This window comes from Sphingobium sp. DC-2 (assembly GCF_000722555.1).
GTDB lineage: Bacteria > Pseudomonadota > Alphaproteobacteria > Sphingomonadales > Sphingomonadaceae > Sphingobium > Sphingobium quisquiliarum.
This window is the reverse complement of record NZ_JNAC01000100.1, coordinates 54,190-108,546: the sequence shown is the minus strand read 5'-3', so window position 1 is coordinate 108,546 and position 54,357 is coordinate 54,190. Positions and strand designations below refer to the sequence as shown.

Here is a 54,357-nt window from a genome sequence, read left to right as displayed (position 1 = left end):
CGCTGCCCGCTTCAAGGCACAACCATCGCGGTAACAATCGGGCGGTTACGCTATATCAACACTGCTTGCCGAATGTCGATCGTCTTAGAGACGCTCTTCTTTCTTATGCGAACGTCTTTTCCATTTAGCTGTGCGACGATGTCCTGCGGCAGCTGTCGCATTGTCATCCAAATGACAGAATCAAGTATGGACGCTCGCGCACCAACAGCCTTGGCAAATGCAAGATAGGCGGCCTCCATCTGCGCATAGTGGCGCTCCACTCGCCAGGCAGCGTCGAACAGCCCAAGCGAATGACAAGCGCGGATGATGTGCACGTCAAGGATCGACACCTCATCGCTATCGCGCCAGTTACGTACGATCCAGGATGCGGTTTTAAGGCCGATGCCCGATAACCCAACGAGCGCGTCACGCAGATCGCGGTCACCCGCGTCCACATCTATGTCTGTTAAGCCCCGCACACATAGCGCCACGTGGCGGGCTTTCTGCCGGGCGAACCGATAGCGGACAGAACGGCCCTTCACCTCCAACGGCACGGTCAAAAGCTCCAACACAGCCTGTTCTTCCTCCAACATCTCGGGCGGAGCGGTTCGTAATCGCTCATAGGCAGCCAAGCCGACTTCGGCCGGAATTCCATAGCCCCCGAGCAGACAGGCAAGCATTTCCTCACGCAGCGTGCGGCCCAATCGATAGTGTTCCGGGTCTTCTGTTTCCCACATCCAAGCCTGAGCCGTCCAGTAAGCTGGGGTGCCGATCTCCTCCGCGCGCCCCCATCGCAGCTGATGCCCGAAGACCCGGGTCGTCTCGGCAGGGAGCGTCAACTCGACCAGTTCGCCATCGCGATAGGAAAGCACTTGCTGCATTGACGAGCTCTTTAATGAATGCATATATGCATAATATGATGCATCTTGGTTTTATGCAATGACTGTAGTGATTCATGAGATCGAGCGAGTGCGGCTTGCAGCTCGGATTTCGCAAACTGAGATTAGCCAAATTCTTGGCGTCACGCAGGGGCACTACAGCAAGGTAATCAACGGAAAAGCCGATCTTTCGCGTAAGCTGGAAGAGCGCATGCGGTCATGGATCGGCGCGCAAGACGCAGGGGCTGAGACCTCGACCAGTCGGCGCATCAAGCAGCTTGCAGTGTCAATTCGTCAGCAATGCATGGAACTTATGCATTTGGCCGGACTCTGAGGCGAGATCGTCGATCGAGCGCCCAGTTAATAGCATGTAGAGTAGCGCCTTGCATGGGTCGCGTTGCGCCTCGACCATTTCGTGCGCAGTATGCCAAGTGCAGAAAAATCCAGCCACCGGCTCAAAACGGTAGGCTTAAGAGCATAGTGTCGGCGGCGCCTGTAGTTCACTCCTGACCGCCGGATAATCTTCCTCAGGCACGGCATGCTCGATGATCTACACGGGAACGTCAGGCACCGGTCTTGCGGCGAAAGCCCGACGCTCTTTTCGCTACTGCGACAGCAGGCAGCCTAACTGGCTGTAACCCTCAAACAATTTCTTCAGGTAACAGCAAAAGGGGCGGGAGATCGCTCTCCCGCCCCCGTGAGGTGTCCGGCGGACTGTGATCGCCGGACTTCGAAATCAGAAGCGGAAGCCGCCTACGACAGCAACCTGATGGCGCGACGGTTCGATAGCCACCCCGAAGTCATTGTTGGCGTCATATTCGCTGTAGCGATATTCGATGCGGGCGAAGGTCGAAGCCATGACATATTCGGCGCCAGCGCCGATGCGCCAGCCGTCCAGTTCGTCGCTTCCGGTGAAGCGGTCAACGCCGTCGTCATAGACAGCCTTCACCTTGGCGTTGGTGTAGCCACCTTTTGCGTACAGCAGAACGTTCTGGCTGACAGGGAAGCCGACGCGAGCGCCGATGTAAAGGTCGCGCGAAGCGCTGATCGAAGCTTCGTCACCCAGCACGAGCAGGTCGGACTGACGCTCCTTGGTAGTGCTGTCGGCGATTTCAGCTTCAACGCCGATAACGGCCGTTCCCAGATCGAAATCGTAACCGGCAGTCAGGCCATAGAGGAAGCCGTCCTTGGAGCCGCCTTCGTCTTCGACTTCCAGGCGAACCTTGTCGTAGCCGACGACTGCGCCGATCTTGGCTCCACCGAAATTCGATGCTTCCTGCGCGAAAGCAGGAGCCGAGATGGCCGACAGAGCAGCGGCAGCGATCACAAACTTCTTCACGGTATAATCCCCCTGATGTTTCTATGCCGATAAGGCACGGGGGCATTTAATCTGTGCATCCCAGCAGCATAGTATGGATCGGACAACCGCGTCATTTCAGATGAATCTTGTTGCACAATCGCTACATCAGACTCATTGATTGAATGATCCAGTTTCTTCTTCTGGCTGGCGCTGTCACCGTCGTGGATGGCGACACCATCCGGTTTGGCTCGGAACGCATCCGCTTGCTCGGCGTCGAGGCGCCGGAAATCCATGGCTGCCGACAAGGACGCGTTTGCGTGCCCCGCGATGGTCAGGCCAGCAAGCGCAGCTCGTGCAGATAATAGGCAGCGACGTTCGCCTGCAACGTATCGGGCAAGACTGTTACGGCCGAACGCTAGCGCAGGTATACGCCGGCGGACGCAATGTTGCTTGCGAGCAGCTTCGCCGGGGGCAGGCGCAATATGTCGCCAAGTGGGACCGAGACCAGCGACAATCATTATGATCGGCGGGGCGGGTGAGAGTGAAAAAACCGGTTTGGGGCTTGAAGACGACTTAGCCGGATAAGCTGCTTATCGCTGAAGAACTCTTGGTCGGAGTCGAGCGCCTCCATTTAAGGACCTGATTGTAGCCCCGACCAGTATGCAGCGGCCTCGATGAAGAAGAGGTTCACTTTCAAGGGCAGGGCATGAAGTTTGACATCAAGCTGCGATATGAAGGTAGTCGGGGGAAAAATCAGCAGTCTGCTTTAGCTGCTCCCAACCTGTAATGGTGATTTTGCCACCGTCTCTAGTGATCGCACCCTCTTCGCTTAACGACCTCAGCATCCGGTTGACGTGAACAGACGTAAGCCCTGTCGCGTCTGCAATCTCCACCTGCGTCATCGGCAGCGTGAATGCCGTCGGCGAGGCAATGCCCGCGGATTCAACACGCGCGACAAACTCACAAAGCATATGCGCAATGCGCTCCTTGGCTCCCCGTCGGCCGACGTTGAGGACCCATTCTCGAAATATCGATGCATCGACGAGACTGTCTCGCCAAAGCGCTCTGCCAATCGCAGGGTTCGCATCGATAAGGCTGCGCAAGGCTGTTAAGGGAAGAAATGCTAATTTCGCCGGCGAAATCGTCTGCACATTGTGATCAGCACGATCGAAGAGCAGATGCTGCAGATCCAAAATATCACCGGGTATATGGAAGGAAACTATCTGCCGTCCTCCATTCGATGCGATTTTGTTCCTACAGGCGTATCCTTCAAGCAAGAGGCAGCATTCTTCAATCCGCTGACCTTCGTATATTAGAGTGCTACCCGATGTCTTTTCCGACATTCTAAAAGGCAGTTTTTTGAATCGCTTGCACCTCTTCATCTTGAAGGGGGTGCAATCAGGCAACCTTCGCAATTAGACGGTCAAGGTCGGGCATGTAGCATTACCTTCCCCGGTTATGTTTCGACAACATAACAATGAGAGCATTTTCAGGTTTCTCAACATGCCCACGGAAAAGTGGCGTCCTGTAGTAATGGGGCAACCGGCACGGCGGCGGCGTTGCGGTAGGGTTGGGGAACCTTGCTCTAGTTTAATGCTGCCGCCACCAGTTACGATATGGAAACGAGCATGAGCTTAGCGACATGGGATGGCGGATCGATAACGCGCGTCATGTTGGTCCCGAGGCAATCACAGGCTTGCTGACAACAGGTGTTGTCCCCTTTTGATAGAGAGAAGTTGATTTCGCCTTTTCCGCCATGAGCGACGCCTAAGTGGGGATCAACTCTGACTTCCTTTTCAGGGCTTCGAAAACCGTCAGTGAATACGGGCAGTGAAATGACCGATGGACTGGCAAGTTGATAGCTTCAAAGAAAGGAAAAGAAATGAGAAGGTCTAAGCGCAATCGCTTTTCTCGCCTCCTGAATAATGCAAAGGAAGTGGCATCCCAAGTGACAAACAACCCAAATCTAGCTGAGGTAGCAGGGTTAATTATTCTCCTTAATGAATATGCCTCATCCAAGTCAGATGCTTCTTGGCAAAAGCTAAAGGCAGCTCCAATGCCAACTGGCTTTCTCCATTCCAAACTGATCGGACCGTCAAAGTTTCACCTGAATGGACAAGTGTTCCGCACCGATGGAAGTCCGATCGAGCCTTGGATGATCGCCCAGCAAGCTGAAGCAATGTGTACCTGCAACCCGCAAAAGATGGATTGGCTGGGGGTCGATTTTCTACCGACGGCTGACAAGGGTATTCTTCAGCTTTCAATGAGATGTTCTCCGGCCGTGGAGGAAGGCTAATCCGGCACTCCATTCTAGACATGGGCCAGATGCTTTCTCTGTCTTTGTATTTTAGCAAGCTCCCTGCCAGCTAAATTTTTTTGCCTAGGCACGTGAGCCCAGGTGAGAGAGCACACTATACCCGCGCAGTCGAAAACACTCCTTAGTTCTTCGATTGCCCGCCTGAACAGGGGTGCGGAAGGCAACCTATCTCGATAGTTCATGTAGTTGATGACATTCTGATTATCGCCGATCAACGCGACCTTGGTGTCGCGAGTCAAGTTGAGACTCTTGATCTGCAATACGGCCCGGATCGCGGCATGCGCTTCTGATACATTGTTGCAGCCTTCTATCCTCATGTTGTAATGGCGCACCGCTCCAGCAGGATCAATGACAACGGCATCCTTCACCAGGTCGCCTACACTCCCTCCTCCGTCGAAGTAGAAGGTGAGGGAGCGCTGGGCAGAAAGTTCACCTTGCATCAGCAGGCAGTAGCGAGCGACGTGTTATGAACCGGTAAAATTCGAACCGTCGATCAGCCACCAATTTGATCTGGTAGCATTGCAGTTCTCCGGGATCTGACGACGGTCGAATCGCCCCTCGCGGCTAATGAGCGCTGCCTGATCGAGTTGATACACATCGCTTAATCGGGTCGTAAAGTCAGGGGAACCGCTGTCGTTCAGTGCGGAGCTCAGCTGAACCCCCGCTTTTTGTGGCAATGAAGAGCGAAGCAATCGATGATGTTCGGGCTAGTGCAATAGCCAACGATTTCACCCTCCCGCCGATCCAAACGAATCGCAGGACGATCTCATCGCAGACACCTCCCGCGGATAACGGCCTTCGCTTATGGCGTTCATCCGCTGCTCTCGGGCTGAAGCGCACGGGTGAGCCGATCATTCGAGACAAAACGAAACGAATATCGAGCACTGCACGGGCAGCTTGTGGCGGCAGATTTCATGTCAAAGCGGCGCAAAGCCGAAGTGGGACGATAAAGCCAGCTAACCTTTAAGCCGCGGGACTGGCCAAGCCAGACCTCGTTTCAGAGGTAAAAGCGTTTATCTGGGTCGGAGGAAGCCACTTAGCGTGTCAACGGCGCGACTTAGTGGGTCTGGTCAGGAAAAAAGAACAAATGGTGCCCGGGGACGGAGTCGAACCGCCGACACTGCGATTTTCAGTCGCATGCTCTACCAACTGAGCTACCCGGGCACGGGCGCCGGTGAGAATGACCGGCGGCGTTGAGAGGCGTGCCTATAGGCATCAATCCGGGGGGCTGTCCACCCCATAATCATCGCTTTTTTTCATCTCGTCAGCGGTGGGGGTGCCGGGGACGCGATAGCCTTCGCCCAGCCATTGCAGCAGGTCGCGATCGCGGCAGGCCTTGCCGCAGAAAGGGCGCGTGTCAGGATGCGCTGGCTGGCCGCAAATCGGGCAGGAGGAGGCTTTAGGCGACATGGCCCGCCGATATGGCAAGGCCGGGGTCCGCCTTCAAGGCGGCCGCTCCGCCGCGGCGGCGGGCGAGCTGTTCGGTCCAGGCCGCCGCCTTGTGCAGGCGGCCGATGATGGCGGGAGCGGCGGTGATCGTCACCGGGCCGCCATTACCGTGGCGTTCGGCGCGGCGGAGCAGCGCCAGCGCGGCCGTTTCGACCGGATCGGCCCGCAGCAGTTCCATGAGGTTCATGCGTTCGCGGCGGCGGATGATCTGGATGAAGCCGAAGCCGTTGACGGCCGTGCGTTCGAAGGGAAGCGGCAGATATTTGTCGATCTGGGCAGAGGCTGTGGCGCGCTCGTCCTTATTGTTCATGGTCGGCAGGTCGATGCCGATCGAGCCGGTGAGCCCAAGGCGGCGGATGGCCTGCGCCGCCAGTTTCGCGCCCTTTGGGCCGAGCTTTGCAGGCGGGAGCGACCCATCGACGTCGATCAGGATCATCGCAGGCGTCGGAAAGATGCGCAGCGCCGCTTCTTCCGTGCCAATCTCGCCGGAGATCGCTTCTTCCATCAGTTCGCTCCAGCCATGGGCTTCGAAGCGGTCCTCTTCATGCGCGGGGCATGGGATGATGGGCAGGCCGGTCGCGCGCAGACGCTGGAGCAGGCTGGGCGCGGGATGCGCTTTGGAGCCGGGCTGGGCGATACGGGCCTTGGCGAGCTTGGCGCGGCCTTCCTCCGGGATGGCTTCGCGCAGGATGTCTAGCAGGACGGTCGCCCCCTCCGCGATCTTCGGCGGGATAGGCTCGACCAGCACTTCCTCGCCGGAGATCAGGCGGGCGATGCCGCGCTTCTTCGGGATCACGGTGCGGACGAGTTTGCCTTGCATCACCGATCCGGCGCGGGCGGCGTCGCTGTCGCGTTCGATCTGCGCTTCGACCAGTTGGCCCTTTTCGATCAGCGCGGCGCGAGCCTCGCCAATGCCTTCTTCATAAAGCCATTCGGCCATGTAGGTCAGTCCTGTTCGGTCGTGATTCCAAGCGGGGAAATGTGTGCCATTTCCCTCGAAGCCGCTCTAGTCCAGTGGATAGCCCGCTGCCTTGAGCAGCGCGCGGGTTTCGTAAAGGGGCAGGCCCATGATCGCGCTGTGGCTGCCCTGAATGGCGCGGATGAGCCCGGCGGCGCGCCCCTGTATCGCATAGCCGCCCGCCTTGCCCTGCCATTCCCCCGACGCGACATAGGCGTCGATCTCAACGCGATCGAGGCGCTTGAAGGTGACGATGTTGCTGGACAGGCGGTGGCGCGCCCTGCCCTCGGCATCGATCAGGGTGATAGCGCTCAGCACGCGATGACGGCGGCCAGAGAGGAGTTCGAGGCACTTGCGCGCTTCTGCTTCGCTCTCCGCCTTGGGCAGGATGCGGCGGCCTGCCGCCACCACGGTATCGCCCGACAGGATGAGCGCGCCGGGATGGCGGGCGGCAACCAGCGCGCCCTTGTCAGCAGCCACCCGCGCGGCATAGACTGCGGGCAGTTCGCCCTTCAAGGGCGTTTCGTCGACATCGGCCGGGTCCACCGCATCGGGAGACACGCCGATCTGGCCCAGAAGGTCGCGCCGTCTGGGAGAAGCCGAAGCGAGGATGAGCCGCATGCGAAAGGCGGCTTATTTGAAGCGGTACGTGATCCGACCCTTGGTCAGGTCGTAGGGGGTGAGTTCCACCAGCACTTCGTCGCCCACCAGCACGCGGATGCGGTTCTTGCGCATCTTGCCAGCGGTGTGGCCGAGGATCTCGTGATCATTTTCAAGCCGCACGCGGAACATGGCGTTGGGGAGAAGCTCCACAACCTGTCCGCGCATTTCAAGCAGTTCTTCTTTTGCCATAATATCCTGGAAAGCCGAAAAATCGCGCCGCCATAGCGCCAAAAAGCACAAATTGAAAGTCAGGCCGGTATTGCAAAGGCATCGCCCGCTTGCGCGAGGGCTGCGAAGATCAGATCGAGCTGATCTGAATCAAGGCAATAAGGCGGCATCAGATAGATGGTGTTGCCAAGCGGCCGCAGCAAGATGCCCCGGTCCAGGAAAAATGCGCGCAGCCGTGGCGCCAGATCGGACAGATAGCCGGCATCGGCGGTGACGAGATCGATCGCAGCGATCGCGCCGAGCTGGCGCGGGTTTTCGAAGGCGGGGCGACCCGCAAGCGCGGAGAGCCGCTGCGCCATTCCTTGCGACAGGGCAGCAATGCGCCCCAGAACATCTTCTTCGCGCCAGATGGCGAGGTTGGCGGCGGCCGCCGCGCAGGCGATGGCGTTCGCGGTGTAGCTGGATGAGTGATAGAAAAGCCGCGCCCGGTCCGTGGAATAATGAGCGTCGAAGATGCGGGACGTGGCCAGCGTCGCGGCGAGCGGAAGCGCGCCGCCGGTGATCCCCTTCGCCACCGCCATGATGTCGGGCACGACCCCGGCCTGTTCGCAGGCGAAAAGCGTGCCGGTGCGGCCCCAGCCGGTCATCACCTCGTCAGCGATGAAAAGGACATCGTGCCGCGCGCAGATCGCCGCCATGTCGCGCAGCACGGCGGGGGCGTAGATGAGCATGCCGCCCGCGCCCAGCACGAGAGGCTCGACGATCAGGGCAGCGGGCTTTTCCGGCGCGGTGCAAGCAGCCTCCAGCGCGGCGAGCGTCTCCCCTTCCCTGCCCGGATGCGGGAAGGGGATGGTGCCGACGTCAAAGAGCAGCGGCGCCCAGGCGGCGTTGTAGACTCCCCGCTCGCCGATAGACATCGCGCCGATCGTGTCGCCATGATAGCCATGTTCGAGGACGAGGATGCGGTGGCGCGGGGCGGACAGGCCGTCCAGCGCGCGATTGTGCCAGTAGCCGAGCGCCATCTTGAGCGCCACTTCCACGGCGGTGGAACCGCTGTCGGAAAAGAAGACGCGCGACAGGGCGTCCCGGCCTTCCGCGCGGGGGGCAAGCTCGACGAGACTGCGCGCCACCTCTTCGGCAGGATCGTGGGTGTAGCCAGCGAAGATGAGCTGATCGAGCGCCTGCGCCTGGGCGGCGATGGCTGCGGCGATGCGGGGGTGGCAATGGCCGTGAGTCGTCACCCACCAGCTGGATATGCCGTCGATCAGGGTGCGGCCATCTTCCAGATGCAGGACAGCGCCTTGCGCGCGGACGACTTTGGGGATGGGTTCGCCCAGGCCATGCTGGGTGAAGGGGTGCCAGATGGGGGAGGTCATGGCCGGACGCTTAAGGTAGCAAGCGCGCCGGGCCAAGCACCTCCCTCAATGGAGCCGCGATATTATTGCGGCTGGGCAGGGCTCGCCGGGGTGGCTTGCGTTGCCGGAGCCGCAGGCTGGGCCGGAGCAGCGGGGGCTGCTGCCTGGATGCGCTGCTGAAGCGCCGGGTCGGTGGCGGCTGCCTGGCCAATGGCGTTGAACTTTTCAGGCGCGATGCCCGAAGCCTGCAATGCGGCCAGCATCTTGGGCTGCTTGTCGGCTTCCGAGATCGTCGTGTCCGACTGGATCTTGGTGACCGCCACTGCGGCGGCAGCGAATTGCTTGATGTCGGCATCGCTGTAGGTGGACGCGCCAGCCGATGGAGCCGCTGGCGTCGCCGGGGTCGCGGGCGTGGCGGCCTGCTGGGCGAGCAGCGGAGCCGAGGCGAAAAGGGCGGCCGACGCGAGGCCAGCCTTCAGGAACATAGAGGAATGGAAACCCGTCAACATGCTTCTCCTTAGCTTTACTGCCCCCCAAGCTGGGAAAGAGAGAAGCCGGGATAAAGGCCGTTCCGGCGAGTCGTGGCATATGGAAGATGGCAGGCGGGCGGCCATTCGGCTGATCCGCCGAGGCCAACGCCCTGCCGCAACGGCGAATCGTTGCGGCAGGGAAATGGGATCGGGCGGCTAGATCACCAGATTTTCACCCGGTCCTGCGGCGCAAGAAAGATCTTCCCGCTGGGATGGGGTTTGAACGCCGCATACCATTCATCGAAATTGCGGACGGTGTTGGCCCGGAATTGCGACGGCGAATGCGGGTCCGTGACCAGCCGCTGGCGCAGATTCGGCTCGCGATAATTGCGCCGCCACACCTGCGCCCAGCCCAGGAAGAAGCGCTGATCGCCGGTGGTGCCGTCGATCACCGGCGCGGGCTTGCCGCCCAGCGAGGCGTGATAGGCGTCCAGCGCGACGGCAACGCCCGCCAGATCGCCGATATTTTCGCCCAGGGTGAAGGCGCCCTTCACATGCGCGCCGGGCAGCGGCTCATAGGCGTCATACTGCTTCACCAGCTTGTCCGTCAGCGCCTTGAATGCGGCGACATCGGCATCGCTCCACCACTGGTTGAGCTTGCCGGTTTCGTCATATTTCGCGCCCTGATCGTCGAAATGGTGGCTCAGTTCATGCCCGATCACCGCGCCGATACCGCCATAGTTGACGGCGGGATCGGCATGAGGGTCGAAAAAGGGCGGCTGCAATATGGCGGCTGGAAAGACGATCTCCACCATGCCGAAATCGGCATAGGCGTTGATCTCCATGGGCGTCATCTGCCATTCCCAGCGGTAGATCGGCTTGCCGAGCTTGCCCATTTGATAGTCGAACTCATGGGCATTGGCGCGCTGCGCATTGCCGTAGAGATCGTCCGCCTTGACGGTGAGTCCGCTATAGTCGCGCCACTTGTCCGGGTAGCCGATCTTGGGCGTGAAGGCGGCCAGCTTCTTATGGGCGCGCGCCTTTGCGGCATCGCTCATCCAGCTGAGGCCGTCGATGCGGCGGCCCATGGCGGCGATGACATTCTTCACCAGCTGGTCCATCGCCGCCTTGGTTTCGGGCGGGAAGTAGCGGGCGACATAGAGCTTCCCCACTTCATCGCCCATCGCTTCCTTGACGAAGCCGACGGCGCGCTTCCACCGTTCCTCGCGCTGGGGCGTGCCGGACAGGATCGTGCCGTAAAAGGCGAAGTCGGCATCGGCGATCCGGTCGGGCAGATAGGTCGCATAGGCATGGAGGGCGCGGAGCAGCAGCGCATCCTTGAGCACGCCGAGCGGGGCGTTGGCGATGAGCGCCGCTTCGCCCGTCACCGCGCTGGGCTGGGACACGAGCAGGGTGGCGGGGTTCAGCCGGTTAGCGGCGAAATAGCGGGTGAAGTCGAAGCCTGGCGCGCTTTTCTGCAAATCGGCGAGGGTCATCTTGTTATAGGTCTTGTCGGCGTCGCGGCTGTCGACCTGGGTCCAGTGGACCTTGGCGATGTCGGTTTCGAACGCCATCAGGGCGGCGGCGCGCGCCTTCGCATCGCTTTCGCCCGCCAGGGTCAGCATCTGTTCCAGATGCGCGAGATAGGCGGTGCGGATGGCCGCCATCTTCTCATCCTGCTGGAGGTAGAAGTCGCGGTCGGGAAGGCCGAGGCCGCCCTGACGCAGGATCAAGGTGTAGGTTTCGGGGTCCTTGTCATCCTGCCCGACATAGAAGGCGAAGGGTCCCGATATGCCCGCGCGGGCAGCTTCCGCTGCGGCGCGCGCATAATCGGCCTTGTCCCGGATCGCCTTCACCCGCGCCATCCAGGGCTGCACGGGGGCAAGGCCCCTGGCTTCCACCGTGGCGGCATCGAGATAGCTGGCATAGGCAAGGCCGATGCGGCTGGAGCGATCCGCCTTCGCACCTTCCAATATGCCGCGCGTCCGTTCGCGCGACAGATCGTCCAGCACGTTGAACGCGCCATAGTTGGACTTGTCCGGCGGGATCGGCGTCGCCTTGGCCCAGCCGCCATTGGCGTGGAGGTAGAAGTCGTCGCCCGGCTTGACCGAAGGGTCCATGCCCTTCGTGTCGAACCCGTAGCTGCCATAAGCGGGCCTGGGCGGATCGGCCTGCGCGATGGCGGCGCCCAGCGTCAGCGCGCACGCCGCCGCACCGAGGAGGATAGTTTTCATGAAAGCGTCCCTTGCTTTGTCCGAGCCTGTGAATTGGCCCAGCAGCAGGGGCGAAGTCCATGTTGTTTGTCGAAAAGCCGGGAGTTTTTGAGGATGCCGCGGACCGCCGCGCCGGTCAGAGCAGCGTGTCCACAGTGTGTATCGCAAGCCCGACAAGCCCGCCGACCAGCGTGCCGTTGATGCGGATATATTGAAGATCGCGGCCCACGGCATTTTCCAGGCGGCTGGTGACGGTTCCCGCGTCCCAGCCGCGCACCGTTTCGCTGACCAGCGTCACGATCGAATCTCCATAGGCCGCGGTCGCGCCCACCGCCGCCCGCCGCACGAAGCGGTTGACCAGCAGCCGCAGCCGGGCATCTTCCTGCAAGGTGCCGCCAAGCTGCCTGAGCGCCTCGCCCAGGCGTCCGGCCATCGCTTTGCCGGGGTCGCGCACGGCGCGCAGCAGGCCCGACCGCGCCTGTTCCCACAGGCCGTCGATCCAGCGCTGCATCGCCGGATTGTCCACGATCTCGTCACGGATGCGCGCCACCCGCGCCTGCATGGCGGGATCATGCTGAAGGTCGTCCGCCAGCCTGGCCATCCCCTCCTCCGCCTTCTGCCGCAGGCTGTGACCGGGGTCGGCCGCCATGTCCGCCAGCAAGCGCCGCAGCCCGTCGATGATGGCGTTGGCGACATTTTCATCAAGGCCGGTCCAGCGCAGGATCTTCCCCGATCGTTCGTGCACCATCTGCCGCACCAGATGGTCGTTCGCCTCCAGCGTGCGGTCGGCCCAATGGATGATGCCGTCCATGACCGGCGCATGGCGGCCGTCGCGCATCGCCGCCTCCAGCGCCTGACCGATAAGGGGCGCGAGGTTCATCGCCCGCAGCCGCTGGGCGATCGCGCCCTTCACCATGCCGCCCAGCCGTTCCTGGTCCAGCGCCTCCAGCATGTCGGCGGCGAGCCGGGTCGCGCCTTCGCGGAGCCGCCCGTCGCCGCCGGAGGGGCTGGCGAGGAAGCGCCCAGCCGCGCCCGCGACGTCCAGCCGCTGCATCCGCCGCGCGACCACGGCGGGGGTGAGGAAATTGTCGCGCAGGAACAGCGCCAGCGTATCGCCGATCCGGTCCTTGTTGCGCGGGATGATCGCCGTGTGCGGGATGGGCAGGCCCAGCGGGTGGCGGAACAGGGCGGTCACGGCGAACCAGTCGGCAAGGCCGCCGACCATCGCGGCTTCGGCAAAGGCCTGCACGAAGGCGATGGCGGGGTGAAGGTGGACGGTTGCACGGGCGGCGATGAACAGCAGCGCCATGGCGAGCAGCATGCCCGTCGCCACCATCCGCATCCGCCGCGCCGGATGAACAGGGCCGCCGGCGGAGGGCAGGGATGCGGAAAGCAGCTTCATGGCCGACCAACGGTTACGCCGCCGTTTCGTTCAGGCAAGCACTTCTTTTCGCATGAAGGCATTCTTTCCCGCGGCGGCGCGCCGATTCATTCCGCCGGATGAGTGACGCCCGCATGGGCGCTGTCGTCCCCCGGCTTGTAGGTCAGGAAACGGCGGCCGAGGCGCGGGCCGATCCATTCCTCTATCCCCAAGGCGAGGCTGAACGTCGCAGGGACGATCACCAGCGTCAGCACGGTGGAGAGCAGCAGGCCGCCGATCACCGTGATGCCCATGGGCGATCGCCACGCGCTGTCGCCGCCCAGCGACAGGGCCGTGGGCACCATGCCCGCCACCATGGCGACGGTGGTCATGACGATCGGCTGCGCGCGCTTGTGGCCCGCATCGACGATCGCTTCGAAACGGGGCACGCCCTTCTGTATCTCCTCCAGCGCGAAATCGATGACCAGGATCGAGTTCTTGGCGACGATGCCCAGCAGCATCAGCAGCCCGATCAGCACCGGCATGGAAATGGGATGGCCGGTCAGGTGAAGGGCGATGGCGCCGCCCAGCGGAGCGAGCAGCAGCGACCCCAGATTGACGAAGGGCGGCATCAGCCGCTTGTAGAGCAGGGTCAGCACCGCCAGCACCAGCAGGATGCCGGAGACGACCGCGACGACGAAATTCTTGACCAGTTCCACCTGCCATTTGGCTTCGCCGGTGGTGATCTTCTGAATGCCGGGGATCGCGCCGTCATTCACCGCCTTCATGGTGGGCAGGGCGTTGATCTTGCCCATGGCCTGGCTGCTGACGATGCCGGGCGCGAAGTCCGCGCCCACGACGATGCGGCGGGCCTGGTTGTAGCGGCGGATTTGCGTCGGCCCAGCGCCGAATTCGATGTCGGCGACGACCTTGAGCGGGACCGATCCGCCATTGACGGTCGGCACGGGCATGTTTTCGATGGTGGCGATGTCGCGGCGGCTATCCTCCGCGACCGAGACGCGGATCGGGATCTGGCGGTCGGACAGCGAGAATTTGGCGCTGTTCTGGTCGATGTCGCCGATCGTCGCGACGCGGATCGTCTGGCTGAGCGCGGCCGTGGTGACGCCCAGGCTGGCGGCGAGGTCGAAACGCGGCTTGATGATGATTTCCGGGCGGCTCATGTCGCCCTGAACGCGGGGCGCGCGGATTTCCTTGACCCCCGCCATCTCCGCCACCAGCTTGTTCGCGGTCCGCTCCAGCAGGTCCGGGTCCTCCCCGCCCAGCATGATGGTCACGTCACGGCCAAAGCCGCCGCCCGCCTGCGACTGGAAATTCACCCGCGCGTCGGCGACCTGCTGGAATCTGGGCGCGACCTTGCGTTCCCATTCGACCGAGGTCATCGGCCGGTCCTTCTTCAAGGTCAGGTAGATGTCGGCGCCGGTCGTTTCGATATCGGAGAATGCGGCATCGACCACCTGCCGTTCGGCCACCAGCATGTCGGCGATCCGCCGGGTGACGGCCGTGGTCTGCTCCAGCGTGCTGCCGGGCACCATTTCGATCTTCACCTGGCTGAAATCGGTGTCGATCGACGGCTGGAACGCCATGGGAAGCGTGCCGAAGGCCAGCAGGGTGGACAGGAAGGCGAGGACGCCGATCCCCACCGTCCAGATGCGATGGTCGCGCAGCCATGCGCTGAACCGCGCCCGGCCGCCGCGCGCCCGGTGCGCGATCGCGCGGCGTTCGTCCAGCGACCAGCGCAGGACGGACATATAGACGTCCATCAGCCAGCCTTCGCCATGGCTTTCCTGGCCATGCGCTTTCAGGAAATAGGCCGCGACCATGGGAGTGATGAGGCGCGCGACCGCGAGGCTGAGCAGCACGGCGACGACCACGGTCATGCCGAACTGGATGAAGAACTGGCCCGATACGCCGGGCATCAGGCCGACCGGCAGGAACACGGCGACGATCGCCATGGTCGTCGCCAGCACCGCAAGCCCGATTTCGTCAGCGGCGTCGATCGCGGCCTGATAGGCGCTTTTGCCCATGCGCATGTGGCGGACGATATTCTCGATCTCCACGATCGCGTCGTCCACCAGCACGCCCGCCACCAGACTGAGCGCCAGCAGGGACGTCATGTTGAGCGTGAAGCCCATCATCTCCATGAACCAGAAGGCGGGGATGGCGGACAGGGGAATGGCGAGCGCGGCGATGATCGTCGCGCGCCAGTCGCGCAGGAACAGGAACACGATGACGACGGCCAGCACCGCGCCTTCGATCATCGCCTGCATGGCCGAATGATATTGGCTCTTGGTGTAATCGACGGTGCTGAAAAGCTGCTTGTAGCGGACCTTGGGATTTTCCTTGCGCAGCTTGTCCAGGACCTTCTGGGCTTCCTCGTACACGGTCACGTCAGACGAACCCTTCGCCTTTTCCAGGCTGAAGCTGGTGACCTGCCGCCCGTTCATCAGCGACAGGGACCGCTGTTCGGCGTACATATCGCGCACATTGGCGAGATCGGCGAGCTTGACGGTGCGGCCGCCCGGAATGGCGATCTGCGTCTGGCCCAGCGCATAGGCGTTGCGGGCGTTGCCGAGCACGCGGATGGCCTGTTCCGCGCCCGCAATCTCCGTCCGGCCGCCCGCGCTGTTGATGTTCACCTGCTGCAATTGCTGGTTGACCTGGGCAGCGGTGACGCCGTGCGATTGCAGCTTGGCCGGGTCGAGGATGACGCGGATTTCCCGGCTGACGCCGCCGCCGCGCTTGACCGCCGCCATGCCGGGCACCGCCAGCAGCCGCTTGGCGATGGTGTTGTCGACATACCAGGAAAGCTCCTCCAGCGTCATGTCGGTGGCTTCGGCGCTGAAATAGGCGATCGGCCCGCCTTCGATGTCGAGCCGGGTGACCTGCGGTTCCAATATGCCTTCGGGAAGGTCGCTGCGGATCTGGTCGACGGCGTTCTTGACGTCATTGACGGCGCGGTCGACGGGCGTGCCGATCTGGAATTGGACAACCGTCATCGATTGCCCTTCCGACACGACCGAGGTGATTTCATCGACCCCGCTGATGCCGCGCACGGCCGCTTCCACCCTCTGGGTGACCTGGGTTTCCAGTTCCGGCGGCGCGGCGCCGGGTTGCAGCACGATCACCTGCGCGACCGGAAAGCTGATGTCCGGCTGCTGGTTCACGTCCATGCGCATGAAGCTGACCAGCCCGGCGAGCAGCAGCGCGGCGAACAGCACGAGCGGCGACACGGGGTTGCGGATGGCCCAGGCGGAAATATTGCGAAAACTCATGACGGCTTCCTGCCCCTGTTCCACCCTGCGCGCCGGAAAAGCGCGCTCACGATCAGCCTGCCTTGCGCACTTCGGGCCTGACCTTCTGGCCAGGGGCCAGGAAGGCGCCCGCCGAGAGCACCACATGCTCCGTGCCGGTCAGGCCGCTGGTGATCGCGACTCCCTTGTCGGACACCTGCCCGATTTCGACATCGCGGCGCACCGCCTGATTACGGCCGTCCACGATATAGACATAATGCCCCTTCGCATCAGTCTGCACCGCCGATTCCGGCAGCATCGGCGCTGTCGCCGCGCCGCTGACGATCGTGGCGGAGGCAAAGCCGCCCGGCCGGATCGCGCGATTATAGGGAATGGCGATGCGGGCGATGCCCTGCCGCGTCTGCGGATCGACAACCGGCGACACCTGCCAGATCCGCCCGGCGATCCTTTCGGTGCTGCCCACCGGCGTGACCGTTGCCTGATTGCCGGGGCGCAGCCGCGCGAGATCGCCTTCGCTGACCTGCGCCAGCATCTCCATCGCGCCGTCCCTGGCCATGCGGAAGAGGACGCCGCTGCCTGACCCGACGATCTGGCCGGGCTCGACATCGCGTGTCAGCACCAGACCCGCGCCGGGCGCGCGAATGTCCAGGCGGCCGGTGCGGGCGCGCTGTTCGGCGAGCTGGGCGGCGGCGACGTTCACCCGCGCATTGGCGGCGTCGCGCGTGGCGGTGCGCTGATCGATATCCGCCTGGCTGATGAAGCCGCGCTTCACCAGCGCCTTCGCGCGGTCGAGCTGCGCCTGCGCCAGCTTGGCGTCGGCGCGGGCAACCTCCACCTGGGCGGCGAGCGAGCGGATCTGCTCGCTCTGCACGGAACGTTCGATCACCGCCAGGACCTGCCCCGCCCGCACCCAATCGCCCGGCTGCACCAGGACCCGCCTGACCTCGCCCCCTTCGCCGACCACGCCCACGGGCATTTCCACCCGCGCGGCGAGCGATCCGGTGCCGCTGACCGTCTGTTCCACCATGGACTGGCCGGGGACGATGACGGTGACGACCGGCGCCTGCTCCACCGCGGCGGCCGGTTCGCCGCCCTTGCCGTGCAGGATCGCCCATGCGGCGGCGGCGATCAGAAGAATGGCGATGGCCGCGCCGATCATCAGCCCGCGCCGGCGTGGACGCGGCTGTTCCTCGCCGAAGACGTGCGCGGGGACATCCCCGGCCAGCTGAGTCTCGTAATTCATCCTGCTCCATCTTCCGGCGGGGCTGCCTGAAATGCCGGGCTGTATTATATAAATATAGCACCTAGCTCAAGCCTCAATATCATCCTGCCGGGCGGCGCGGCAACATCGTTGCGCAGGGACAAGGACAGGCGCGCGGCTTGCCAAGGGCGCGCCGATATGGCGCTATGCGCGCGGCGAAGGGGGGAGAATGGGGATGGACCTGCTGGGATGGATCATCATCGGCCTGCTCGCGGGCGCGGCCGCCAGGCTGGTGATGCCGGGACGCGATCCGGGCGGATGCGTCGTGACGCTGCTGCTCGGCATCGCGGGCGCCTTGCTGGCGGGCTATGTGGGGCGGATGACGGGGGTGTATGCGCCCGGTGAAAGGGCGGGCTTCATCGCGGCGGTTCTGGGATCGATCGCGGTGCTCGCGCTCTACCGCTGGCTGGGGCGGCGGGGCTGACGCGCGGCGCAAACGCGAAAAAGGGCCGCGTCGCCAAGGACGCAGCCCTCTTTACCCGCCAGCTGAGCTGGATCAGTTAGCGAACCGATCCGCGACGCACCAGGTTGACGATGGCGAGCAGCACGATGGCGCCCACCAGGGAGACCAGGAAGCTGTAGAGCGTCAGACCGTCATTGATCGATCCGCCGCTGAATATCAGGCCGCCGATGAACGCGCCGACGATGCCGACGACGATATTCAGAAGGATGCCCTGCTGCGCATCCGTGCGCATGATCATGCTGGCGAGCCAGCCAATGATGCCGCCAACAACAAGCCACAAAATGATACCCATCTCACACTCTCCTTGGACCAGCGCCCCCAGCGGGTTGGCTGCCCTATTCAACGGAGAAGTCGGCTTCGCGTTCCCGAAAATGTTTCTGGCAGGGAAACGATTTGCGCGCGCGGGGGCGGGCGGCGGAGCGGTGCGCATGAAAAAGGCCGCCGGAACATCGCCCGGCGGCCTTCCATGCCATTCATCGCCCGGAAGGCGCGGGCTTCAATATTTCTGCTGCCGTTCGTAGAGCGACTTGTAATATTGAATGCGGGTCACGCGCAGGCCGTGCATGCCCGAACGATCCACCGCGCGCTGCCAGCCGGCAAATTCCTCCAGCGTGAGCGAATAGCGCGCGCACGCTTCATCCACAGTCAGAAGGCCACCGTTGACGGCTGCGACCACCTCGGCCTTGCGGCGCACGACCCAGCGCGTCGTGTCCACTGGCGGCAGGCTGTCCAGCGTCAAGGGTTCTCCAAGCGGCCCGACGACCTGAGCAGGCCGGATTTTCTGATTTTCTATCATTCTCACCCTCAAAAAGCGGCACTGGCGTTGCCTGAGTTCAGCAGCGGCCACCGGTATGCGCATCAGCCCTGAACATCGGCTAAAGCGCCACGGTAAACGCCCCCTTCATCATCCTTGTCCCACTCTTAAATGCTCTGCGATCAACGGGTTAAAGCTGCCCGTCGGCCGTACGGCGTCGATCATGCCGCTGGAACGGGGCGCGAAGATTTCGGCCAGTTCCTGGATCCAGTCCTCCTGCCTTTCCTGCCCCCGCAGGACCCCGGCCACGGCCTGGGCGGTCGGGCTGGCCGCCTGCGCCGCTGCCGAAGCAGCGCGCAGCATCGGCCAGACCGGCGCGTGCGGCCGGGCGGCGGGTCTGGCATGAGCGGGTTTCAGCCCGCCTGCCCTGAGGAAGCTCAGATCCATGGGGGCCATCAGTACCGGCGAAAGGATAAGGTCCGGTAAACTCCGCCCGCCGTTCCGGCATGAACCGGGATCACGCGGAATCCCGCTGGAATGCTGGCGCGCGCGCGCCTATATGCGCGGCCATGCTGCCCCAGTTCCAACTGCCAGAGCCGCTGTCGCAGCGGCGGATCGTCGTCGCCATGTCGGGCGGAGTCGATTCGAGCGTCGTCGCCGCGCTGGCCGCGCGCACCGGGGCGGAAACCATCGGCGTGACGCTGCAACTTTACGATCATGGCGCGGCGGTGGGCCGGACTGGAAGCTGCTGCGCCGGGCAGGACATCCGCGACGCGCGCGCCGTCGCCGACCGGATCGGCATCGCCCACTATGTCTTTGATTATGAAAGCCGCTTTCGCGATTCCGTGATCGCTGACTTCGCCGACGAATATATGGCGGGCCGCACGCCCATCCCCTGCGTCAAATGCAATATGGGGGTGAAGTTCACCGACCTGTTCCAGATCGCCCGCGACTTGGGCGCCGATTGCCTGGCGACCGGCCATTATGTGCGCCGGGTCGAGGGGCCGGACGGCGCGGAACTGCACCGCGCCGCCGATCCCGCGCGGGACCAGAGCTATTTCCTGTTCGCGACGACGCAGGCGCAGCTCGACTATCTGCGCTTTCCATTGGGGGGAATGCCCAAGCCGCAGGTGCGCGAGATCGCGGCCGAACTGGGGCTGGCGGTGGCGATGAAGCCCGACAGCCAGGACATCTGCTTCGTGCCGGACGGCGATTATGCGAAGATCGTGCGCAAGCTGCGCCCCGATGCGGACGAAAGCGGCGACATCGTCCATGTCGATGGCCGCGTGCTGGGCGCGCACAAGGGGCTGATCCATTATACGGTCGGCCAGCGCAAGGGGCTGGAAATCGGCGGGCAGGCCGAGCCGCTCTATGTCGTGCGGCTGGATGCGGCAGGGCGGCGCGTCATCGTCGGGCCCAAGGCGGCGCTGGCGGTGTCGGCGGCGCGGCTGGAGGATATCAACTGGCTGGGCGGCGGATTTGCAGGGCCGCTAAGCGCCAAGGTACGGTCGATGGCGAAGCCTGTGCCCGCGCGGCTGGAGGGCGGCCGATTGGTCTTCGCCGCGCCCGAATATGGCGTCGCGCCGGGGCAGGCGGCGGTGCTCTATGCGGGCGACCGGGTGCTGGGCGGCGGATGGATTGCGGAAACGGAAGGGGCGTTGGCGGAGGTGGCGTGAGACGACCTTTCCTCTGCCGGGCGTGGGCCGGTGGAGGGAAGCAAGCTGGCGTTGCGCATCCTCCCCTCCACCATCCGCTTTGCGGATGGTTCCCCTCCCGACGCTTCGCGCAGGGAGGATTAGATGGCGAACCTTGCCCTTTCTTCCCCTGCCAAGTAAGGCGCGCCGGTCATGACTCGTCCCCTCACCTTCGCCATTCCCAAGGGCCGCATCCTGGAAGAAGCGCTGCCGATGCTCGCGCGCGCCGGTATCGAGCCGGAGGCGGAGTTTCATGACAAGAAAAGCCGGGCGCTGCGCTTCGCCACCAACCGGCCCGGCATCTCGATCATCCGGGTGCGGGCGTTCGACGTCGCCACCTTCGTCGCCCATGGCGCGGCGCAGATCGGCATCGTCGGATCGGACGTGGTGGAGGAATTCGATTATTCCGAGCTTTATGCTCCGGTCGATCTGGACATCGGCCATTGCCGCCTGTCGATCGCCGAGCCGGTGGGCCTTTCCGATGAGGATGAGGCGGCGATGAGCCATGTGCGCGTCGCCACCAAATATCCCCATCTGACCCGCAAATATTATGAAGCGCGCGGCATCCAGGCGGAATGCGTGAAGCTGAACGGCGCGATGGAGCTTGCGCCTTCGCTGGGCCTGTCGCGGCGCATCGTCGATCTGGTGTCGTCGGGCGCGACGTTGAAGGCGAACGGGCTGGTCGAGACGCATGTGATCATGCCCGTGTCCGCGCGGCTGATCGTCAATCGCGCCGCCTACAAGATGCGGTCGGCGGACCTGACGCCGCTGGTTGAGGCGTTCCGCAAGGCTGCTGCTGGAGGCAAGGATGCCGCTTAGGCTGGACAGCCGCGACGCGGATTTTGCCGCCGCCTTCACCGCGCTGGTCGATGCGCGGCGGGAAGCGGACGAGGATGTGTCGCGCGACGTGACCGCGATCCTCAAGCGCGTGCGCGCCGAGGGGGATGAAGCGCTGGCCGATTATACCAGCCGGTTCGACCGCCACGACCTGAACGCCAGCGGCTGGGCGGTGAGCCCGGCCGAGTGCCGCGCGGCGCTGGACGGCATTTCGCGCGAATTGCGCGATGCGCTGGAACTGGCGGCCGCGCGCATCACCGCCTATCATGAAAAGCAGAAGCCGCAGGACAGCGACGGCACCGACGCCGCCGGGGTGCGGCTGGGCGCGCGCTGGCGGCCGGTGGATGCGGCGGGGCTTTACGTGCCCGGCGGCCGGGCGGCCTATCCCAGTTCCCTGCTGATGAACGCCATTCCCGCCAAGGTTGCGGGCGTTTCGCGCATCGCCATGGTGACGCCGACCCCCAATGGGGAGATCAATCCGCTGGTGCTGGCGGCGGCGAGCATCGCGGGGATCGAGGAAATCTGGCGCGTCGGCGGCGCGCAGGCGGTGGCTGCGCTGGCCTATGGCACGGGCCGGATCAGGCCGGTGGACGTCATCACCGGCCCCGGCAATGCCTGGGTCGCGGAGGCCAAGCGGCAGCTTTACGGCGTGGTCGGCATCGACATGGTGGCGGGCCCGTCCGAAATCGTCGTGGTGGCCGACGGCAGCAATGATCCCCGCTGGATCGCGGCCGACCTGCTCAGCCAGTCAGAACATGATCCGACCAGCCAGTCGATCCTGTTCACCGATGACGCTGCTTTCGCCGACGCGGTTGCCAAGGCCGTGGACGAGCGGCTGCCGCTGCTGTCGACGCAGGCGGTCGCGGCCACGAGCTGGGCGAACAACGGCGCGATCATTCTGGTCCGGGACCTTGAAGAGGCGATGCCGCTGGTCGACCGGCTGGCGGCCGAGCATCTGGAGCTTGCGGTCGATGATCCAGACGCATTGTTCGCGCAGGTCCGTCATGCAGGATCGGTGTTCCTGGGCCGCATGACGCCCGAAGCGGTGGGCGATTATGTCGCTGGACCCAACCATGTGCTGCCGACCGGCCGCCGGGCGCGCTTTTCGTCGGGGCTGTCGGTGCTCGACTTCATGAAGCGCACCAGCTTCCTGAGCCTCGACAAGGGGGCGATCGGGGCGATCGGCCCTGCTGCGGTTGCGCTGGCGGAGGCGGAGGGGCTTCCGGCGCACGCGGCTTCGGTGGCGTTGCGGCTGGGATAGCGAAAACCGAACGGAATAGAAGACGCTTATGAACGAACGCTCCAAATCCCGCTCCGCCGCGCGCCTTGCCGCGGTTCAGGCGCTTTATCAGCTGGAGATGGAGGGCACGCCGCTCGCCGCGCTGCTGCATGAATTCCACCAGCACCGGCTTGGCGCGACGATCGAGGACGTGACCTATGCCGATGCCGAGGAAGCTTTCTTCGACGATCTGGTCACGGGCGTGGACAAGCGGCGCGAGGAGATTGACGGGCTGGTCAAGGCGCGGCTGTCGCAGGGATGGAGCCTGGAGCGGCTGGACAAGCCGATGCGGCAGATATTGCGCGCGGGCAGCTATGAACTGATGGCGCGCAGGGACGTGCCGACCGCCACCGTGATCAGCGAATATGTCGATGTCGCCCACGCCTTCTACGACAAGCGCGAGGCGGGGTTCGTCAACGGCCTGCTGGATGCGGTGGCGAAGGATGTGCGCAAGTAGAGGCGGCGTGCTTCCGCGGTGAGCAAGAAGGGAGCCAAGTGATGTCCGCTGAATCCCGCTTCCTCACCCTGCTCCGCCTGCTTGCGAACGATCCGGCCGCGCGTGGCTTGCAGGACGATGCGGCGCTGCTGGAAATGGGCGGTGCGCGCCTGATCCTGACCAGCGACACGATGGTGGAGGGGGTGCATTACCTGCCCGCCGATCCGCCCGCCGATATCGGGTGGAAGCTGGCGGCGGTGAACCTTTCCGACCTCGCCGCCAAGGGCGCGAGGCCGGTGGGATGCCTGCTGAACTATGCGCTGTCCGGCGACGATGCGTGGGACGCGGCCTTTCTTCAGGGGCTGGGGGAAGCGCTGAACCGCCATGCCATGCCGCTGCTGGGCGGCGATACCGTGCAGATGCCCAGGGGCAGCGCGCGCTGCTACAGCCTGACGGCGATCGGCGAGGCTGCGGGTCCGGTGCCCGCGCGCAGCGGCGCGAAGGCGGGCGACCGGCTGTACCTGACGGGCCCGGTGGGCGATGCGGGCGCCGGGCTTGAGCTGTTGCGCGCCGATCCCGCCGCGTCGGGGCCCTTGGTCGAAGCCTATCGGCGGCCCCGCCCCTGCCTGTCCGAAGGCGCGCTGCTGAGCCCGCATGCGCATGCCATGATGGACCTGTCGGACGGCCTGCTGATCGACGCCGCCCGCATGGCGGAGGCGAGCGGGGTGGCGCTGGTCATCGATCATATTCCCCTGTCCCCGGCATTCGAGGCGGCGCGGGGCGCGAGCACGGCGGTCCAGATCGCCGCCGCCAGCGCTGGCGATGATTATGAGCTGCTCTTTGCCCTGCCCGCCGGAGCCGCGCCGCCGGTCCGCGCGATTCCCGTAGGGACGTTCGCGCCGGGATCGGGCCTGACGCTGCGCATCGATGGCGTGCCCGTGCCACTGCCCGAGCGGCTCGGCTGGGAGCATGGCTGAGCGGCCCGCCGCAACGTCTTGATTCATGTCAGTTCCGTAACCGCTTGACGCGGGCGGTCCGCCCTGTAGCTTGCCCCCGATCCCATTCTCAGCCGGTTGGACCGCTACTATGCGAGACCTGCGATGCTGATTGACGCGGTGCCCGATGCCGGACGCATGGAGTCCGGCCGCCCGCCTATGCGCCATTCGCCCGCCCGTCATTCCCTGCGGAGCGGCCGATGACAGGGATAACAGGGGGAGAGGAACATCCATGCAGATTGTCTATATCGCCATAGGGTGCGGGCTGCTGGCCCTGCTCTACGGCCTATTCACCAGCCGTCAGGTGCTGGCGGCCTCCGCTGGCAACGACACCATGCAGGCGATCGCGGGCGCGATCCAGGAAGGCGCGAAGGCCTATCTCAGCCGCCAATATATGACCATCGGGATGGTCGGGGTGGTGGTCGCCGCGGTCGTCTTCATCTTTCTGGGCGCGACGTCCGCCATCGGCTTCCTGATCGGCGCGATCCTTTCGGGCGCGGCGGGCTTCATCGGCATGAACATTTCGGTGCGCGCCAATGTGCGCACGGCCGAAGCGGCGCGCGGCACGCTGCAAAGCGGATTGACGGTCGCCTTCCGGGCGGGCGCGATCACCGGCATGCTGGTTGCGGGGCTGGCGCTGCTCGCGATCAGCCTGTTCTTCTGGTATCTGACCGGACCTGCGGGCCATGCGCCCGACGACCGGCTGGTGATCGACTCCCTTGTCGCTCTGGCTTTCGGCGCGAGCCTCATTTCCATCTTCGCGCGTCTGGGCGGCGGCATCTTCACCAAGGCGGCGGACGTGGGCGCGGACCTTGTCGGCAAGGTGGAGGCGGGCATCCCGGAGGATGACCCGCGCAATCCGGCCGTCATCGCCGACAATGTGGGCGACAATGTCGGCGACTGCGCGGGCATGGCGGCCGACCTGTTCGAAACCTATGTGGTGACGGTTGGCGCCACCATGGTGCTGACGGCGCTGCTGGTGACGGGGGTCGACAATGTCTTCCTGCAACGGCTGATGGCGCTGCCGCTGATCGTGGGCGGCGTGTGCATTATCACGTCGATCATCGGCACCTATATGGTCCGCCTTGGTTCCAGCCAGTCGATCATGGGCGCGCTCTACAAGGGGTTCTGGACCACGGCGATCCTGTCCATCCCCGCCCTTTACGCGGCAACGGCCTTCACGCTGGGCGACATCGACGCGCGTTTCGGCACCGATCTGGAAGGATTGGGCGGCTATACGGGGATGGAGCTTTTCTGGTCGATGATGGTCGGCCTTGCGGTGACCGGGCTGATCGTCTGGATCACAGAATATTATACCGGCACCAATTACCGCCCGGTGCGCAGCATCGCGCGGGCGTCGGAGACCGGCCATGGCACCAATGTGATCCAGGGCCTGGCCGTCAGCCTGGAAGCGACGGCGCTGCCGACGCTGGTGATCGTGGTCGGCATCATCGTCGCCTACCAGCTTGCAGGGCTGATCGGCATCGCCTTCGCCGCGACGGCCATGCTGGCGCTGGCCGGGATGGTCGTGGCGCTGGACGCCTATGGCCCGGTCACCGACAATGCGGGCGGGATCGCGGAGATGTCGCACCTCGACGACAGCGTGCGCGTCAAGACCGATGCGCTGGACGCCGTGGGCAACACGACCAAGGCGGTGACGAAGGGCTATGCCATCGGCTCTGCGGGCCTTGCGGCGCTGGTGCTGTTCGGGGCCTATACGGAGGACCTGAAATTCTACAATTCGGCGCTGGGCCTTACCGAGCCGGTCGATTTCAGCCTGTCCAACCCCTATGTCATCGTCGGGCTGCTGCTGGGCGCGCTGCTGCCCTATCTGTTCGGCGCGATGGGGATGACGGCGGTCGGCCGCGCGGCCGGTGACGTGGTCAAGGATGTGCGCGACCAGTTCGCCACCAACAGCGGCATCATGGAAGGGACGTCACGCCCCAACTATGCCCGCACGGTGGACCTGGTCACCCGCGCCGCGATCAAGGAGATGATCATTCCTTCGCTGCTGCCGGTTCTCGCGCCGATCATCGTCTATTTCGCGATCTCCGCCGTGGCGGGAACGCCCAACGGCTTTGCCGCCCTTGGCGCGCTGCTGCTGGGTGTGATCGTGTCGGGCCTGTTCGTCGCCCTTTCCATGACATCGGGCGGGGGCGCGTGGGACAATGCCAAGAAATATATCGAGGATGGCAACCATGGCGGCAAGGGGTCCGAAGCACACAAGGCGGCGGTGACCGGCGATACCGTGGGTGATCCCTACAAGGACACGGCGGGTCCGGCCGTCAATCCGATGATCAAGATCACCAATATCGTCGCCCTGCTTCTGCTCGCCGCGCTGGCGCACGGGGGCTAGATCCTGATCATGCCTGAGTGATCGTCACACCGCTTCTTCGCTGACGTCGCCCAGGCAGCGGGACCCCGGATCGAGCCCGGAGTGACGAAAGGAGCCCTGATGCGGATGCTTCCGTGCAAGACGGTCAGGCTCCAGTAAATATGCGGCCCCTCCTTCGGGTGAAGGAGGGGCCGTTTACTGTCCGGCTTGCTCCGGTCAGCCCTGCGGGCCTATAGGCCGCGCCATGACCAGCGAACCCTTCCGCTCGCAGCTTGCGGCGCTTGAGAAACGGGGCCGCTTGCGCGCGCTCACCGCGCGGGCGGGGCGGGATTTCGCCTCCAACGACTATCTGGGCCTGGCGTCGGACCCGATCATCGGCCAGGCGGTCGCCGATGCGGTAGCGCGCGGCGTGCCGGTAGGGTCCGGCGGATCGCGCCTGCTGCGGGGCAATGCGCCCGAACATGAAGGGCTGGAGGCGAAGGCCGCCGCCTTCTTCCGCACCCAGGCCGCGCTGTTCATGGCCAATGGCTTCGCCGCGAATCTGGCGCTGTTTTCCACCCTGCCGCAGCGAGGCGACCTGATCGTCGCGGACGAACTGATCCACGCCAGCGTGCATGACGGCATCCGCATGTCGAAGGCGGCGGCGGTCTTCGCGCGCCACAATGATGTGCAGAGCTTTGCCGACCTGATCACCGCATGGCGCGGCGAAGGAGGCAAGGGCAGGATCTGGATCGCGGTCGAGACGCTCTATTCGATGGACGGGGACCTGGCGCCGCTGAGCGATCTCGCCACGCTCGCCGCCCGGCATGAAGCGATGCTGATCCTGGACGAAGCGCATGGCACGGGCGTGTCCGGCCCCGGCGGGCGCGGCCTTTCGTCCGGGCTGGACGGGCTGCACAATGTCGTGACCCTGCACACCTGCGGCAAGGCGATGGGGGTGGAAGGCGCGCTGATCTGCGGGCCGCGCATCCTGATCGACTATCTGATCAACCGGGCGCGGGCCTTCATCTTCTCGACCGCGCCGTCGCCGCTGATGGCGGTTGCCGTGTCGGCATCGATCGACCGGATCGAGCAGGCGGACGACCTGCGCACCCGCCTCGCCACGCTGCGCGTGGACGCGGCCGAAGCCATTTGCGCGCCACTGGGCCTGCCCAAGCCGCGCAGCCAGATCATCCCCGTCATCCTGGGCGAGGACAGGCGCGCAATGGCGGCGGCGGCGGCCTTGCAGGAAGCGGGGTTCGACATTCGCGGCATCCGTCCGCCCACCGTGCCGCCGGGCACCAGCCGGTTGCGCATATCGCTGACGCTGAACAGCGGGCGCGCGGACGTGCTGGCGCTGGGGGAAGAATTGCGGCGGGTGCTGGCATGAGCCGCTTCATCGTCACGGGCACGGACACGGACATCGGCAAGACGGTGTTCGCCGCCGCCCTCGCCGGGGCGCTGGGCGCGCATTATTGGAAGCCGGTGCAGGCGGGGCTCGCCCCGGAGGGCGACAAGGAAACCGTTGCGCGGCTGTCCGGCCTGCCCGCATCGCGCATCCTGTCCGAAGCCTATCGCCTCACCACCCCCGCTTCCCCGCATCTGGCGGCGCGGATCGACGGAGTGGAGATCAGGCTCGATCGCCTTCCCCTGCCGGACGTGGAGGGGCCGCTGGTGATCGAAGGGGCGGGCGGCGTGCTCGTTCCGGTCAGCGAAACGCTGCTGATGGCGGACCTTTTCGCCCATTGGAGCCTGCCGGTCATCCTGTGCGCGCACACCGGGCTGGGCACGATCAATCACAGCCTGCTCAGCATCGAAGCGCTTCGCAACCGGGGCGTCACGATCGCGGGGATCGCCTTCATCGGCGACGCGCATGAGGAAAATGAGCGGATCATCCCTGAGCTTGGCCGGGTGGCCCGGCTGGGCCGCCTGCCCCGCCTCCCGGCGCTGGACGCGGCGACGCTGGCCAGCGCCTTCCGCTCCGGCTTCACTCTTCCCTGAAAAGCCACCCTTCCGCTTGCACCGGGGTTGAAAGGCGGCACATCAGCCACCAACTGCCGTTCGCAACCGTTTCCGTTGCATCTTGCAACCATTAAAGAGGGACAATATGGTCAGCCTGTTCGACCCCGTTCAACTTGGCGACATCATAGCGCCGAACCGTGTGCTGATGGCGCCGCTGACGCGTGCGCGTGCTACACGCGACCATGTGCCGACCCCGATGATGGCGGATTATTACCGGCAGCGGGCTTCGGCCGGCCTTATCATCAGCGAAGGCACCGGCGTTTCGCGGCAGGGGCTGGGCTGGCCCTACGCGCCCGGCATCTGGTCGGACGAACAGGTGGAAGCGTGGAAGCCGGTCACCCAGGCGGTGCATGACGCGGGCGGACGCATCTTCGCCCAGCTTTGGCATATGGGCCGTCTGGTCCATTCGAGCGTGACGGGGGAACAGCCCGTCTCGTCCAGCCCGCTGACCGCGCCCGGCCATGTGCACAGCTATGAAGGCAACCGCCCCTATGAGCAGCCGCGCGCCCTGACGCTGGAGGAGATTCCCGGCCTGATCGCCACCTATGTGAGCGCAGCGCGCAATGCCCGGTCGGCGGGGTTCGACGGCGTTCAGATCCATGCGGCGAACGGCTATCTGATCGACGAATTTCTGCGCAACGGCGTCAATCACCGCGACGATGACTATGGCGGCAGCCCGGAAAATCGCACGCGGCTGCTGCGGGAGATAACGCAGGCCGTGGCGGACGCGATCGGCGCGGGCCGGACCGCCGTGCGCGTCTCACTCAACGGCACATCGCAGGGCACGGACGACAGCGATCCCGCCAGCCTTTCCCGCGCCGTGGCCCAGGCGCTGGAGCCGATCGGCATCGCTTTCCTGGAGATGCGTGAACTCAAGCCCAACGGAACGCGGGGCGCATCGGACGTGCCGCGCCAGTCGCCGATCGTGCGCGAGCATTTCACGGGTCCGCTGGTGCTGAACAGCGATTATGACGCGGCCAGCGCGCAGGCCGATCTGGACAGCGGCCTGGCGCAGGCGATCAGCTTCGGCCGCCCCTTCCTCGCCAACCCGGACCTGCCGGACCGGCTGTCGGCGGGCGCGCCGCTCAATGAAGCGCAGCCGGACACTTTCTATACGCAGGGCGCGGAGGGCTATCTCGACTATCCGCCGCTGGAACGGGCCGCCTGAACGAAGACGGGCCGCCCCGTCGAGGGCGGCCCGTAACTTGCGCGCGGAACGCCCTGATCAGAGAGCGCCGAAGCGGTCGCGCAGCGCGAGCATGGCGATCGCCGCCTTGGCTGCTTCGCCGCCCTTGTCCTTTTCGGTCCGTTTGGCGCGGGTCAGCGCCTGCGCCTCGTTTTCGACCGTCAATATGCCGTTACCGATGGCGATGCCGTCCATGCTGAGCGCCATCAGGCCGCGCGCGCTTTCGTTCGACACCACTTCGAAATGATAGGTTTCGCCCCGGATCACGACGCCGATCGCGATGAAGCCGTCATAGCGCCCCGTTTCCGCGGCCAGCGCCACCGCGCCGGGAATTTCCAGCGCGCCGGGCACGGTCACCACCTCATATTTATGGCCGCCCTCCTCCAGCGCGGCGGCCGCGCCTTCGATCAGCAGGTCGTTGAGATGGTCGTAGAAACGGGCTTCGACGATCAGAAACTTGGCCATGGCCCTTTATCCTTCCTGCTTCCTTACAGTTCGATGGGCCGGTGACCGACCACCGCCAGGTCATAGCCGTCCAGCGCGATCAGGCTGTGATGCGAATTGGTGAGCAGGATCATGTCATGCACGCCCAGTTCCGCCAGAATCTGCGCGCCCACGCCATAGTCGCGCAGCTCGTCCATGTCGCTGCCCGCGCGCTGGCGCAGGATGCGGCTGACGAAGTCGTTCTGCGCGCTGGGCGTCAGCACGACGATGATGCCAGCGCCTTCCCTGGCGATGATTTCCATCGAGGTGGCGAGCAGATCGGAGCGCGGGCCGGTCGCCCCATAGACATCGTCCAGCAGCGATAGCTGATGCATGCGCACCAGAGTGGGTTCGTCCGGCACGACATGGCCCTTTTGCAGCACAAGCTGTTCGCTGTGCGTCGCGCGGTTGTAGAAGCTGATCGCCTTCCAGTCGCCGCCCCATTTGCTGTGGAAGGCGGCTTCGGCGCGGCGCTCCACCATATGATCGTGGCGGCGGCGGTAGGCGATGAGATCGCGGATCGTGCCGATCTTCATCTTATGCTTCTGGGCGAAGGGGATGAGGTCGTCGAGCCGGGCCATGGTGCCGTCGTCCTTCATCACCTCGCAGATGACGCCGGAAGGGTTGAGCCCCGCAAGGCGCGCGACATCGACCGCCGCCTCGGTATGGCCGGTGCGGACGAGGACGCCGCCATCCTTGGCGACCAGCGGAAAGACGTGACCGGGCGTGACGATATCTTCCGGCCCCTTCGACCCGTCGATCGCGACGGAGATGGTGCGGGCGCGGTCGGCGGCGCTGATGCCGGTGGTGACGCCTTCGCGCGCCTCGATCGACACGGTGAAGGCGGTTTCATGCCGCGTGCCGTTGTTGCGGCTCATGAGCCCCAGGCCAAGATGATCGACCCTTTCCTTGGTGAGCGCAAGGCAGATCAGGCCGCGGCCATGCGTCGCCATGAAGTTGATCGCGTCCGGCGTAGCCATCTGCGCCGGGATCACGAGGTCCCCTTCATTTTCGCGATCCTCGTCATCGACCAGAATGAACATGCGGCCGTTACGGGCTTCATCGATAATCTCTTCGGGCGAGGCGAGCGCTGTGCCGCCTTCCCGCCGCAGCAGATAGCTTTCCAGCTTGCCCAGCGTTTCGGCCGTGGGATTCCAGTCGCTTTCGCCCAGCCGCCGCAGGGAATTGGCGTGGAGCCCGGCGGCACGGGCAAGGCCGGAACGGGACATGCGCCCTTCGTTGACGAGGGAGCGGACGGTATCAATGAGAGAGGAAGACATGAAACGACTCCATAGCCGGACGGCTGCTGGAGCCATTTATCACACTGTGATGTGATTATGGCAAGTGAAAATCACACGGAAGCGATGCGAAGGCTCTGCATCCGGTCGAGATAGCGGGCCAGCACGTCGATCTCCAGGTTGAACGTGCGTCCGGGCACCAGACTGTCGAGCGTCGTCGAGGCGGCCGTATGCGGAATGATGTTCAGGCCGAAATGCACCGATCCATCGGGCTGATCCTCCACGGCGTTCACCGTCAGGGAAATGCCGTCGACGGTGATCGACCCCTTGGCGGCTAGGGCGGGCGCCAGAGCGGCGGGCGCGGCGATGACCAGACGGGTCGAATCGCCCTCCGGCGTGGCGGACACCAGCGTTCCGATGCCGTCGACATGGCCGGTGACGATATGCCCGCCAAGTTCGTCGCCGACCTTGAGCGCGCGTTCGAGATTGAGGCGGCCGCCCTGTTCCCAAAGGCCCGGCGCGGTGCGCGCCACCGTTTCCGCCGACAGATCGACGGCGAACCAGTCCGCGCCCTTTTCCACCATGGTGAGGCAGGCGCCCGAACAGGCGATGGACGCGCCGATCGCCACGCCATCCATCTCATAGCCGCAGCCGATGACGAGGCGCAGGTCGCCGCGCTGCTCCGCGGAACGGATTTCGCCTATGTCGGTGATGATGCCGGTGAACATGGTCTGCGATCCTGCTGCTTAGGCAGCGCCCTAGGCGCTGCGCACCCTTTCGTAAACCTCCAGCCGGTCTTCGCCCAGCCGCCGGTCGTCCGCAAGACGCCAGCGGCCATGAGCGGCGGCGAGATCGGTGAGGCCAATATCGGCAATGCCCGCGCGGCCCGCGCCGATCAGGATGGGCGCGCGATAGAGCAGCAGCCGGTCGACCAGATCGGCGCTGAGGAAGGCGGCGGCCGTTTCCGCCCCGCCCTCAACCATCAGATGATCGACATGCGACAGCGTTGCTATATCGTCCGGCCGGGCGATCCGTTCCCAGCCATCGGGCGCTGCATGACGGGTCAGCAGCAGGCGGCGCGGCGACCTGTCCTCCAGCCCCGGCAGCCGCACATCCAGACGCGGCGCATCAGCGCGCAAGGTGCCGCCGCCCACCAGAATGGCGTCATGGCGCGCGCGTTCCAGATGCGCGTGGGCGCGGGCGGCTTCTCCGGTGATCCAGCGGCTCGACCCGTCTGCAAGCGCGATGCAACCGTCCAGCGACAAGCCCAGCTTCAAGGTGACGGCAGGCCTGCCCAGCGTCTGGCGCAGCACGAAGCCGCGCATCGCCGCCGCAGCCTGCTCCGCCATCAATCCCATTTCGACATCGACGCCGCGCGCGCGCAGATAGTCCGCCCCTTGCCCATCGGTGCGCGGATCGGGATCGCGCAGCGCGATGACGGCCCGGCGGACGCCCGCGCGCGCCATCAGATCGGCGCAGCGCGGCCCGCGCGGGGAAAGATGGAAGCAGGGCTCCAGCGTCACATAGGCGGTCGCCCCTTCGGCGCGGTCCCGCGCTTCCTCCAGCGCCTGCGCCTCGGCATGGGGCCGCCCGCCCTTCTGCGTCCAGCCACGCCCGGTGATCACGCCGTCCCTGACGATCAGGCAGCCGACATTGGGATTGGGCGTGGAAAGCCCCCGCCCACGCTCCGACAGCGCGATGGCGGCCTGCATGAAGCGGCGGTCGGCGGCGGCATCGGCGCTCATGGGCAGGGGTTCAGGGCTGTCCCATCTCAGGCGCGCTCTTTTCCGCCTCTTCCGCCTTTGCCAGGCGCGCGTCGAGTTGCGCGTTGATCTGTTTGAGCGCTTCCTTGCGCCGCGCGGTGTTGCGCGCTTCCTCGGCCCGCCAGTCTATACCGAAGACATCGGCGACGCCCTGCATTTCCCGCTGGCGCTTTTGCAAGGCCGCCTCGCGCCTGGCGAGATCCATCTTCTGCTGAAGGATCACCGCCGCGTCGGACCGGTTCGCATCCCAGCTCTGGACATAGATGATCTGGTTGCGGGTGGGCATGGTATTGGTGTTGGCGTCAACGATGAACGCCCAGATGATGAGCCACGTCATCGCCGCCGACAGGCCAAGGAGCGGCCATTTATGGGGCCTGTTTTCGCGAAAATAGCTCCACAGGTCGCTCAGCGCGCTCTTGGGGGACACGGGACGGGGAAAGATCGTCATCGCGGACATATAGGATAAGGCGGGGCCGGATGCAAAAGGCGCTTGGCAAGGGTGCGCCAGCCGCTCCGGCCCGATGCTTTCTAGATGCCGGCGAGGCGGAAATGGACGGTCATGACCTTGCTGCTGACCATTGCGACACCATCGCGAGTCGCGGGCTGGAACCGCCATTTTCGCAGGGCATGCCGCCGGGTCGCGATCCAGAATGCCTCGTCGGTGGCCGACAGCCGCTCGATCGCGGTCACCCGTCCTTCGGGGCTGATCGTGACGCGGACCGTGACTGATCCTTCCAGACCCTGACGGACCATGGAACCGGGATATTCAGGCTGGAAGGCGGGCAGCGCGCGAGGATCGATTCGCGCTTCCCGCAGCACCGCCTCGCGCGGGGGGTCGGGCGGCGGCGGCAGAATTTCGACGGTGCCGGGCTTGGTGTTGGTGACGGTATCAGTGGTCCTGATGTCCGGTCCGGTCGGGGGAAAATCGATTGCCGGATCGACGCGCGCGGGAAGAGGGTCCGGCAGGGCCTTGGGCGTGATCTTGCTCTCCGGCGGCTGATCGGTCTTTTCGGGCGGCGGGGGCGGGGTGAGCGGAATCTGGTTGCCGATCAGTATTTGCGGCACATAGGGCGCGTAGACCTCTCGCGGCGTCAGCAGGAACAGCCCGCCTGCAACCGCATGCACGGCAATCGCCGCGCCGATGCCAACGGGCGATCGTCCCGCCCCTCGATATCCCGATTGCATGTGCGCGCCATTGGCGGACGCCGTCATCAAGCCCATCGCTTCCTCCATCCTTCGCTTGCCGCACTCTCTGGCGCGGTTAGATGATGTTACATCATATCTGATGATATGTTGCAACATTATATATGTGGTTCCGATTAAGGACTGACGCTTGTGCGAGGAAGGCCGCCGCCCTACCATATTGGTATGACACAGACGGCAGAAGATCTGACCCTGGATGAAGTGCGCGCGAAGATCGCGCCCATCCTGCCCAACCATGCGGCTTTCGACGGCTGGCGGCCCGAAGCGGTGGCCATGGCCGCGGCGCAAGCGGGAGTAGACCCGCAGATCGCGCAGCTTGCCTTCCGCGAGGGCGCGGTGGACATGATCGACGCATGGTTTGCCAGCATCGATGCGGCGATGCTGGACGCGTTGCCGCCGGAAAAATTATCCGCTTTGTCCATCCGCCAGCGGATCACGGCTCTGGTGGAGGCGCGGCTATCCCTGCTGGCGGGAAACAGGGAAGCGCTGCGCCGGGCGATCGCGATCCTGGCGATGCCGCAAAATGCGGCACGCGCCGCCCGTCTGGGCTGGCGCGCCGCCGACATGATGTGGCGCGCGGCCGGGGACAATGCGACCGACTTCAACCATTATAGCAAGCGCATGACGCTGGCGGCGGTCTATGCCGCGACGCTGCTGGTCTTCATCGATGATGAGAGCGAAGGGTGGCAGGACAGCCGCGCCTTCCTGGCCCGGCGCATCGAAGGGATAATGCGATTCGAACGGACCAAGGCGCGATGGAGGGGCGCGGGCGGCGGCGAGCGGCTGAGTCTGGCGCGATTTATCGGACGGCTCCGCTATCCGGCGGTGTGATCCCGCGGTGTGATCCCGCCGGGACAAGGTGATTGGCTCTGGCCTTTTCCTATCGGTATTGATAGTCAATCGCAGAAACTGTGAACGAGTGCCCTTCTCTTGCGCCTGACTGACCTGCCGCTGCGCCAGCCCGCTTATGTGGATGTGATCGATTGGACCGCCCTGTCGGCGACCGATGGTCAGCGGCTGCGCGAGTTCGGCCTGATCGAGGGCGCCGATGTCGAGGCGCTTCATCATGGCGGGCTGCTGGGGCGCGGCCCCATTGCCTGCAAGATCGGGCGGATGACCATCGCAATGCGCCGCGCCCATGCGGCCGCCATCTCCGTACGGCTGGGCACGCGGGACGAACAGGCATGAGCGCCTTTCCGCTCGTGGCGCTGGTCGGCAATCCCAATGCAGGCAAGAGCGCGCTGTTCAACGCGCTGACGGGGGCGCGGCAGAAGCTGGGCAATTATCCCGGCGTCACGGTCGAGCGCAAGGCGGGGCGGCTTTCGCTGTCCGATGGCCGCCCGGTCGAACTGGTCGACCTGCCGGGCACGTACAGCCTCGATCCCACCAGCCCGGACGAACAGGTGACGCGCGACGTGGTGCTGGGCCGCCAGACGGGGGAGCGGCTGCCCGACGCCCTGATCGTCGTGGTCGATGCGTCCAACCTCGACAATCATCTGCGCTTTGCGCTGGAACTGATCTCGCTCGGCCTGCCGACGATCGTTGCGCTCAACATGGTGGACCTTGCCTCCCGCGACGGGCTGGAACTCGATCCTGCGGTCCTTTCGCGCGAACTGGGCGTGCCGGTGATCCCGACAGTGGCGGTGCGCAAGCGCGGGCTGGACGATCTGCGGGAACAGATTGAAGCGGTCCTCAGCGTCAAGCCCGCCCGCGCCAGGGCGGAGCCGGGCGATTTCCAGACCCTGCGGGCCGAGGCCAAGCGGATCGCGAAAGGCGCGGTCGTGCGGGAAACGCCCTCGCGGCGGCTGACGGCGGCGATCGACCGCGTTGCGCTGCACCCCTTTTTCGGGCTGCTGATGCTGCTGGGCCTGCTCTTTATCATGTTCCAGGCGGTCTACGCATGGTCCGAAGCACCCATCGCCATGATCGAAGGGCTGGCGGAAACGCTGAGCGGGGCCGTGAGCGACGCCTTGCCGGACGGGCTGCTGCGGTCCTTCCTGGTCGATGGCGTCATCAACGGCGTCGGTTCGGTCGTCGTGTTCCTGCCGCAGATCCTGATCCTCTTCTTCTTCATCCTGATGCTGGAGGCGACGGGCTATATGGTCCGCGCCGCCTTCCTGATGGACGGGCTGATGGCGCGGGTGGGCCTGTCGGGACGGGCCTTCATCCCGCTGCTCTCCTCCTTCGCCTGCGCGGTGCCGGGCATCATGGCGACGCGCACCATCGCCGATCCCAAGGACAGGCTGACCACCATATTGATCGCGCCGCTGATGACCTGTTCGGCGCGCCTGCCGGTCTATGCCGTCATCATCGGCGCTTTCATCCCGGCGCGGAATGTCGGGTTTGGCGTGGGATTGCAGGGGCTCGTGCTCTTTTGCCTCTATGTCGCCGGGATCATCGGGGCGATGCTGGTCGCGCTGGTGCTGCGCCTGACGGTGACCAAGGGATCGAGCGGCGGATTCCTGATGGAAATGCCCAAATATCAGTGGCCCCGTCCACAAGACGTGCTGCTGGGGCTGTGGCAGCGCGCGATCATCTTCCTGAAGCGCGCGGGCACGATCATCTTTGCATCGACGGTGATCCTGTGGCTGCTGCTGTCCTTCCCCCGCGCGCCCGAAGAGAGCGGGATCAGCCAGGTGAACCATTCGATCGCCGGGCGCATCGCCAATGGCCTGAACGTGGTGCTGGAGCCGATCGGCTTCAACCGGGACATCAGCCTGGCGCTGATCCCGGCCATGGCGGCGCGGGAAGTGGCGGTGTCGGCGCTCGCCACCGTCTATTCCATCGACGCGGGCGACGACGAGGCTAAGCTGGAACGCAGCCTGGGCGACCGGTTGAAGGATAATTGGCCGCTGCCCACCGCGCTCGCCTTCCTCGCATGGTTCGTCTTCGCGCCGCAGTGCATTTCCACCATCGCCGTCACCAAGCGGGAAACCAACGGATGGCGATGGCCGCTGTTCATGGTGGGCTATCTTTTCGCGCTGGCCTATGTCGCCGCGGGCCTGACCTACTGGACCGCCGTCGCCGTCGGTTTGGGGTAGCTTCCGAAGGCTGGCGCTCTATAAAGACCGGCTAAACGCATCGGAGGAAACATGGCGGGTTCGGTCAACAAGGTCATTCTGGTCGGCAATCTGGGCGCTGACCCGGAAGTGAAGAGCTTCCAGAATGGCGGCAAGGTGTGCAACCTGCGCATCGCCACCTCCGAAAGCTGGAAGGACCGCATGTCGGGCGAGCGCAAGGAGCGCACCGAATGGCATAGCGTCGCCATATTTTCCGAAGGACTGGCGGGCGTTGCCGAACGCTTCCTGCGCAAGGGGTCCAAAGTCTATCTGGAAGGCCAGCTGCGCACCCGCAAATGGCAGGACCAGTCGGGCAATGACCGCTATACGACCGAAGTCGTGCTGCAAGGGCCCGGCGCGGTCCTGACCATGCTGGACGGCGCGCCCGGCGGCGGCGGTCAGGGTGGAGGCCGCAGCCAGGGCGGCGGCGGCGACTGGGGCGCCAGTTCGGGCGGCTTTGGCGGCGGCAACGACTATGATGATTTCGGCGGCGGCGGCTTCGGTGGTGGCAGCAGCGGCGGCGGCCGTTCTTCGGGCGGTGGCCGGGGCGGCTCCAACTTCGACAATGATCTGGACGACGAAGTGCCGTTCTGACGGAGGGCGGGTCAGGGCTGCCCTGCTGGAAGCCCTGACGAATGGCCGCTAGGACGCGGCCGCCTTGCGCCTTTTGTCATGATAGATGCGCTGGTGGAACATGGCTTCATAGGGGCCGCGCTCCAGCGTCCGGTAGATGAAATGCGTCGCCACCAAGGATGTGGAGACGACCGCCGTGCCAAACGCCGTCATCGACAGCGGGATGTTGCCGGTGAACCAGCCCATCTTCACGAAGATCATCCGCATCAGGAAATAAGGGAACGGGTGCACCAGATAGAGGCTGTAGCTGACGTCCCCGAAATAGCGGAAAGGCTGCCCGCCTAAAGCGCGCGATGTCAGGCTGCCCGGACGCAGCGCGAAATAGAAATAGGCAGTGATCGACAGCAGGATCATCGGCACGGCGGGCGTGCCGAACTGGTCCCACGCGGTATAGCCGAGATGCGTCTGGGACGCGCTGGCGACCATCAGGACGAAGCTGACCAACTCCATGCCCCAGGTGGCAGGCGTGGCGGTCTTTTCATCGGCGGCGAGCAGGCGCATCGCTACACCGATCAGGAAATAGACGGTGATTGGAAAGGCGATCAGGAAGGCGATCGCCAGCATGACCGCCAATGCGCCCAACAGCATGTTCCTGCGCTTATAGGCGAATGTCACGATCAACGCGGTCAGCACGTAGAAGCAGGCCTCGTAGCTGAGGCTCCATGCATTGGGCGTCAGCTGCTCGGTTCCGGTGAACAGATTGATGAACAGCAGGCCCGAGACGATGGTTTCGACGTTGTTGAGCTCCTTATACGCGTTCGTCACGAAATTGAGCGCGATGAACAGCAGGGAGAGCGCGAAGAACAGGGGATAGATCCGCACGAAGCGGCGCAGGCCGAATTCCTTGAGATTATATTTGAGCGCGCTTTGCAGGATCACATAGCCGCTGATGACGAAGAATATCTCCACCCCGAAGGTGCCGAAATTCCAGGGATATCTGACCCACTGAACATAGGATTTCACATGGGGGTAGATATGTTCGGCGGTGCCGCCGATGATGTGGGCCAGCATGACGAAGACGGCCGCAAGTCCCCGCAGGCCATGCGCGGCGGCGTTGAACCCGCCACTTTTTTTCGGGATGATCGCTGGCGCGTCCATCTGCCCGATGATGACGGGGGCCGCCGGTATCGCTCGTCCAGTCACTTCGCCTGCTCCATCGCGCGTCGCCCCTGACCACTATGCCGCGCGCGCCGTCCAGCCCAAATGGCTCTTCCGATGCCCGGCCGGTTTGTTGGAGGAGGGGGCTTCGGACCGAGGGCGATTAGGGGTTAATCCTTTCGCCGGGCGTGTTGCCGAAACCTATTTACAGGGACTTAGCTGCCCGGCTGTGCCAGCCGGGTCATAGCGAAAGGGCGCCCCCGGCGGACCGGAAGCGCCCTTTCATGTGCGCTGCTTGAACCGGATTCCTGCCTGGGCAGGAGAATGCCGGGCCAAGGAAGACAGGCCCTATGCGGCGGCGGCGACCCCGCTGACGCCCAGTTCCGCAAGGGCGAAGCGGCGAATATGCTCGCCCAAATCCTCGCGGCCGAGAGCGAGGGCGAGGTTGGCTTCGATATAGCCCGCCTTGGACCCGCAATCGAAACGGCGGCCGTCGAAGGTGACGCCATGGAAGGGCTGCTTGCCGATCATCGACGCCATCGCGTCGGTCAGCTGAATCTCGCCGCCCGCACCCTTTTCCTGCGTTTCCAATATCTTCATCACTTCGGGCTGAAGGATGTAGCGGCCGGGCAGGATGAGGTTGGACGGGGCCGTGCCCGCTGCGGGCTTTTCCACCAGCCCCCTGACCTCAGTCAGTGCGCCGTCACGCGTGCCGGGGTCGATCACGCCATAGCTGGGCGTTTCCGCCATCGGCACTTCCAGAGCGCAGACGAGGTTGCCGCCGACCTTTTCATAGGCATCGACCATCTGCTTGAGGCAACCCCGGCCCGGCGGGCCCTTCATGAACTCGTCGGGCAGAAGGATGGCGAAAGGCTCGTCGCCCACGACTTCGCGCGCGCACCAGATGGCATGGCCGAGGCCCAGCGGCTCCTGCTGGCGCAGGAACACCGCGTTGCCCGGCGCCAGGCGCGTGCCGTCCAGGGCCGACAGGTCCTTGCCGCGTTCCCGCTGCGTCACTTCGCTTTCGAAGGCGATATCGAAATAATCCTCGATCGCGCCCTTGCCGCGGCCGGTGACGAAGATCATCTGTTCGATCCCGGCTTCGCGCGCCTCGTCCACCGCATATTGGATCAGCGGCCGGTCGACGACGGGCAGCAGTTCCTTGGGCACGGATTTGGTTGCGGGAAGGAAGCGGGTGCCGAGTCCTGCGACAGGGAAAACGGCTTTGCGAATCGGCTTGTTAGGCATGAGTCTCCATTCTCGCTAGACGCGGACGACAGGCTTTGCCGTCCACGGTGCAAAGGTCAAGCGAAGCGGAAGGATTACCCCGCCCGGTCAGACGGCCAGCAGGCGCTGCGCCACCGTTTCGAGCGATGCGATCTCCGCATCCAGTTGCTCAAGCGAGACATGCATATAGTTGTTCCGTGCATCCCGACAGGTGAAACCACCCGGCGCAGGCTGCTGAAAGCCGCCGACGATGAGCGATCGAAAACGGTCGATCCTCTGCATGTCCCGCTCGATATCCGAAATCTCGGTCAGGGCGCTGGCGTTGCGCCGGTCGCGCATCGCCACCATGGTCCGCAATTCGGTCATCAGCTTCGCCATGCCGGGCCGCGTCCGGGTGCCGACAGTCCGCACGTCACCCATGGCCTCCCGCATCATGGCGATCTTCGCCTCCAGGCTCTGTTCCAGCATCGTCCAGGCACAGACCAGACGTCCTACTCCACACAGCAGCGCCGCATCTTCCGGCGCATAGTCAGACACCGCCCTCACCTTGATCTCTGATATATGATTCACGGTTGCACCCCCGGCCCATTTTCTTTCCTTTGCCCGCAGCGACCCTGCACGGAATGGGCGAAGCAAGGCTAGAGGCACGCCGCTGCGCCGCCCGCAGCAGCGGCACAGGCCAGCGGCAGACGTGCAAAATCAACGATGAGCCGAAAGGGCGAGGATGCCCGCAGGCAAGCCCGCCGCTCAGAAATCGATAGCGATTCCCTTGCGTTCCCAGTCGCCATAGCGGACCGGGCTCAATTCCTCATCATGGCGCGAGGGCTGGTCCAGCGGATCGGGTTCCGGCACGGGCGGGCTTTTGGACAGATGCGCGGGCGGCTTCACATGCGCGGGCCGCTTGCCGTTGAATGTTCCCATGATCCTTGAGCCTTTCGATTTGCGATCCGTCACCGGCAATCCCATATTCAGGCCGGACCTGCTATCTGGGCCGTGAAGGAGAATGACGCAAGTGAGCGGTTTGAGGACGATGATGCTGTTGTCGGCGCTGACGGCGCTGTTCATGGCGCTGGGCTATACGCTGGGCGGGGGCGCGGGCGCCCTGATCGCCTTGCTGGTCGCGGCGGGCATGAACCTCTTCACCTTCTGGAATGCCGACAAGATCGTGCTGTCGATGCACGATGCGCGCGAAGTGGATGCGCAGAGCGCGCCGGAATTTTACGGACTGGTGCGCGATCTGGCGCAGCGGGCGGGCCTGCCGATGCCGCGCGTCTATCTGATCGACCAGCCGCATCCCAATGCCTTCGCCACCGGGCGCGACCCTGAGCATGCCGCCGTGGCCGCGACGACGGGCCTGCTGTCCATGCTGAGCCGCGAGGAAGTGGCGGGGGTGATGGCGCATGAACTTGCCCATGTGCGCAATCGCGACACGCTGATCATGACCATGGTCGCGACCATCGCAGGCGCGATTTCGATGCTCGCCAATTTCGGCCTTTTCTTCCGTGGCGGCAGCAATGAGAACGGCCATGGCAATCTTGCCGCCGGGCTGCTGGCGGTCATCGTCGCGCCCTTTGCCGCGATGATCGTGCAGATGGCGATCAGCCGCACGCGCGAATACGCCGCCGACGCTGGCGGGGCGCAGATCAGCGGCGATCCGCATGCGCTGGCGTCGGCGCTGGCCAAGATTTCGGACAAGGCGGCGATGATCCCCAACCCGGTGGCGCAGCGCAACCCGGCGGCGGCACAGCTTTACATCGTGCCATCACAGGTCAGCGAACTGTTTTCCACCCATCCCGCCACTGAAAAGCGCATCGCCGCCTTGCAGGAGATGGGAGCGGGGCTTGGGCGCTCACCGGCGGCGGCGGCGCAGCGTGCGTCCGCGCTATCGCCCGTCCGTGCGCCCGCCCGCCGCCGATCCAGCGCGCTCGATCCGCTGGGGCGCGACTGACCCGCCTTTGCGCCGCCGGGAGAAATGGCCTAGGCGCGGCTGATGGCTCGTTCTTCCCGTCCCGATGATGTTCCCGGCCTTGCCACGCGGCGCGCCGCCCTGCGCCTGCTGGACGCCGTGTTGCGGCGGGGCGAGCCGCTGGAACTCGCCCTGCACGGCGCGGCGCAGGGGCTGAGCCAGCCCGACCGGGCGCTGGTCCATGCGATAGCGGCGGAAACGCTGCGCCACCTGCCCGACCTCGACGCCCTGATCGACGGCGCGACGCGCCAGCGGCTGCCAGACGATGCGAAGGCGCGCATGGTGCTGCGCATCGCCCTTGTCCAGCTGCTGGCGCTCGGCACCGCGCCGCATGCGGCGATCGCGACCGCGCTGCCGCTGGTCGATGGCGGACCGCGCAAGCTGGTGCATGGCGTGTTCGGCACGATTACGCGTGCGGCCCCCAGCCTTCCCGATCCTCCCGCGCTGCCCGCCGAGGTGGTCGCGCGCTGGACGGACCTTTGGGGTGACGCCATGCCGCCAGCGGCTGCGCAGGCCTACGCCATGCGCCCTCCGGTCGATCTCAGCCTCCGCGACCCGGCGGAAACGGCGCGATGGGCCGAAGCTTTGGGCGGGGAGAGCTTCGCCCCCGGCCATGTCCGCCTGCCGGGACATGATGCCGTCCCTACCCTGCCCGGTTTCGAGGAAGGCGCATGGTGGGTGCAGGACATCGCCGCATCATGCCCGGCGCGGCTGTTGGGGCCGGGCGAGGGGCGCGCCGTGCTCGACCTGTGCGCGGCGCCCGGCGGCAAGACGATGCAGCTCGCGGCGGCGGGCTGGCAGGTGACGGCGGTCGACCAGTCGAAGAAAAGGCTGGAGCGGTTGAGCGCCAATCTCGCTCGCACCTCGCTGAAGGCCGCCATCGTCCAGGCCGACCTGCGGCAATGGGAGCCTGCGGAGGCGGTCGATGCGATCCTGCTGGATGCGCCGTGCAGCGCCACCGGCATCTACCGCCGCCATCCCGACGTGCTGCACCGCATCGGCCAGCGCCAGATCGAGGAGGCAGCCGCATTGCAGGCGGAACTGCTCGAACGGGCGGCGCAGTGGCTGAGGCCTGGCGGGACGCTCATCTACGCCACCTGCTCGCTGGAAAAGGCGGAGGGAGAGGAGCAGATCGAACAGTTCCTGCAAAGCCGCCCCGAATATCGGATCAAGCCTGTGGAGGCCGCCGAACTGCCTTTGGGAGTCGCGCCTTTGCCGGAAGGCTGGCTGCGCACCCTGCCGGACACGCTGGCGGAGAAAGGCGGCGCGGACGGCTTTTTCATCGCCCGGCTTGCGCGCGCCCCGTCATAGATCGTAGCATCGGCAGCGTCCGCCTGATCGCCTGAAAGGCCAAGCTTGCGTCCGACAGAGCCCCTGCCTCTCAACCATAGCTGGCCGCTGTTCGACCTACATGCCCATCTTGCGCCCCTGACATCCGATCGCCGCCTGTTGCGCGACGAACATGCATTGGCGGACATGGGAATCGGCCAATGGCATTGCGATCTCGCCGGTGACCGGCTGAACTGGACCTCCGGCGTCTATGACCTGTTCGGCCTTGACCGGAATATGAGGGTGCCGCGTCCGCTCGCCGTGTCGCTTTACGTTCCCGACAGCCGCGAGGCGATGGAGCAGCTTCGCGCCTATGCCATCCGCTATCGCCGCGGTTTCACGCTGGATGTGGACGTTCGTCCGCTGGGCAGCGGCGGCCGCACCATGCGCCTTGTCGCTGCCCCGATCCTGCAAAATGATCAGGTCGTGGCGCTGCATGGAATGAAGCGGCTTCTGCCGCGCGGAGCAGGGATTTCACCGCGCCAGGAGCCTGCGCTCCTCCCCCCGCCCTGAAAAGGCGGAGCCACGGCGCGAGAACGCTGTGGATAAGCTGGAAATGGAGCGTTGCCCTTGTCACCGGCCCCCGTTAGAGCGGGCTGTTGATGACCAGCCCGATCCTGATTTCACCCTCCATCCTTTCCGCCGACTTCGCTCGCCTGGGCGAGGAGGTTCGCGCCATTGACGAAGCGGGCGCGGACTGGATCCATATCGACGTGATGGACGGCCATTTCGTGCCCAACATCACCATCGGTCCGGGCGTGGTGAAGGCGCTGCGCCCGCACACGCAAAAGCCGTTCGACGTTCACCTGATGATCTCTCCGGTCGATCAGTATCTGAACGCCTTCGCCGAAGCGGGCGCGGACATCCTGACGGTTCATCCCGAAGCGGGGCCGCATATCCATCGCTCGGTGCAGCATATCAAGTCGCTGGGCGTGAAGGCTGGCGTGGTGCTCAATCCCGGCACGCCCGCCAAGATGCTCGACTATCTGATCGATGACGTCGATCTCATCCTGGTGATGAGCGTCAATCCCGGCTTTGGCGGGCAGAGCTTCATCGAGAACCAGCTTCGCAAGATCGAGGCGATCCGCAAGATGATCGGCAAGAGCGGCCGCGACATCCGGTTGCAGGTCGATGGCGGCATCGACTTCACCACCGCGCCGCGCGCGATCGAGGCGGGCGCGGACGTGCTGGTCGCCGGCACGGCCACCTTCCGCGGCGGGCCCGACGCCTATGCGGGCAATATCAGGAAGCTCAGGGGCGGGTGAGCGACCGCAGGCGCACCCCTGCTCCATCGGTGCCGGACCTGGCCGGGAACGGTCAGGAGGATGACGGGATCGAACAGGGCAAGCGGCTCATCCGCATCGCGGATGACAAGGGCCTGTCGCTGGCCCAGAGGATCGCCAACCGCTTCTACCTGATGAGCTGGAAGACGCCGATTCATGGGCGGCGGCTCAAGGGCAAATATCCGCTGAAACTGCTGGCGGTGCCGGAAGATGAGATGCCGGGCGACATCCGCGCGGGTCAGGCGATCCGTGCGGGCTATTTCCTGTTCCGGGGCACGCGCCAGCCGATCGACGCGCTGGATTTCGAGCGGCTGACGCTGGTCCCCGCCTTTGCCGACTATCTCCACAGCTTTGCGTGGCTGCGCGACCTTGCGAGCGCGGGGACGCGGGAACAGGGGGCGCCGATCGCCGAAGGCGTGATGCGCCGCTGGCTCGCCGTCCATGCCGACACGCCCAGCGAGCCAGCCTGGCGGGCGGACAATGCCGCATGGCGGCTGCTATTCTGGTCGGCCCATGCGCCGCTGATCCTGTCGTCAAGCGACCTCGTCTACCGATCGCTGGTGCTCAACAGCATCGCGCGCACCGCCCGCCATCTCGACCGGGGAGCGGACAAGGCGCCCATCGGCCTGCCGCGCCTCGCCGCATGGGGCGGAATCGTGGGCGTGTCGATGCTGCTGCCGGGCGGCGCGGCGCGCAAGATTTTCGGAGAGGCGGGGCTCAAGCGCGCGATCGACAGCGCCTTCCATGCCGATGGCGGCATCATCTCACGCTCTCCGCTGGATCAGTTCCAGGCGATCATGCTGCTGTCGATGGTCCGCTCCGTCTATGACGTGCGGCGTGAGCAGGTTCCGCCCTTCCTGACCGAGGCGCTGGCCCGCGCGGTCCCGGCCCTGCTGGGCCTGACCCATGGCGATGGGGGGCTGGGCAGCTGGCAGGGCGCGGCCGCCATCGATCCGGCGTCGGTGGAAGCGCTGGTGCGCGCCAGCCGCGTTCGCGCCCGCCCGCTGCGGCAGGCGAATGACTGGGGCTATCAACGGCTGGCTGCTGGCGGGACAATCGTGCAGATCGACGCCGCGCCCCCGCCAGTCGCCCGGCTGGCGGCGGCAGGCTGCGCATCCACCGGCGCGATCGAGATCAGCGACGGGCGGCAGCGGCTGGTCGTGAATTGCGGCGGCGCGGCGCTGGGCGGCGCATGGATGCCCGAAGCGCTGGCGCAGGGGCTGCGCACCACGGCGGCGCACAGTACGCTGGTGCTGAACGACAGCAATTCGACCGCGCTCCTGCCGGACGGCACGCTGGGGCGCGGCGTCACCGAAGTGGAGCTGCACCGGCAGGAAACCGACAGCGGCAGCCGGATCGAGATCAGCCATGACGGCTATGTCAGGCGCATGGGCTATGTCCATCGCCGGCTGCTGCTGCTGAGCGGCGATGGCAAGGAAGTCCGGGGCGAAGACCTGCTGACGCCCGCCGCCCGGCGGCGCAAGCCGGTGAAGCTGTCCATCCAGCTACGCTTCCACCTCGCGCCCGGTGTCGAGCCGACCTCCACCGCCGATGGCATGGGCGCATTGCTGCGCATCGACGATGGCGCGATCTGGCAGTTCCGCGCGAATGGCGGGAAGCTGGCGGTCGAGGAAAGCCTGTGGGTCGATCATGAAGGACGGCCGCATCCGGCGCGGCAACTGGTCGTCACCGGCGAAGCCCTTCCGGGCGGTTCGACCATTGGCTGGCTGTTCAAGAAGGTGGGCTGACGCTCGGCCCTGCTCCTGCGCAGGAGCATGCCGCGCAAATGGGGCACCGCTTCCCTATCGCTTGCCGCCGGGGCCAAGCGGCACTAGAGGGCGGCGCAAGCCCGAATGCGGCACCCAGCATCAGGATTTTCGCCATGACCGACGTCACCATCAAACGCGCCCTCCTTTCCGTTTCCGACAAGTCAGGGCTTGTCGAACTGGGCGAGGCGCTTGGCCGTCATGGCGTGGAACTGGTGTCGACAGGCGGCACGGCCAAGGCGCTGCGCGAGGCGGGGCTGGAGGTCAAGGACATTTCCGACCTGACCGGCTTTCCCGAAATGATGGACGGGCGCGTCAAGACGTTGCATCCGAAGGTGCATGGCGGCCTGCTTGCCGTGCGCAACAACGCCGACCATGTCGCGTCGATGCAGGAGCATGAAATCGGCGCGATCGATCTGGTCGTGGTCAATCTCTACCCCTTCGCCGCCACTGTGGCGAAGGGCGCGGATCGCGAGGAGATCATCGAGAATATCGACATTGGCGGGCCTTCCATGGTCCGTTCGGCTGCGAAGAATCATGAAAGCGTCGCCATCGTGACCGACCCGGCCGACTATGCCCGGCTGATCGCGGAGATGGAGGAGAAAGGCGGCGCGACCAGCTATGATTTCCGCCGCATGCTGGCAGCCAAGGCCTATGCGGCGACGGCGGCCTATGACTCCATGATCGCAAGCTGGTTCGCTTTCGCCGATCAGGGCGTGGAGTTCCCGGAAACGCTCGCCGTTTCCAGCAAGATCGGCGCGACGCTGCGCTATGGCGAAAATCCGCACCAGTCGGCCGCGCTGTACCTGCCGGTCACGGGGGGCGCGAACGGCATTGCCCAGGCGCGCCAGATCCAGGGCAAGGAACTGAGCTACAATAATTATAACGATGCCGATGCCGCGCTGGAGCTGGTGAGCGAATTCCGCGACGGCCCGCCGACCGTGGTGATCGTCAAGCACGCCAATCCCTGCGGCGTGGCGAGCGGCGATACGCTGATCGAAGCCTATGAAGCCGCGCTCGCCTGCGACAGCGTATCTGCGTTCGGGGGCATCATCGCCGTCAACCGGCCCCTTGATGGCCCCACCGCCGAAGCGATCAGCGGCATCTTCACCGAAGTGGTCGCCGCCCCGGATGCTGACGAGGATGCCAGGGCGATCTTCGCCAAAAAGAAGAATCTGCGCCTGCTGCTGACGGGCGAGCTGCCCGACCCGGCCCGACCCGGCCTGATGATGAAAAGCATTGCGGGCGGTTTGCTGGTGCAAGGGCGCGACAATGGCCGGGTCAGCCGCGACATGCTGAAGGTCGTGACCAAGCGCGCGCCGAGCGAGCAGGAACTGGCCGACTGCCTGTTCGCCTGGACCGTCGCCAAGCACGTGAAGTCCAACGCCATCGTCTATGCCAGGGACAACAGCACCGCCGGTATCGGCGCTGGCCAGATGAACCGGCTGGAATCCGCCCGCATTGCAGCATGGAAGGCGAAGGATGCCGCCGAAAAGGCCGGTTGGGACAAGGCACGCACGATCGGATCGGCGGTGGCGTCGGACGCCTTCTTCCCCTTCGCCGACGGGTTGCTGGCGGCGGTCGAGGCGGGGGCGACGGCCGTGATCCAGCCTGGCGGCTCCATCCGCGACGATGAGGTGATCGCCGCCGCTGACGAGGCGGGGCTGGCGATGGTCTTCACCGGCATGCGGCACTTCCGCCACTGATCCGGGCAGCCGGATGCGAAAGGCTGCCAGACCCTTTCGCATCCGCAAAAATCCCGGTTTTCCGCCACTTTCTTCCGACTGGCCCTTTTCATCCGCTGGATGCAGGCTTATCTCACTGCGCGACCCTTCTCCCACGTAGGCGCGGGGCGATCGTTCAGTTGAACAGGAGAAACAGGATGACCAAGAAGACGCTGGCGGCGCTGGCCGCCGCGATGACTTTCGCCCTTCCCGCTTCCGCTCTTGCCGGTGACGGCATGGACGTGATCGTCGACGGACGGACCGGCACGGAAACCCGCAGTGTGATTGTCTCGCTCGCGGACCTTGACCTTGGCAGCAGCCGTGACGCGCGCCGGGCCGATTCCCGCATCAACCGCGCCGCGAAGCAAGTGTGCGGATGGATGAGCGGAACGATCCTGCAACCCAGCCGCGAATATCGCGCCTGCTTCGACGACGCGCTGAGCGGCGCCCGCGCCGATCTCGCTTCGCTGGCCCAGGGTCAGCATCAGGGTTGATCCTTCTTCCCGCTTTCAAAGGGGCTGCCTGCCTGCCGGGCGGCCCCTTTGCCTAACCGGCCGTTAACCATTCCTTAGATGATTTCCGTCATCCGCCATTATAGATGGATTTTATCGGGGGGCATGGAATGCCGGGGATCGACCAGAATGTGGACGTCGCCATCATCGGCGCGGGCCCTGCCGGCCTTACTGCGGCCTATCTGCTGACCAAGAAGGGCTATTCCGTAGCCGTCATCGAAAAAGACCCGGTCTATGTGGGCGGCATCAGCCGCACGGTCGAGCTGAACGGCTTTCGCTTCGACATTGGCGGCCACCGCTTCTTTTCGAAATCGAAGGAGGTTGTGGACCTCTGGAACGAGATACTGCCCGACGATTTCATCCAGCGGCCGCGCATGAGCCGCATCTATTATGAAGGCAAATTCTACAGCTATCCGCTGCGCGCCTTCGAAGCCCTTCTGAACCTGGGCTTCTGGCGATCGGCCCTGTGCATGGCGAGCTTCGCCAAGGCGAAGCTGTTTCCCAACCGCAACGTCCGCTCCTTCCAGGACTGGACGGTGAACGCCTTTGGCCACAAGCTGTTTTCGATATTCTTCAAGACCTATACCGAAAAGGTGTGGGGCATGCCCTGCGACGAGATGTCGGCCGACTGGGCGGCGCAGCGCATCAAGGGATTGTCGCTGTGGGGCGCGGTCAAGGACGGGTTGAAGCGCTCGCTTGGGCTCAACAAGCGGCCAAATGACGGCATGGCGGCCAAGACGCTGCTGGAAAGCTTCCGCTATCCGCGCCTGGGCCCCGGCATGATGTGGGAAGCCGCGCGCGATTTCGTCGTGGGCAAAGGCAATCAGGTGCTGATGGCGCACAGCCTGGAACGGCTTGTCCGCAACGATGCATCGGGTCAGTGGCAGATGATGGCCAAGGGCCCCGATGGCAAGGTGCTGCTGACATCCACCCATGTGATCAGTTCCGCGCCGATGCGTGAACTGGCCGGGCGCATCCATCCCCTGCCCGCGACGCTGGGCAATGCAATGGAGCTTAAATATCGCGACTTCCTGACCGTCGCCCTGATGATCCGGTCGGAGGACCTGTTCCCCGACAACTGGATATATATTCACGACAGCAAGGTGCAGGTCGGCCGCATCCAGAATTTCCGCAGCTGGTCGCCCGAAATGGTGCCTGACCCGACGCTGGCCTGCGTCGGCCTTGAATATTTCTGCTTCGAAGGCGACGGTCTCTGGGCGTCGAGCGACGCCGATCTGGTGGAACTGGCCAAGAAGGAAATGGCGCTGCTGGGCCTATGCGATCCCGCCGATGTCGTGGGCGGCGCGGTGGTGAGACAGGAAAAGGCCTATCCTGTCTATGACGATCATTATGCCGCCAATGTGCTGGCGATGCGCACCGAGTTGCAGCAGCTTTACCCGACGCTCCACCTGGTCGGACGCAACGGCATGCATCGCTACAATAATCAGGACCATGCCATGATGACGGCGATGCTGACCGTCCGCAACATCGAGGCGGGCGAGACGCTGTACGACATCTGGGCCGTCAACGAGGACGCCGAATATCATGAAGCAGGCGAAGAGGGGCAGGATAAAGCGGGAGAGCAGGCCGCCCTGTCGAGCGTGCGCGGCGTGCCGGGCCGTTTGAAGGCAGCCTGAAAAAGATGCATCGGCGGCCATCGGCACTGGCGTCCTGCGCGGGCGGCATCCTCGCCCGGTTCACCTTCACCCGCTATCTGATGGCGAGCGTCATCGCGCTTTGCGCAGACATGCTGCTGTTCCTTGCCCTGCTGAAGGCCGGAGCGCCTCCAGCGGCTGCGGGCTTTGCCGGATATGCGGGGGGATTGCTGCTGCACTGGATGATCAGCATCCGTTTCGTCTTCGTCCCATCCGAGCAGGCCACGCACGGCCAGCGCATCGGTTTCGTGGTCAGTGCGGTCATCGGGCTGGCGCTCACCACCGGGCTGATCAGCGGCTTGACCGGAGCAGGCCTCGCGCCCGCGCTCGCCAAGCTGATCGCCATCCCGGTCAGCTTCCTCGCTGTCTACGCGATTCGGAAATATGGCGTCTTCTCCGCTGCCTGAGCATCTGTCCGCCGCTTATCGCCGGAGCGCGACGCGATTCGCTCCCGGCGCGCGCTGGGCCTTTCTGTTCTGGCTGCTGTGCTGCGCCGTCCTGCTATGGCTGTCGCGGCAGGATATCGCCACCCTCACCTTCCGTGACCCGGACGACGCCATGCGCTTGCAGCAGGTGCGCGACTGGCTGGGCGGGCAGGGCTTTTACGACGTAAGCCAGCATCGCGTGAGCCCGCCGGTGGGCGGTCCGATGCACTGGTCGCGGATCGTGGATGCGCCGATCGCCGGGCTCATCATGATGCTGCGGCCCTTGCTGGGATCAGCGGTGGCGGAGACGGTCGCCTGCGCGGTGACGCCCCTGCTCCTGCTCGGCTGGCTGACAGGGGCGTTGTTCATCGCCGCCCGCCGCATTGCCGGGGCACCGGCCGCCCTGCTTGCGGCAGCGCTGCTGCTGACGACTCCGACCATCCTGGTTCAGTTCAATGCACTGCGGATCGACCATCATGGATGGCAGATCATCATGGCGGCGATCGCGCTGGGCGGCGCGATCGATCCGCGCCCCGCGAGGGGCGGATGCATCGCCGCGCTCGCCATCGCGGTCTGGCTGCAAATTTCCAGCGAAGGCCTGCCCTATGCGGCGCTGTTCGCCGCCGTCTTCGCGCTGTGGCAATGGCGTGATCGCGAGCAGGCGCCGCGCTTCGAGGCCTTTGCGATTGTGCTGGGTAGTGCTGCATTGGTATTGCTCGTCTTGCTGCGAGGACCGGCAGCGCTGCTGGACCGGCATTGCGATGCGCTGTCTGCGGCCTATGTCTGGCCGCTCGCCGCATTCGCCGTGGCGACGCCGCTTCTGTTCCGGCTGATGCCTGCATCCACGAGCGGCCGCTTCATGGCGGCGGGGATCGGTGCGGCGTCCGCTGCGGCTGTGTTCGCGATGACTGGCGGCCCTTGCCTCACGGGCGATCCGTTCAAGGCGCTGGGACCGGTCGCCTACAAGCTCTGGTATCTACAGGTCATGGAAGGCCGTCCGATCTGGGAGCAGAGCCGGTCGCTGGCCGGGCTGATCGTCCTGCCGCCGCTCGCCGGGCTTGCCGGGACGATCGCGGCGGGTTGGAGCGCGGGCAACCAGCGTGAACGCGACCGCTGGATCGTTGCGGGGCTGCTCCTTGCCGGTGCGACAGCGGTGGCGATGATGGTGATGCGGGCGATGTCCGTCGCGCATGTGCTGGCGCTGCCGGGCATTGCATGGCTGATGGCGCAACTGCTTCGCCGCGCGCAGAGCCATGCGAGCGCGATCGTGCGCGTCCTGGCATCGGCCGCCGTCGCGCTGCTCGCGCCCGCCACGCTGTGCGCGCTTTGGATAGTCATCGTTTCCGGCAAGGGTGAAGAAGACAAGCCGCAAGAGGCGGCCGCTGATTGCCGTTCGGGATCGGTCCTGGCGCCGTTGCGTAACCTGCCCCGGTCCACAATGTTCGCGCCGCTCGACATGGGGCCGGACATATTGATCCGCACGCCGCATTATGTCGTCGGCACGGCCCATCACCGCAACGCCGCTGGCATCACCGCCGTCGTGGAAGGCTTCATCGCACCGCCGGAGCGGGCGCGGGAGATCCTGGCGCGGCTGAATGACGGACGCGGCGTGGATTATGTGATCGGCTGCAAGGGACTGAACGAGTTCAACCATTATGCCCGCGATCATCGCGGCAGCCTGGCCGCCGCCCTCGACCGGGGCGCGCCGCCAGCATGGCTGCGCCGACTGCCAGCGCCGGAACCGCTGCGCATCTACAAGGTCATGCCGGTGAAAAACTGAGCGCCACGCCGTTCATGCAATAGCGCTTGCCTGTGGGACGCGGGCCATCGTCGAACACATGGCCGAGATGCCCGCCGCAGCGCGCGCAATGCACCTCTGTCCGGGGAATGCCCAGCGTGAAGTCGCGCGAGGTTCCGACAGCCCTGGGGAGCGGGGCCCAGAAGCTGGGCCAGCCGGTGCCGCTGTCGAACTTGGTGGCGGAACGGAACAGGGGATGGCCGCATCCCGCACAGGAAAAGACGCCGCTGCGATGTTCCTTGTTCAGCGGGCTGGTGAAGGGCCGTTCGGTCGCATGCTTGCGCAGCACGTCATAGGCGAGCGGGCTGAGCCGCTTGCGCCACTCGCCATCGCTCAGCGAGAAAGGATAGGCGGCAGCGGCGGCATCCCCCGCGCCCAGCCGCCACAGGCCGATCGCCGCGATGCCATAGAGGCCGCCGCTGAGGAGTGTCCGCCGGTTCATGGGCCCGCCTTACGCCGCCGGGGCTGAGCGCCGCCTGAACAGCCCGCGCCTGCGCGCGGGGCCGGACTTCAGCACATGACGGCGGAACAGCGTCACGCCGAAGCGGATGATCAGCGCCACCCACAGCGCCTGCCAGGCGATCGCCAGCAGATGGGGCCAGATCGCCGCGTCCTGCGCCGCCCGCGCGATCATGACGAAGGGGGAGGAGAAGGGGAATATCGCCCCGGCGATTTCCGAAGGCGATCCCATATGATCGACGGCATAGGTGGCGAAGAAGAAGACGACCATCTGCCCCATGGTCACCGGCATGTTGAGCGTCTGCACTTCGCGCACGGTCGCCGCCTGCGCGCCGATGCCGAGGAACAGGGAGCCGAGCAGGGTATAAGCCATAGTGAAATATACTGTTCCGAGCAGTAGAAACAGCGGCCAGCCGACCGCCGGGGTCGGGGGGGTCATATTGGGTCCGGCGAAGGTCAGGATGGCGGCGAAGACGCCTGATCCCCAGAAGCAGATGCCCACGAAGCTCATCGCCAGCATGGCTATCAGCTTGCCGAGGAAGACGGCGTCGATGGGCACGGCGGCGGCAAGTATCTCAATGATTTTATTGGTTTTTTCTTCCACGAGATTGGAAAGGACCATGCCCGCCAGCAACATGGTGAGCAGGAAGATCAGGACCTGCGCCGCGCGGCCCGTGAGCATGCGCGATTGCGCGTCCGCACCGGCGCTGGCGGTCACTGGCTGCTTTTCGACCCTGACATGGGGAAGCCGTTCCCCCGCGAGCGCGGCGCTGGCGATGAGGCTGATGTCGCCTTCCAGCCAGGCGAGGTCGCTGGCCTTGCCGGTAAGGACGGGCCGTTCGACCGTGCCGGACACCACGGCGAGGAAGCGGGCGTCCGGCCGCGCCAGCAGGGCCCGGGGATCACCGGCCGGGGCGCGTTGCAGGCGGGGCAGCTTTTCCCCGCCCAGCCGGTCGGCGATGATGCGGTAAGCCCCCTCCATCCGCGCGGCGTCGGCGGCGGACATGGAGATTCCCACGGTCGGACGGAGTCCTTCGGTCGTGATCTTCTCCCCCAAACCCCCAAAGGCCATGCCGATGACGACAGGGAAAAGCGGCCCCAGCAGGAAGAGAA

57 protein-coding genes and 1 tRNA gene (1 of these 58 only partly in view) are annotated in these 54,357 nt (G+C 65.1%); 27 read left to right on the top strand and 31 right to left on the bottom strand.

Annotated elements, in window-relative coordinates:
- Positions 1 to 50: 50 nt before the first annotated feature.
- The gene (locus ET21_RS0118705; RefSeq protein WP_051768223.1) at positions 51 to 860 is read right to left on the bottom strand and encodes a hypothetical protein; all 810 of its coding nucleotides are present in this window, start codon (positions 858 to 860) and stop codon (positions 51 to 53) included.
- A 58-nt stretch (positions 861 to 918) separates the two neighbouring features.
- Between ET21_RS0118705 and ET21_RS0118700 the strand changes: the two genes are divergently transcribed.
- Positions 919 to 1,191 (top strand): helix-turn-helix transcriptional regulator, encoded by a 273-nt coding sequence (locus tag ET21_RS0118700; RefSeq protein WP_030540852.1) that lies wholly within the window; start codon positions 919 to 921, stop codon positions 1,189 to 1,191.
- 402 nt (positions 1,192 to 1,593) lie between these two features.
- On the opposite strand, the gene ET21_RS0118695 is transcribed toward ET21_RS0118700, so the two are convergent.
- Together ET21_RS0118695 and ET21_RS28040 are read right to left on the bottom strand one after the other, a co-directional pair.
- Complete coding sequence (locus ET21_RS0118695) at positions 1,594 to 2,196, bottom strand: outer membrane protein (protein ID WP_030540851.1); 603 nt, start codon at positions 2,194 to 2,196, stop codon at positions 1,594 to 1,596.
- Positions 2,193 to 2,450 (bottom strand): hypothetical protein, encoded by a 258-nt coding sequence (locus ET21_RS28040; protein WP_162180714.1) that lies wholly within the window; start codon positions 2,448 to 2,450, stop codon positions 2,193 to 2,195. Before ET21_RS28040 ends, ET21_RS0118695 begins: the two co-directional genes overlap by 4 nt.
- A 59-nt stretch (positions 2,451 to 2,509) precedes the next feature.
- Between ET21_RS28040 and ET21_RS28825 the strand changes: the two genes are divergently transcribed.
- Positions 2,510 to 2,680 (top strand): thermonuclease family protein, encoded by a 171-nt coding sequence (locus tag ET21_RS28825; protein ID WP_337587959.1) that lies wholly within the window; start codon positions 2,510 to 2,512, stop codon positions 2,678 to 2,680.
- Between the two features lie 196 nt (positions 2,681 to 2,876).
- Here the strand turns inward: ET21_RS28825 and ET21_RS0118685 are convergent, their stop codons facing one another.
- The gene (locus ET21_RS0118685) at positions 2,877 to 3,500 is read right to left on the bottom strand and encodes a Crp/Fnr family transcriptional regulator (RefSeq protein WP_237751602.1); all 624 of its coding nucleotides are present in this window, start codon (positions 3,498 to 3,500) and stop codon (positions 2,877 to 2,879) included.
- Between the two features lie 512 nt (positions 3,501 to 4,012).
- Here ET21_RS0118685 and ET21_RS27835 point away from each other — a divergent pair.
- Positions 4,013 to 4,453 (top strand): hypothetical protein, encoded by a 441-nt coding sequence (locus tag ET21_RS27835; protein WP_156029288.1) that lies wholly within the window; start codon positions 4,013 to 4,015, stop codon positions 4,451 to 4,453.
- 14 nt (positions 4,454 to 4,467) lie between these two features.
- Here ET21_RS27835 and ET21_RS0118675 read toward each other — a convergent pair whose 3' ends face one another.
- From ET21_RS0118675 to ET21_RS0118620, 12 genes are all read right to left on the bottom strand, one after another.
- Positions 4,468 to 4,914 carry a reverse transcriptase-like protein gene (locus ET21_RS0118675; RefSeq protein ID WP_030540848.1) on the bottom strand — a complete coding sequence of 149 codons (447 nt, stop codon included), beginning with the start codon at positions 4,912 to 4,914 and terminating at the stop codon, positions 4,468 to 4,470.
- A gap of 648 nt (positions 4,915 to 5,562) precedes the next feature.
- Positions 5,563 to 5,638: transfer RNA gene (locus ET21_RS0118670), tRNA-Phe, on the bottom strand.
- Positions 5,639 to 5,689: 51 nt separating this feature from the next.
- Entirely contained in the window at positions 5,690 to 5,884 is a 195-nt protein-coding gene (locus ET21_RS0118665; RefSeq protein WP_030540847.1) for a DNA gyrase inhibitor YacG, read from the bottom strand.
- Entirely contained in the window at positions 5,874 to 6,863 is a 990-nt protein-coding gene (locus ET21_RS0118660; RefSeq protein ID WP_030540846.1) for a hypothetical protein, read from the bottom strand. The genes ET21_RS0118665 and ET21_RS0118660 overlap by 11 nt, the downstream gene beginning before the upstream one ends.
- Before the next feature lie 66 nt (positions 6,864 to 6,929).
- Positions 6,930 to 7,502 carry a nucleoside triphosphate pyrophosphatase gene (locus ET21_RS0118655; RefSeq protein WP_030540845.1) on the bottom strand — a complete coding sequence of 191 codons (573 nt, stop codon included), beginning with the start codon at positions 7,500 to 7,502 and terminating at the stop codon, positions 6,930 to 6,932.
- 12 nt (positions 7,503 to 7,514) lie between these two features.
- The gene (gene infA / locus ET21_RS0118650; protein WP_003049127.1) at positions 7,515 to 7,733 is read right to left on the bottom strand and encodes a translation initiation factor IF-1; all 219 of its coding nucleotides are present in this window, start codon (positions 7,731 to 7,733) and stop codon (positions 7,515 to 7,517) included.
- A gap of 59 nt (positions 7,734 to 7,792) precedes the next feature.
- Positions 7,793 to 9,088 carry an adenosylmethionine--8-amino-7-oxononanoate transaminase gene (locus ET21_RS0118645; protein ID WP_030540844.1) on the bottom strand — a complete coding sequence of 432 codons (1,296 nt, stop codon included), beginning with the start codon at positions 9,086 to 9,088 and terminating at the stop codon, positions 7,793 to 7,795.
- A 62-nt stretch (positions 9,089 to 9,150) separates the two neighbouring features.
- The gene (locus ET21_RS0118640) at positions 9,151 to 9,573 is read right to left on the bottom strand and encodes a DUF4168 domain-containing protein (protein WP_030540843.1); all 423 of its coding nucleotides are present in this window, start codon (positions 9,571 to 9,573) and stop codon (positions 9,151 to 9,153) included.
- Positions 9,574 to 9,758: 185 nt separating this feature from the next.
- Positions 9,759 to 11,771 carry a M13 family metallopeptidase gene (locus ET21_RS0118635; protein ID WP_030540842.1) on the bottom strand — a complete coding sequence of 671 codons (2,013 nt, stop codon included), beginning with the start codon at positions 11,769 to 11,771 and terminating at the stop codon, positions 9,759 to 9,761.
- A 115-nt stretch (positions 11,772 to 11,886) separates the two neighbouring features.
- Positions 11,887 to 13,152 (bottom strand): DUF445 domain-containing protein, encoded by a 1,266-nt coding sequence (locus ET21_RS0118630; RefSeq protein ID WP_030540841.1) that lies wholly within the window; start codon positions 13,150 to 13,152, stop codon positions 11,887 to 11,889.
- Between the two features lie 86 nt (positions 13,153 to 13,238).
- A complete protein-coding gene (locus ET21_RS0118625) occupies positions 13,239 to 16,403 on the bottom strand; it encodes an efflux RND transporter permease subunit (RefSeq protein ID WP_030540840.1) in 3,165 nt (1,054 codons plus the stop codon).
- A 52-nt stretch (positions 16,404 to 16,455) separates the two neighbouring features.
- The gene (locus tag ET21_RS0118620) at positions 16,456 to 17,625 is read right to left on the bottom strand and encodes an efflux RND transporter periplasmic adaptor subunit (protein ID WP_021237429.1); all 1,170 of its coding nucleotides are present in this window, start codon (positions 17,623 to 17,625) and stop codon (positions 16,456 to 16,458) included.
- A gap of 193 nt (positions 17,626 to 17,818) precedes the next feature.
- On the opposite strand from ET21_RS0118620, the gene ET21_RS0118615 reads away from it, so the two are divergent.
- Positions 17,819 to 18,067 (top strand): GlsB/YeaQ/YmgE family stress response membrane protein, encoded by a 249-nt coding sequence (locus ET21_RS0118615; protein ID WP_021237430.1) that lies wholly within the window; start codon positions 17,819 to 17,821, stop codon positions 18,065 to 18,067.
- Positions 18,068 to 18,143: 76 nt separating this feature from the next.
- Here the strand turns inward: ET21_RS0118615 and ET21_RS0118610 are convergent, their stop codons facing one another.
- From ET21_RS0118610 to ET21_RS0118600, 3 genes are all read right to left on the bottom strand, one after another.
- The gene (locus tag ET21_RS0118610; RefSeq protein WP_021237431.1) at positions 18,144 to 18,398 is read right to left on the bottom strand and encodes a GlsB/YeaQ/YmgE family stress response membrane protein; all 255 of its coding nucleotides are present in this window, start codon (positions 18,396 to 18,398) and stop codon (positions 18,144 to 18,146) included.
- Positions 18,399 to 18,602: 204 nt separating this feature from the next.
- On the bottom strand, positions 18,603 to 18,902 hold the full coding sequence (locus tag ET21_RS0118605) for a DUF1153 domain-containing protein (RefSeq protein WP_021237432.1): 300 nt from the start codon (positions 18,900 to 18,902) through the stop codon (positions 18,603 to 18,605).
- Between the two features lie 108 nt (positions 18,903 to 19,010).
- Positions 19,011 to 19,307 (bottom strand): hypothetical protein, encoded by a 297-nt coding sequence (locus ET21_RS0118600; RefSeq protein WP_030540839.1) that lies wholly within the window; start codon positions 19,305 to 19,307, stop codon positions 19,011 to 19,013.
- 122 nt (positions 19,308 to 19,429) lie between these two features.
- Between ET21_RS0118600 and mnmA the strand changes: the two genes are divergently transcribed.
- From mnmA to ET21_RS0118555, 9 genes are all read left to right on the top strand, one after another.
- The gene (mnmA, locus tag ET21_RS0118595; protein ID WP_030540838.1) at positions 19,430 to 20,536 is read left to right on the top strand and encodes a tRNA 2-thiouridine(34) synthase MnmA; all 1,107 of its coding nucleotides are present in this window, start codon (positions 19,430 to 19,432) and stop codon (positions 20,534 to 20,536) included.
- Positions 20,537 to 20,707: 171 nt separating this feature from the next.
- On the top strand, positions 20,708 to 21,373 hold the full coding sequence (hisG, locus tag ET21_RS0118590) for an ATP phosphoribosyltransferase (protein WP_030540837.1): 666 nt from the start codon (positions 20,708 to 20,710) through the stop codon (positions 21,371 to 21,373).
- Entirely contained in the window at positions 21,363 to 22,652 is a 1,290-nt protein-coding gene (hisD, locus tag ET21_RS0118585; protein ID WP_030540836.1) for a histidinol dehydrogenase, read from the top strand. Before hisG ends, hisD begins: the two co-directional genes overlap by 11 nt.
- A gap of 28 nt (positions 22,653 to 22,680) precedes the next feature.
- Positions 22,681 to 23,127: a transcription antitermination factor NusB gene (nusB, locus tag ET21_RS0118580; RefSeq protein WP_021237437.1), complete on the top strand. Its 447-nt coding sequence runs from the start codon at positions 22,681 to 22,683 to the stop codon at positions 23,125 to 23,127.
- Between the two features lie 41 nt (positions 23,128 to 23,168).
- Positions 23,169 to 24,083, top strand: coding sequence for a thiamine-phosphate kinase (thiL, locus tag ET21_RS0118575; RefSeq protein ID WP_030540835.1), 915 nt, complete (start codon positions 23,169 to 23,171; stop codon positions 24,081 to 24,083).
- 250 nt (positions 24,084 to 24,333) lie between these two features.
- On the top strand, positions 24,334 to 26,457 hold the full coding sequence (locus tag ET21_RS0118570) for a sodium-translocating pyrophosphatase (protein WP_021237439.1): 2,124 nt from the start codon (positions 24,334 to 24,336) through the stop codon (positions 26,455 to 26,457).
- A gap of 223 nt (positions 26,458 to 26,680) precedes the next feature.
- Positions 26,681 to 27,805 (top strand): 8-amino-7-oxononanoate synthase, encoded by a 1,125-nt coding sequence (locus ET21_RS0118565; protein ID WP_030540834.1) that lies wholly within the window; start codon positions 26,681 to 26,683, stop codon positions 27,803 to 27,805.
- Positions 27,802 to 28,416: a dethiobiotin synthase gene (gene bioD / locus ET21_RS0118560; RefSeq protein ID WP_030540833.1), complete on the top strand. Its 615-nt coding sequence runs from the start codon at positions 27,802 to 27,804 to the stop codon at positions 28,414 to 28,416. The genes ET21_RS0118565 and bioD overlap by 4 nt, the downstream gene beginning before the upstream one ends.
- 106 nt (positions 28,417 to 28,522) lie before the next feature.
- Positions 28,523 to 29,605, top strand: a complete 1,083-nt coding sequence (locus ET21_RS0118555) for an alkene reductase (RefSeq protein ID WP_030540832.1) — start codon at positions 28,523 to 28,525, stop codon at positions 29,603 to 29,605.
- A 57-nt stretch (positions 29,606 to 29,662) separates the two neighbouring features.
- Here ET21_RS0118555 and ribH read toward each other — a convergent pair whose 3' ends face one another.
- The 6 genes from ribH to ET21_RS0118525 form a co-directional block, all read right to left on the bottom strand.
- Complete coding sequence (ribH, locus tag ET21_RS0118550; protein WP_021237443.1) at positions 29,663 to 30,088, bottom strand: 6,7-dimethyl-8-ribityllumazine synthase; 426 nt, start codon at positions 30,086 to 30,088, stop codon at positions 29,663 to 29,665.
- 23 nt (positions 30,089 to 30,111) lie between these two features.
- A complete protein-coding gene (gene ribB, locus ET21_RS0118545) occupies positions 30,112 to 31,386 on the bottom strand; it encodes a 3,4-dihydroxy-2-butanone-4-phosphate synthase (RefSeq protein ID WP_030540831.1) in 1,275 nt (424 codons plus the stop codon).
- A 71-nt stretch (positions 31,387 to 31,457) separates the two neighbouring features.
- Positions 31,458 to 32,072: a riboflavin synthase gene (locus ET21_RS0118540; RefSeq protein ID WP_030540830.1), complete on the bottom strand. Its 615-nt coding sequence runs from the start codon at positions 32,070 to 32,072 to the stop codon at positions 31,458 to 31,460.
- A gap of 30 nt (positions 32,073 to 32,102) precedes the next feature.
- Positions 32,103 to 33,056, bottom strand: a complete 954-nt coding sequence (gene ribD / locus ET21_RS0118535) for a bifunctional diaminohydroxyphosphoribosylaminopyrimidine deaminase/5-amino-6-(5-phosphoribosylamino)uracil reductase RibD (protein ID WP_030540829.1) — start codon at positions 33,054 to 33,056, stop codon at positions 32,103 to 32,105.
- Between the two features lie 43 nt (positions 33,057 to 33,099).
- Positions 33,100 to 33,564, bottom strand: coding sequence for a hypothetical protein (locus ET21_RS0118530; RefSeq protein ID WP_051768222.1), 465 nt, complete (start codon positions 33,562 to 33,564; stop codon positions 33,100 to 33,102).
- A 71-nt stretch (positions 33,565 to 33,635) separates the two neighbouring features.
- Positions 33,636 to 34,328: an energy transducer TonB gene (locus ET21_RS0118525; RefSeq protein WP_030540827.1), complete on the bottom strand. Its 693-nt coding sequence runs from the start codon at positions 34,326 to 34,328 to the stop codon at positions 33,636 to 33,638.
- A 147-nt stretch (positions 34,329 to 34,475) separates the two neighbouring features.
- On the opposite strand from ET21_RS0118525, the gene ET21_RS0118520 reads away from it, so the two are divergent.
- From ET21_RS0118520 to ssb, 4 genes are all read left to right on the top strand, one after another.
- A complete protein-coding gene (locus ET21_RS0118520) occupies positions 34,476 to 35,141 on the top strand; it encodes a COQ9 family protein (protein WP_030540826.1) in 666 nt (221 codons plus the stop codon).
- A gap of 99 nt (positions 35,142 to 35,240) precedes the next feature.
- The gene (locus ET21_RS0118515) at positions 35,241 to 35,498 is read left to right on the top strand and encodes a FeoA domain-containing protein (RefSeq protein ID WP_021237450.1); all 258 of its coding nucleotides are present in this window, start codon (positions 35,241 to 35,243) and stop codon (positions 35,496 to 35,498) included.
- Positions 35,495 to 37,351 carry a ferrous iron transporter B gene (locus ET21_RS0118510; RefSeq protein WP_030540825.1) on the top strand — a complete coding sequence of 619 codons (1,857 nt, stop codon included), beginning with the start codon at positions 35,495 to 35,497 and terminating at the stop codon, positions 37,349 to 37,351. The genes ET21_RS0118515 and ET21_RS0118510 overlap by 4 nt, the downstream gene beginning before the upstream one ends.
- A gap of 51 nt (positions 37,352 to 37,402) precedes the next feature.
- Positions 37,403 to 37,963, top strand: coding sequence for a single-stranded DNA-binding protein (gene ssb, locus ET21_RS0118505; RefSeq protein ID WP_021237452.1), 561 nt, complete (start codon positions 37,403 to 37,405; stop codon positions 37,961 to 37,963).
- Positions 37,964 to 38,011: 48 nt separating this feature from the next.
- Here the strand turns inward: ssb and ET21_RS0118500 are convergent, their stop codons facing one another.
- The 4 genes from ET21_RS0118500 to ET21_RS27235 form a co-directional block, all read right to left on the bottom strand.
- A complete protein-coding gene (locus ET21_RS0118500; protein WP_030540824.1) occupies positions 38,012 to 39,145 on the bottom strand; it encodes an acyltransferase in 1,134 nt (377 codons plus the stop codon).
- 303 nt (positions 39,146 to 39,448) lie between these two features.
- Entirely contained in the window at positions 39,449 to 40,348 is a 900-nt protein-coding gene (locus tag ET21_RS0118495; RefSeq protein ID WP_030540823.1) for a UTP--glucose-1-phosphate uridylyltransferase, read from the bottom strand.
- Positions 40,349 to 40,435: 87 nt separating this feature from the next.
- A complete protein-coding gene (locus ET21_RS0118490; RefSeq protein ID WP_037471384.1) occupies positions 40,436 to 40,864 on the bottom strand; it encodes a hypothetical protein in 429 nt (142 codons plus the stop codon).
- Positions 40,865 to 41,074: 210 nt separating this feature from the next.
- Positions 41,075 to 41,248, bottom strand: a complete 174-nt coding sequence (locus tag ET21_RS27235; protein WP_021237456.1) for a DUF1674 domain-containing protein — start codon at positions 41,246 to 41,248, stop codon at positions 41,075 to 41,077.
- Positions 41,249 to 41,339: 91 nt separating this feature from the next.
- On the opposite strand from ET21_RS27235, the gene htpX reads away from it, so the two are divergent.
- From htpX to ET21_RS0118435, 10 genes are all read left to right on the top strand, one after another.
- Positions 41,340 to 42,275, top strand: a complete 936-nt coding sequence (htpX, locus tag ET21_RS0118480) for a zinc metalloprotease HtpX (RefSeq protein WP_030540822.1) — start codon at positions 41,340 to 41,342, stop codon at positions 42,273 to 42,275.
- A 42-nt stretch (positions 42,276 to 42,317) separates the two neighbouring features.
- The gene (locus ET21_RS0118475; protein WP_030540821.1) at positions 42,318 to 43,604 is read left to right on the top strand and encodes an RsmB/NOP family class I SAM-dependent RNA methyltransferase; all 1,287 of its coding nucleotides are present in this window, start codon (positions 42,318 to 42,320) and stop codon (positions 43,602 to 43,604) included.
- 45 nt (positions 43,605 to 43,649) lie between these two features.
- A complete protein-coding gene (locus ET21_RS0118470) occupies positions 43,650 to 44,135 on the top strand; it encodes a hypothetical protein (RefSeq protein WP_030540820.1) in 486 nt (161 codons plus the stop codon).
- A gap of 89 nt (positions 44,136 to 44,224) precedes the next feature.
- The gene (gene rpe, locus ET21_RS0118465; protein WP_021237820.1) at positions 44,225 to 44,887 is read left to right on the top strand and encodes a ribulose-phosphate 3-epimerase; all 663 of its coding nucleotides are present in this window, start codon (positions 44,225 to 44,227) and stop codon (positions 44,885 to 44,887) included.
- The gene (locus ET21_RS0118460) at positions 44,884 to 46,653 is read left to right on the top strand and encodes a heparinase II/III family protein (protein WP_030540819.1); all 1,770 of its coding nucleotides are present in this window, start codon (positions 44,884 to 44,886) and stop codon (positions 46,651 to 46,653) included. Before rpe ends, ET21_RS0118460 begins: the two co-directional genes overlap by 4 nt.
- Before the next feature lie 134 nt (positions 46,654 to 46,787).
- Positions 46,788 to 48,377: a bifunctional phosphoribosylaminoimidazolecarboxamide formyltransferase/IMP cyclohydrolase gene (gene purH, locus ET21_RS0118455; protein ID WP_030540818.1), complete on the top strand. Its 1,590-nt coding sequence runs from the start codon at positions 46,788 to 46,790 to the stop codon at positions 48,375 to 48,377.
- A 176-nt stretch (positions 48,378 to 48,553) separates the two neighbouring features.
- Entirely contained in the window at positions 48,554 to 48,889 is a 336-nt protein-coding gene (locus ET21_RS0118450) for a UrcA family protein (RefSeq protein WP_021237817.1), read from the top strand.
- A 128-nt stretch (positions 48,890 to 49,017) separates the two neighbouring features.
- The gene (locus ET21_RS0118445; protein ID WP_030540817.1) at positions 49,018 to 50,544 is read left to right on the top strand and encodes an NAD(P)/FAD-dependent oxidoreductase; all 1,527 of its coding nucleotides are present in this window, start codon (positions 49,018 to 49,020) and stop codon (positions 50,542 to 50,544) included.
- 5 nt (positions 50,545 to 50,549) lie between these two features.
- Positions 50,550 to 50,969, top strand: a complete 420-nt coding sequence (locus ET21_RS0118440) for a GtrA family protein (protein ID WP_021237815.1) — start codon at positions 50,550 to 50,552, stop codon at positions 50,967 to 50,969.
- A complete protein-coding gene (locus ET21_RS0118435) occupies positions 50,947 to 52,767 on the top strand; it encodes a hypothetical protein (protein WP_037471369.1) in 1,821 nt (606 codons plus the stop codon). The genes ET21_RS0118440 and ET21_RS0118435 overlap by 23 nt, the downstream gene beginning before the upstream one ends.
- Here the strand turns inward: ET21_RS0118435 and msrB are convergent.
- Both msrB and ET21_RS0118425 read right to left on the bottom strand, forming a co-directional pair.
- Positions 52,748 to 53,227, bottom strand: a complete 480-nt coding sequence (msrB, locus tag ET21_RS0118430; RefSeq protein ID WP_030540814.1) for a peptide-methionine (R)-S-oxide reductase MsrB — start codon at positions 53,225 to 53,227, stop codon at positions 52,748 to 52,750. The two genes, ET21_RS0118435 and msrB, sit on opposite strands and share 20 nt — an antisense overlap.
- Positions 53,228 to 53,236: 9 nt before the next feature.
- Positions 53,237 to 54,357: the 3' portion of an ABC transporter permease gene (locus ET21_RS0118425; protein WP_030540813.1), read on the bottom strand. Its footprint extends 76 nt past the window's final position; 1,121 of the gene's 1,197 nt are visible here — the last part of the coding sequence; its start codon lies off the right edge, out of view; its stop codon occupies positions 53,237 to 53,239.

What these genes read in the sequence shown, in the direction of transcription:
- ET21_RS0118685 (WP_237751602.1), bottom strand. Translation starts at nt 3,500, where the DNA reads ATGTCGGAAAAGACATCGGGTAGCACTCTAATATACGAAGGTCAGCGG.
- ribH (WP_021237443.1), bottom strand. Translation starts at nt 30,088, where the DNA reads ATGGCCAAGTTTCTGATCGTCGAAGCCCGTTTCTACGACCATCTCAAC.
- ET21_RS0118615 (WP_021237430.1), top strand. Translation starts at nt 17,819, where the DNA reads ATGGACCTGCTGGGATGGATCATCATCGGCCTGCTCGCGGGCGCGGCC.
- ET21_RS0118645 (WP_030540844.1), bottom strand. Translation starts at nt 9,088, where the DNA reads ATGACCTCCCCCATCTGGCACCCCTTCACCCAGCATGGCCTGGGCGAA.
- ET21_RS0118620 (WP_021237429.1), bottom strand. Translation starts at nt 17,625, where the DNA reads ATGAATTACGAGACTCAGCTGGCCGGGGATGTCCCCGCGCACGTCTTC.
- hisD (WP_030540836.1), top strand. Translation starts at nt 21,363, where the DNA reads ATGCCGCTTAGGCTGGACAGCCGCGACGCGGATTTTGCCGCCGCCTTC.
- ET21_RS0118565 (WP_030540834.1), top strand. Translation starts at nt 26,681, where the DNA reads ATGACCAGCGAACCCTTCCGCTCGCAGCTTGCGGCGCTTGAGAAACGG.
- ET21_RS0118555 (WP_030540832.1), top strand. Translation starts at nt 28,523, where the DNA reads ATGGTCAGCCTGTTCGACCCCGTTCAACTTGGCGACATCATAGCGCCG.
- ET21_RS0118520 (WP_030540826.1), top strand. Translation starts at nt 34,476, where the DNA reads ATGACACAGACGGCAGAAGATCTGACCCTGGATGAAGTGCGCGCGAAG.
- ET21_RS0118570 (WP_021237439.1), top strand. Translation starts at nt 24,334, where the DNA reads ATGCAGATTGTCTATATCGCCATAGGGTGCGGGCTGCTGGCCCTGCTC.
- hisG (WP_030540837.1), top strand. Translation starts at nt 20,708, where the DNA reads ATGACTCGTCCCCTCACCTTCGCCATTCCCAAGGGCCGCATCCTGGAA.
- ET21_RS0118440 (WP_021237815.1), top strand. Translation starts at nt 50,550, where the DNA reads ATGCATCGGCGGCCATCGGCACTGGCGTCCTGCGCGGGCGGCATCCTC.
- ET21_RS0118475 (WP_030540821.1), top strand. Translation starts at nt 42,318, where the DNA reads ATGGCTCGTTCTTCCCGTCCCGATGATGTTCCCGGCCTTGCCACGCGG.
- ribB (WP_030540831.1), bottom strand. Translation starts at nt 31,386, where the DNA reads ATGTCTTCCTCTCTCATTGATACCGTCCGCTCCCTCGTCAACGAAGGG.
- ET21_RS0118450 (WP_021237817.1), top strand. Translation starts at nt 48,554, where the DNA reads ATGACCAAGAAGACGCTGGCGGCGCTGGCCGCCGCGATGACTTTCGCC.
- infA (WP_003049127.1), bottom strand. Translation starts at nt 7,733, where the DNA reads ATGGCAAAAGAAGAACTGCTTGAAATGCGCGGACAGGTTGTGGAGCTT.
- ET21_RS0118600 (WP_030540839.1), bottom strand. Translation starts at nt 19,307, where the DNA reads ATGGATCTGAGCTTCCTCAGGGCAGGCGGGCTGAAACCCGCTCATGCC.
- mnmA (WP_030540838.1), top strand. Translation starts at nt 19,430, where the DNA reads ATGCTGCCCCAGTTCCAACTGCCAGAGCCGCTGTCGCAGCGGCGGATC.
- nusB (WP_021237437.1), top strand. Translation starts at nt 22,681, where the DNA reads ATGAACGAACGCTCCAAATCCCGCTCCGCCGCGCGCCTTGCCGCGGTT.
- ET21_RS0118705 (WP_051768223.1), bottom strand. Translation starts at nt 860, where the DNA reads ATGCAGCAAGTGCTTTCCTATCGCGATGGCGAACTGGTCGAGTTGACG.
- ET21_RS0118605 (WP_021237432.1), bottom strand. Translation starts at nt 18,902, where the DNA reads ATGATAGAAAATCAGAAAATCCGGCCTGCTCAGGTCGTCGGGCCGCTT.
- ET21_RS0118625 (WP_030540840.1), bottom strand. Translation starts at nt 16,403, where the DNA reads ATGAGTTTTCGCAATATTTCCGCCTGGGCCATCCGCAACCCCGTGTCG.
- msrB (WP_030540814.1), bottom strand. Translation starts at nt 53,227, where the DNA reads ATGAACCGGCGGACACTCCTCAGCGGCGGCCTCTATGGCATCGCGGCG.
- ET21_RS0118665 (WP_030540847.1), bottom strand. Translation starts at nt 5,884, where the DNA reads ATGTCGCCTAAAGCCTCCTCCTGCCCGATTTGCGGCCAGCCAGCGCAT.
- bioD (WP_030540833.1), top strand. Translation starts at nt 27,802, where the DNA reads ATGAGCCGCTTCATCGTCACGGGCACGGACACGGACATCGGCAAGACG.
- purH (WP_030540818.1), top strand. Translation starts at nt 46,788, where the DNA reads ATGACCGACGTCACCATCAAACGCGCCCTCCTTTCCGTTTCCGACAAG.
- ET21_RS0118510 (WP_030540825.1), top strand. Translation starts at nt 35,495, where the DNA reads ATGAGCGCCTTTCCGCTCGTGGCGCTGGTCGGCAATCCCAATGCAGGC.
- ET21_RS28040 (WP_162180714.1), bottom strand. Translation starts at nt 2,450, where the DNA reads ATGGATTTCCGGCGCCTCGACGCCGAGCAAGCGGATGCGTTCCGAGCC.
- ET21_RS0118495 (WP_030540823.1), bottom strand. Translation starts at nt 40,348, where the DNA reads ATGCCTAACAAGCCGATTCGCAAAGCCGTTTTCCCTGTCGCAGGACTC.
- ET21_RS0118540 (WP_030540830.1), bottom strand. Translation starts at nt 32,072, where the DNA reads ATGTTCACCGGCATCATCACCGACATAGGCGAAATCCGTTCCGCGGAG.
- ET21_RS0118655 (WP_030540845.1), bottom strand. Translation starts at nt 7,502, where the DNA reads ATGCGGCTCATCCTCGCTTCGGCTTCTCCCAGACGGCGCGACCTTCTG.
- ET21_RS0118435 (WP_037471369.1), top strand. Translation starts at nt 50,947, where the DNA reads ATGGCGTCTTCTCCGCTGCCTGAGCATCTGTCCGCCGCTTATCGCCGG.
- ET21_RS0118610 (WP_021237431.1), bottom strand. Translation starts at nt 18,398, where the DNA reads ATGGGTATCATTTTGTGGCTTGTTGTTGGCGGCATCATTGGCTGGCTC.
- ribD (WP_030540829.1), bottom strand. Translation starts at nt 33,056, where the DNA reads ATGCAGGCCGCCATCGCGCTGTCGGAGCGTGGGCGGGGGCTTTCCACG.
- rpe (WP_021237820.1), top strand. Translation starts at nt 44,225, where the DNA reads ATGACCAGCCCGATCCTGATTTCACCCTCCATCCTTTCCGCCGACTTC.
- thiL (WP_030540835.1), top strand. Translation starts at nt 23,169, where the DNA reads ATGTCCGCTGAATCCCGCTTCCTCACCCTGCTCCGCCTGCTTGCGAAC.
- ET21_RS0118445 (WP_030540817.1), top strand. Translation starts at nt 49,018, where the DNA reads ATGCCGGGGATCGACCAGAATGTGGACGTCGCCATCATCGGCGCGGGC.
- ET21_RS0118530 (WP_051768222.1), bottom strand. Translation starts at nt 33,564, where the DNA reads ATGTCCGCGATGACGATCTTTCCCCGTCCCGTGTCCCCCAAGAGCGCG.
- ssb (WP_021237452.1), top strand. Translation starts at nt 37,403, where the DNA reads ATGGCGGGTTCGGTCAACAAGGTCATTCTGGTCGGCAATCTGGGCGCT.
- ET21_RS0118635 (WP_030540842.1), bottom strand. Translation starts at nt 11,771, where the DNA reads ATGAAAACTATCCTCCTCGGTGCGGCGGCGTGCGCGCTGACGCTGGGC.
- ET21_RS0118675 (WP_030540848.1), bottom strand. Translation starts at nt 4,914, where the DNA reads ATGCAAGGTGAACTTTCTGCCCAGCGCTCCCTCACCTTCTACTTCGAC.
- ET21_RS0118700 (WP_030540852.1), top strand. Translation starts at nt 919, where the DNA reads ATGACTGTAGTGATTCATGAGATCGAGCGAGTGCGGCTTGCAGCTCGG.
- ET21_RS27235 (WP_021237456.1), bottom strand. Translation starts at nt 41,248, where the DNA reads ATGGGAACATTCAACGGCAAGCGGCCCGCGCATGTGAAGCCGCCCGCG.
- ET21_RS0118630 (WP_030540841.1), bottom strand. Translation starts at nt 13,152, where the DNA reads ATGAAGCTGCTTTCCGCATCCCTGCCCTCCGCCGGCGGCCCTGTTCAT.
- ET21_RS0118660 (WP_030540846.1), bottom strand. Translation starts at nt 6,863, where the DNA reads ATGGCCGAATGGCTTTATGAAGAAGGCATTGGCGAGGCTCGCGCCGCG.
- ET21_RS0118525 (WP_030540827.1), bottom strand. Translation starts at nt 34,328, where the DNA reads ATGGGCTTGATGACGGCGTCCGCCAATGGCGCGCACATGCAATCGGGA.